Origin of the sequence: Herpetosiphon gulosus (genome assembly GCF_039545135.1) — a bacterium.
In the GTDB taxonomy this organism is placed as follows: Bacteria; Chloroflexota; Chloroflexia; order Chloroflexales; family Herpetosiphonaceae; genus Herpetosiphon; species Herpetosiphon gulosus.
Genome location: NZ_BAABRU010000030.1, coordinates 1 through 42,201 on the forward strand (window position 1 = coordinate 1; position 42,201 = coordinate 42,201).

32 protein-coding genes and 1 CRISPR repeat array are annotated in these 42,201 nt (G+C 53.0%); of the genes, 28 read left to right on the forward strand and 4 right to left on the reverse strand.

Annotated features, from left to right (window positions below):
• The first annotated feature begins 14 nt into the window (after positions 1-14).
• Positions 15-414: a CRISPR direct-repeat array (repeat unit 32 nt; unit sequence GTTCAACAAGACATAATCCTTGCGAAGGGATT).
• A gap of 314 nt (positions 415-728) precedes the next feature.
• From ABEB26_RS23945 to ABEB26_RS24000, 12 genes are all read left to right on the forward strand, one after another.
• Complete coding sequence (locus tag ABEB26_RS23945; RefSeq protein WP_345724615.1) at positions 729-1,061, forward strand: hypothetical protein; 333 nt, start codon at positions 729-731, stop codon at positions 1,059-1,061.
• A 14-nt stretch (positions 1,062-1,075) separates the two neighbouring features.
• A complete protein-coding gene (locus ABEB26_RS23950) occupies positions 1,076-1,828 on the forward strand; it encodes a hypothetical protein (RefSeq protein WP_345724616.1) in 753 nt (250 codons plus the stop codon).
• 237 nt (positions 1,829-2,065) lie between these two features.
• Positions 2,066-3,373, forward strand: a complete 1,308-nt coding sequence (locus tag ABEB26_RS23955) for an integrase core domain-containing protein (RefSeq protein ID WP_345724617.1) — start codon at positions 2,066-2,068, stop codon at positions 3,371-3,373.
• Positions 3,374-3,424: 51 nt separating this feature from the next.
• Positions 3,425-4,066: a hypothetical protein gene (locus tag ABEB26_RS23960; RefSeq protein ID WP_345724618.1), complete on the forward strand. Its 642-nt coding sequence runs from the start codon at positions 3,425-3,427 to the stop codon at positions 4,064-4,066.
• A 45-nt stretch (positions 4,067-4,111) separates the two neighbouring features.
• Positions 4,112-4,636 carry a competence protein CoiA family protein gene (locus ABEB26_RS23965; protein WP_345724619.1) on the forward strand — a complete coding sequence of 175 codons (525 nt, stop codon included), beginning with the start codon at positions 4,112-4,114 and terminating at the stop codon, positions 4,634-4,636.
• Positions 4,637-4,648: 12 nt separating this feature from the next.
• Positions 4,649-5,065, forward strand: a complete 417-nt coding sequence (locus tag ABEB26_RS23970) for a GIY-YIG nuclease family protein (protein ID WP_345724620.1) — start codon at positions 4,649-4,651, stop codon at positions 5,063-5,065.
• A gap of 219 nt (positions 5,066-5,284) precedes the next feature.
• Positions 5,285-8,401 (forward strand): DISARM system SNF2-like helicase DrmD, encoded by a 3,117-nt coding sequence (gene drmD, locus ABEB26_RS23975; protein ID WP_345724621.1) that lies wholly within the window; start codon positions 5,285-5,287, stop codon positions 8,399-8,401.
• A 49-nt stretch (positions 8,402-8,450) separates the two neighbouring features.
• Positions 8,451-12,572 carry an Eco57I restriction-modification methylase domain-containing protein gene (locus tag ABEB26_RS23980; RefSeq protein WP_345724622.1) on the forward strand — a complete coding sequence of 1,374 codons (4,122 nt, stop codon included), beginning with the start codon at positions 8,451-8,453 and terminating at the stop codon, positions 12,570-12,572.
• Between the two features lie 13 nt (positions 12,573-12,585).
• Complete coding sequence (locus ABEB26_RS23985; RefSeq protein ID WP_345724623.1) at positions 12,586-13,236, forward strand: hypothetical protein; 651 nt, start codon at positions 12,586-12,588, stop codon at positions 13,234-13,236.
• Positions 13,237-13,258: 22 nt separating this feature from the next.
• Positions 13,259-14,221: a hypothetical protein gene (locus tag ABEB26_RS23990; RefSeq protein ID WP_345724624.1), complete on the forward strand. Its 963-nt coding sequence runs from the start codon at positions 13,259-13,261 to the stop codon at positions 14,219-14,221.
• 37 nt (positions 14,222-14,258) lie between these two features.
• Positions 14,259-14,858: a hypothetical protein gene (locus ABEB26_RS23995; RefSeq protein ID WP_345724625.1), complete on the forward strand. Its 600-nt coding sequence runs from the start codon at positions 14,259-14,261 to the stop codon at positions 14,856-14,858.
• A 74-nt stretch (positions 14,859-14,932) separates the two neighbouring features.
• A complete protein-coding gene (locus ABEB26_RS24000) occupies positions 14,933-16,708 on the forward strand; it encodes a DUF4268 domain-containing protein (RefSeq protein ID WP_345724626.1) in 1,776 nt (591 codons plus the stop codon).
• Between the two features lie 42 nt (positions 16,709-16,750).
• Here ABEB26_RS24000 and ABEB26_RS24005 read toward each other — a convergent pair whose 3' ends face one another.
• The gene (locus ABEB26_RS24005; RefSeq protein WP_345724627.1) at positions 16,751-17,347 is read right to left on the reverse strand and encodes an RloB family protein; all 597 of its coding nucleotides are present in this window, start codon (positions 17,345-17,347) and stop codon (positions 16,751-16,753) included.
• The gene (locus ABEB26_RS24010; RefSeq protein WP_345724628.1) at positions 17,340-18,632 is read right to left on the reverse strand and encodes an AAA family ATPase; all 1,293 of its coding nucleotides are present in this window, start codon (positions 18,630-18,632) and stop codon (positions 17,340-17,342) included. The genes ABEB26_RS24005 and ABEB26_RS24010 overlap by 8 nt, the downstream gene beginning before the upstream one ends.
• Before the next feature lie 205 nt (positions 18,633-18,837).
• Here ABEB26_RS24010 and ABEB26_RS24015 point away from each other — a divergent pair, with 205 nt between their 5' ends.
• The 14 genes from ABEB26_RS24015 to ABEB26_RS24080 all read left to right on the forward strand — a co-directional run bounded on the left by ABEB26_RS24015 (position 18,838) and on the right by ABEB26_RS24080 (position 38,312).
• A complete protein-coding gene (locus ABEB26_RS24015; protein ID WP_345724629.1) occupies positions 18,838-19,446 on the forward strand; it encodes a hypothetical protein in 609 nt (202 codons plus the stop codon).
• Positions 19,447-19,476: 30 nt separating this feature from the next.
• On the forward strand, positions 19,477-20,679 hold the full coding sequence (locus tag ABEB26_RS24020; RefSeq protein WP_345724630.1) for a PD-(D/E)XK nuclease family protein: 1,203 nt from the start codon (positions 19,477-19,479) through the stop codon (positions 20,677-20,679).
• A 174-nt stretch (positions 20,680-20,853) separates the two neighbouring features.
• Positions 20,854-24,297: a DISARM system helicase DrmA gene (gene drmA, locus ABEB26_RS24025; RefSeq protein WP_345724631.1), complete on the forward strand. Its 3,444-nt coding sequence runs from the start codon at positions 20,854-20,856 to the stop codon at positions 24,295-24,297.
• Entirely contained in the window at positions 24,294-26,150 is a 1,857-nt protein-coding gene (gene drmB / locus ABEB26_RS24030; RefSeq protein ID WP_345724632.1) for a DrmB family protein, read from the forward strand. Before drmA ends, drmB begins: the two co-directional genes overlap by 4 nt.
• 3 nt (positions 26,151-26,153) lie before the next feature.
• On the forward strand, positions 26,154-26,957 hold the full coding sequence (gene drmC, locus ABEB26_RS24035) for a DISARM system phospholipase D-like protein DrmC (protein WP_345724633.1): 804 nt from the start codon (positions 26,154-26,156) through the stop codon (positions 26,955-26,957).
• A gap of 158 nt (positions 26,958-27,115) precedes the next feature.
• On the forward strand, positions 27,116-28,378 hold the full coding sequence (locus ABEB26_RS24040; protein ID WP_345724634.1) for a glycosyl hydrolase family 28-related protein: 1,263 nt from the start codon (positions 27,116-27,118) through the stop codon (positions 28,376-28,378).
• 335 nt (positions 28,379-28,713) lie between these two features.
• A complete protein-coding gene (locus tag ABEB26_RS24045) occupies positions 28,714-28,860 on the forward strand; it encodes a hypothetical protein (protein ID WP_345724635.1) in 147 nt (48 codons plus the stop codon).
• Positions 28,861-29,350: 490 nt separating this feature from the next.
• Positions 29,351-30,607: a helix-turn-helix domain-containing protein gene (locus ABEB26_RS24050; RefSeq protein WP_345724636.1), complete on the forward strand. Its 1,257-nt coding sequence runs from the start codon at positions 29,351-29,353 to the stop codon at positions 30,605-30,607.
• A 333-nt stretch (positions 30,608-30,940) separates the two neighbouring features.
• Positions 30,941-33,853 carry an NACHT domain-containing protein gene (locus ABEB26_RS24055; protein ID WP_345724637.1) on the forward strand — a complete coding sequence of 971 codons (2,913 nt, stop codon included), beginning with the start codon at positions 30,941-30,943 and terminating at the stop codon, positions 33,851-33,853.
• A 611-nt stretch (positions 33,854-34,464) separates the two neighbouring features.
• Entirely contained in the window at positions 34,465-34,695 is a 231-nt protein-coding gene (locus ABEB26_RS24060; protein ID WP_345724638.1) for a hypothetical protein, read from the forward strand.
• A gap of 88 nt (positions 34,696-34,783) precedes the next feature.
• Positions 34,784-35,989, forward strand: a complete 1,206-nt coding sequence (locus ABEB26_RS24065; RefSeq protein WP_345724639.1) for a competence protein CoiA family protein — start codon at positions 34,784-34,786, stop codon at positions 35,987-35,989.
• Positions 35,990-36,052: 63 nt separating this feature from the next.
• A complete protein-coding gene (locus ABEB26_RS24070) occupies positions 36,053-36,670 on the forward strand; it encodes a hypothetical protein (RefSeq protein WP_345724640.1) in 618 nt (205 codons plus the stop codon).
• 296 nt (positions 36,671-36,966) lie between these two features.
• The gene (locus ABEB26_RS24075) at positions 36,967-37,650 is read left to right on the forward strand and encodes a TlpA family protein disulfide reductase (protein WP_345724641.1); all 684 of its coding nucleotides are present in this window, start codon (positions 36,967-36,969) and stop codon (positions 37,648-37,650) included.
• Entirely contained in the window at positions 37,647-38,312 is a 666-nt protein-coding gene (locus ABEB26_RS24080) for a cytochrome c biogenesis CcdA family protein (protein WP_345724642.1), read from the forward strand. The genes ABEB26_RS24075 and ABEB26_RS24080 overlap by 4 nt, the downstream gene beginning before the upstream one ends.
• Positions 38,313-38,924: 612 nt before the next feature.
• Here the strand turns inward: ABEB26_RS24080 and ABEB26_RS24085 are convergent.
• Complete coding sequence (locus ABEB26_RS24085) at positions 38,925-39,467, reverse strand: hypothetical protein (RefSeq protein WP_345724643.1); 543 nt, start codon at positions 39,465-39,467, stop codon at positions 38,925-38,927.
• A gap of 144 nt (positions 39,468-39,611) precedes the next feature.
• On the opposite strand from ABEB26_RS24085, the gene ABEB26_RS24090 reads away from it, so the two are divergent.
• Both ABEB26_RS24090 and ABEB26_RS24095 read left to right on the forward strand, forming a co-directional pair.
• The gene (locus ABEB26_RS24090; protein ID WP_345724644.1) at positions 39,612-39,878 is read left to right on the forward strand and encodes a hypothetical protein; all 267 of its coding nucleotides are present in this window, start codon (positions 39,612-39,614) and stop codon (positions 39,876-39,878) included.
• 143 nt (positions 39,879-40,021) lie between these two features.
• On the forward strand, positions 40,022-40,408 hold the full coding sequence (locus tag ABEB26_RS24095) for a response regulator (RefSeq protein WP_345724645.1): 387 nt from the start codon (positions 40,022-40,024) through the stop codon (positions 40,406-40,408).
• 295 nt (positions 40,409-40,703) lie between these two features.
• Here ABEB26_RS24095 and ABEB26_RS24100 read toward each other — a convergent pair.
• On the reverse strand, positions 40,704-42,201 hold a 1,498-nt coding region (locus ABEB26_RS24100; RefSeq protein WP_345724646.1), incomplete at its 5' end, for an ISKra4 family transposase.

The window sequence follows — 42,201 nt, forward strand, 5'->3', positions numbered from 1 at the left end:
ATGGCCGATGTCTGGTTCAACAAGACATAATCCTTGCGAAGGGATTGAAACCATTTGACCGCTCTCGCTGAAGATGGCCGATGTCTGGTTCAACAAGACATAATCCTTGCGAAGGGATTGAAACCATCGAAATGACTGCCATTAAGTCTGAAAAAAACTGTTCAACAAGACATAATCCTTGCGAAGGGATTGAAACCTCGGGGCGGACAAAGTAGCCGTGGTGAGAGTGGTTTGGTTCAACAAGACATAATCCTTGCGAAGGGATTGAAACGTAAATACTACCTCTTCGCGATCGTAATCCACCCAAGTTCAACAAGACATAATCCTTGCGAAGGGATTAAAACCTATTTGGAATTGACCTTCATTCATGAAAGCCAAATAGGTTCAACAAGACATAATCCTTGCGAAGGGATTAAGAAGGCGGTCTTTCCTCCAGCAACAGATCGCTTTTGTTAATTCCATTATCTTGCACGATGCTGGAATAGTCTGAATACCGAGCGCATTTTCTCCCCAAAAATCGACCAAAGCACCCAAAAAAACGAGCATAACATTGCGATTTACCTTAATTCCACTATCTTGCACGATACTGGAAAAGCCCGATCACTCCGCGCATTTTTCACCCAAATCCAGCTCAAAAGCACCCAAAAAAACCGCAAAAATCATTGACATTTGGTCGTAATCCACTACAATTCCACTATCTTGCACGATACTGGAATAAGGATACACATATGCGTATTATTACTGCCGAAACCTATAATCACTGCGCCGCTGAATGGGAAACCTACCTGCGTGAGCGCTTCCCTGACTGCCGCTGGAACCTTGCCCGCTATGCCGATCTGGAAGCCAATGATCAGGTGTCACAGGATACCGACGGGAACGACATCACCGTCGGCTTCATCGTGGTCGGAACGAATCCACGGGGCGATGAATACAGCCTGATGGTGGCCAACCATGACGCGGCGGCGGGGCTGGTTCCGTTGGGAATGGTGCAGGCAACCCTCGACGATGTGGGCGCGACCATTCAACGCATGCTGGGCATTGACCTGCTCCGCGCCGCATAACGAAGGAGCAGCCCATGCCGCAGCGCCGTGTCACCGTTAACCGCCATACGCGGGTTATGCCGATCAAAACGTTTGCGATCACCTGCCGCTGGTGTGGGGACGACGCGACTATCGAAGCCTACCCTGGTCGGATGCCAACCCTTTGTAGTAAAAAATGCGCCATCGAAGCCCGCAAGGATCATGACCGTCGGCGCAAGGCGGGCAAAACGACCGCCCCGCCAGCGCCGCGAGCTGCTGCTGTGGTTGCGCCGATGGCCCTGCCTTCACGCTTCGTGCTCTGGCCATCCGAAGTTGACCGAACGCTGGATCGGTCATTACAGGGGGTGTTTGGGACGGGTTTGTTGGGGACGATGAAAACCAAGGCCGATGGGCGGCGGGTGCTGGCGATCCTTGATGTGCTGCTCGGTGAATCGTGGGCAGTGACGGTGCGCTGGGTCGTGTTGGAATGTATCCGGCGGGAACCGGAAGCCTTGACGGCACGGCTGGCGGTGGCGCTTACCCCTGACCCGCTGCGCAAGGAAGTCCGGTGGCAACAGGAAGTTGCTGATCTGCGCAGCCAGCTTACCGAGCAGGGGCGGTTAAATCGAAGCCAGCGGGAGCACCTTCGGGCGCTTGGCGTGGCCGTCGGCGATCAGGTCGTTGGTGTTCATATGGGTGGATTAGGCGAGGAAGAAGCCTTGACGGCGGCGCAGCGTGGAGTGGCTGAGCGCGAACTGGCAGCGGCCTTGGTGCGGCTAGAGGCGACCTTGACGGCAGCGGTAGGATAGCAGCGGCTCTAGCACGAGGATATCAGCATGATCCCAGATCGCTTTGTCTTCTATGCCGCACGGGTGCAGACGATGCGGCAGCCAATCACCGTATTTTGTCGGCACTGTTATCGCGAGCAGATGCGCAACGGCGTGGTGTGCTGATCAGGTACATCGTCACCCAGATCATCTACATCATCGGCGACCGATCCGCTATCATAACGACCGTCCCCATTTTTTGGCTTGCGGAGGTCATCAATGGTCACGGATCGCTGGTTTGCTACCCGCCGAACGTTGTACGAATTGCTCCACACGAACCCCGACTGGTCGAATCGCCAGTTTGCCACCGCGCTCAACGTTTCCACCGATTGGGTGCGTATCTGGAAACAGCGCATTGGCTCGCCACCCCATCCCGATCCGGATGTCGTTTGCCAGAGCCAATCACGCGCCCGCAAAACCCCACCGCCCGCATGGAGTGATCGCGTTATTGAGCGGATTCTGACCTTACGCCAGGAGTTGGCCACGCAGTTCCATCGCACCGTCGGAGCCAAAACCATTCTGGCCTATCTCCAGCGCGATCCTGATCTCGCCGATGAGCGGATTCCCCGTTCACCCACCACGGTCAATCGCATCTTGCGCGATCATCAGCTGCTCGTAGACCCACCTACGCACCAGCGCCAGCCGCGCACGCTCTGTCCGCCCATGCAGGAGATTGAAATCGATTTTACCGATGTCACCACCATTCCCCCCGACCCCGATGGCAAACGCCAGCACGCCGCCGAAGCCTTTATGTGGGTTGATGCGGGGACATCGATTCCCGTCGCCGCGCGGATCAGCACCGATTTTCATATGGCTTCGGTGATTCGCACCACGGCCAGCATCCTCCAGCAGATCGGCCTCCCAGCGCGTATCCGCATGGATTGTGATGTGCGCTTGGTCAGCAATAATCGCATGGCGGATTTTCCATCGCCCTTCCAACGCTTGTTGCTCAATCTCGGGATTCAGGTCGAGGTCTGTCCCCCGCATCGACCCGACTTAAAGCCGTTCGTGGAGCGGTTTCACAAAAATTACAAGGGCGAATCGGTCTATCCGAACTGGCCAACGACCGAGGCCGAAGCGCAAGCGCAAGCCGATGCGTACTGTGAATGGTATCGCACCGAACGCCCGCACCAAGGCCGGGCCTGTGGCAATCGCCCACCTGCCGAGGCGTTTCCTGAGTTGCCCGTGTTACCACCGGTTCCGGCGCAGGTCGATGCCGATGGCTGGCTGAACCAGATCGATGGCTGGACGTTTGTTCGGCGGGTCAATGCGCAAGGCAAGCTCATACTGGATGGCGCAACGTATACGGCGGGAATCGCCTATGCAGGCCAAGAACTAGCGGTCCAGGTGGATGCTGCCGCACGGGAATTGATCCTGATTCAGCGTGAACAGGCGGTCAAACGACTCAAACTCAAGCGGCTCTTAGGTGGGATGATGCCGTTCGAGCAGCTGGTTGAGGCATTGTGTGGCTTGGCTGCGCAGGAAACCAAACGGCTCAACCAACGCCAGCAGCGCCGCCGCCGATGATGTGGATGATCCGACCGATGATGTACCTGATCAGCACACGTGGTCTGTGGCTTGTACTATTGTCCCGCCTGTGAGAAAAAAAAGATTGCCTACGCCGCTCGGAAGGCAGGCAATCCCACGACCCCCGCTACCGATGCCATTCCGACAACCTATCTGATGCCTCAGCGGTTTGTCTGCTGGCCGACGGAGGTGTCGCCCGATGGCATGGAGGCGCTCGCGGTGGCGGTCTCGGTGATGAAAACCAAGGCACAGGCCCGTGATGTCGTCACCTTAATCTGGCACATGCTCTACGAATACCGCGCGGCGATTGTGCGCTGGCTGGTGCTCGAAGGACTGCTGAACGATCCGTCGGTGATTCCTGATCGACTGGCCTTTTTCTTGTTTATCGACGAGGATCGGGAAGATGTGCTGTGGTGGCGACAGCTGCTCTTGATACAGCCTCGCCTTGCGAAGAATGGCACGCTGGGCGTGCGGATGCGGGTGGAGCTTGAGGATATCGTGATGCCATTGCTGCAATTTTTTATGAAGACGCAGTTCGATGGTGTTGGGTTTGAACAACAGATCGCACCCGATCATCACGCCACTGTCACCTATCATTTGGCCACGGCGCTGTGCCAGCTTGAGGCGCGGCTGGCGGTCGAGGTGACGTGGACGATTGAGGATTGGCTTGGTGGCGACGAACCCGTGTCGTGAACCATCCAGTCAGTTGGGTTGCTGTATCACAAAAAGGATGCCGGTATGTGGCTTGCGTATGGGTTGAGTTCAGCGCAGGGATTGGTGCATATCAGCGAGGTCGTGCGTGGCCGCACCGCGCTGGCATGTCCGTATTGTGCCTGTCCGCTGATCGCCAAAAAAGGCCAGCGGGTGAGCCATCACTTTGCCCACGATGGAGCAACGTGCAAACCCGTGCGCCGCACCCGTGATCTGCCAACCCTGCCGTGGTTTGATTCCTTTACCCTGCATCTCCCGCCGCGCCTCTGGGCCACGCTTCAAGCCTTTCGGTCCGATCGCTCCTATGATGCCCACTGGCTTACAACCGCCGGACTGATTACCTACAATAGCTTTATGCGTCGCCACGAGCTGACCAAACTGGGCCAGATTCCGTTTGGGCTGCTCTCGGTCAACCTCTTTAGCCGCCTGCATGAGGAGCGGCTGGCGACCATCCATGATCAGATGGAAGCACGGGTGACGCGGGCGGGGCAGGCTGATGATCCGGTGGCGCTCGACGAAGCCGTGACCGATCTGCGCCTGTATCGAGCGTAATGGCAGCGAGTGTTGCGGCTCTCGCTCTACTGCCTCGCGATTGAGACCCCCAGCGAGCATTTTTATAAAATCGGCGTGACGGCGCGGCCCATTGCTGAGCGGGTGTCCGAGCTTCAGCTTGCGCTCAATCCGCACGTTGGCGCGGCAACGATCACGGTTTTAGGTGTGTGGCCGCAGCGGGGCCATGTGGAGCGCTATGCCCATTTTCGCCATCAGGCCCATCGCCGGACGCTGGGCACATTTCAGGAATACTTTGCTTTTCCCGATATGAAGGCGGTGGTGCGGGATTTCAACCGCATGCCCAAGAAGGTGCTGAAGGCGCTTGAGCAGGGCGTGTTGGCGGGAGCGCCGTCGGTCGTGATGCAGGCGATAGCAGCGGAGAAGGCTGCGCAGGATCGCATGCGCAATGACTCCAGTCGCAGCCGATAGGCACGCGGCGGCTGATGGCACAGCGAACACTGCTTTGTTGTCCAAGTCCAGTGGTATCGCTTGAGAAGCATTCTAACGGTAGAACGGATTGCACCTTGATTAGCCTGATGCGGTCAGACACTCCTCTTGCTGCGAATTGGTATCGAGCATCGGTATTCCTGCTGTTGCTGATGCTTTTTTGGTATACTACCCCTGAACCGATTTGCTGGAGATTGTGGTATGGCTGCAACTGTTCCTGAACAAGGCCAAGTCGTCCAGGTACGTCACCGTCGCTATGTGGTTACGACGATTCAACAACGTCTTCTTCCACAACCCCTGCTGGCCACGCCCATCCCACCTCAGCATGTCGTTACTCTGCAAGCGCTTGAAGAAGATGCCCTTGGCGAGGAACTCCAAGTGGTGTGGGAATTGGAGGTCGGTGCGCAGGTCGTCAATCAGCGAGCCTTGCCTGCCCCTGATGGCTTTGATGCCCCTCAACGCTTTGATGCATTTTTGGATGCAGTGCGCTGGGGAACGGTTGCGAGTGCCAATACGCGTGCGCTCCAAGCCCCCTTTCGGAGTGGGATTGCCATTGAAGATTATCAGCTTGATCCGGTGGTTCGTGCGATTCAGATGCCGCGTGCCAATTTGTTGATTGCTGATGATGTTGGCTTGGGCAAAACGGTGGAAACTGGCTTGGTCATGCAGGAATTGATGGTGCGGCAGCGCGTGCGGACAGTGCTGATTGTCTGCCCCTCGGCGTTACAGATCCAATGGCGCGATCAAATGCGTGAGAAATTTGGCCTCTCCTTTCGGATTGTCGATAGTGCGCTCATGCGGACGTTGCGTCGTGAACGGGGGTTGCATGTCAATCCATGGAGCCATTATCCGCTGTTGATTACCTCGATTGATTTTCTCAAGCGAGATCGCCCGATGCGCTTGATGCGTGAAACCTTGCCCGCCGATGATACGCCGCGTTATCCCCGCCGCTTTGATTTACTCGTCATCGACGAGGTGCATAATGTGGCACCTTCAGGTCGCGGCCAGTATGCGGTCGATTCATTACGCACGTTGGCCATTCGCCAGATTGCGCCGCATTTTGAGCATCGCTTGTTTCTCTCGGCCACGCCGCACAATGGCTATGCCGAGAGCTTTAGCGCCCTCTTAGAATTATTGGATAACCAACGGTTTGCTCGTGGCGTGATGCCTGATCGCCAGCAATTACAAACGATCATGGTGCGGCGGCTCAAATCCGATATTACTGCGTGGGATGGCTCACCCCGTTTCCCCCAGCGTGTGGTTGTGCCACTCGAAGTTCACTATCGCGAGCGTGAGCGGGAAGCCCACCGCATTTTAGCGGCCTATAGCCGTGAACGCTTGCACCAGGCACGCGATGCCAGCGAACGGGTTGCCACGGAGTTTGTGCTCAAGCTGTTGAAAAAACGGCTGTTTTCGTCACCCGAAGCCTTTGCGCTTACGCTCGAACAGCATGAACGGACGCTGCATCAGCCCAAAAAACCGCTGGCTCAGCGTGCTCCGTCGCTGAGTGTCTTACGCCAGCATCTTGCCGACATTGACGATGAGGAGCTGGAGGATGAAACCCCTGATCGCGATGATGGCCTCACGGTTGCGGCAACCTTCTTTGCCCCATTGACGGCCACCGAACGGGAGTATCTTCAACAGTTGCGCCAATGGGCCGAGCAGGCGCGGGTCATGAGCGATAGCCGACTGGAGATGCTCATTGCGTGGTTACGCCAGCACATCCAGCTCGATGGTGTTTGGACGAATCAACGGGTGGTGATTTTTACCGAATATCGGGCCACTCAACGCTGGTTAATGCAGATGCTTGCGGCGCATGGGTTTGGGCAGCCTGATCGGATTGCGTTACTCTATGGAGGCATGGCCGCTGATCAGCGTGAACGAATCAAGGCGGCGTTTCAGGCTGATCCGGCGCTGGCTTCTGTGCGCATCTTGTTGGCAACGGATGCCGCTTCCGAAGGGATCGATCTCCAAAAATATTGTTCGCACCTGATTCATATGGAGATTCCGTGGAATCCCAGTCGCTTGGAGCAGCGCAATGGGCGGATTGATCGCCATGGCCAGCATGCCAAATCGGTGCAGATTTATCATTTTGTCAGCCATGGTTGGCAGCATCACGATGCGACCACCCCCGGCTCACTCGAAGCCGATCTTGAGTTTTTGTTTCGCGCTGCCCAAAAGGTCAATACCATTCGCGAGGATCTTGGCAAGGTTGGCCCCGTGATTGCGGCTCAGGTTGAGGAAGCCATGTTGGGCCAGCGCCGGAGCCTCGATACGACGGTTGCCGAAACCCAAAGCGCTCCGGTGCGGGCGTTGCTGAAATTTGAGCGCTCGTTGCGTGAGCATATTCAGCAATTGCACGAGCAATTGCACGAAACTCAGCGCAGCTTGCATCTCACGCCCGACCGTATCAAAAACGCGGTTGCTGTGGCGTTAGCCCTTGCCAATTTGCCAGGGCTTGAACCGGTTGCCAATGACGAAGGGGTGTTTTGGATGCCCGCGCTCACCGGGAGTTGGGCCGAGGCGACCATGGGCTTGGCTCATCCGCATACTCACGCGATTCGCCCGATTACCTTCGACCACGAACGCGCTCGCGACCGTGATGACGTGGTATTGGTGCATTTGAATCACCGCCTTGTCCAGATGGCACTGCGGTTGCTTCGGGCTGAAGTGTGGGCGACCAATCAACAACAACGCCTGTTTCGGGTTACGGCACGCACGGCCCCCAATGCGGCCTTGGATACGCCCGCCGTGGTGGCCTGTGCGCGATTGGTGATGCTCGGTGGGGATCAGCAGCGCTTGCATGAGGAGTTGGTCTTCGCTGGCGGTTGGATTCGTGATGGACGCTGGACACGCATGAGTGTGGCGGATGTTGAGCGGGTGATCGGTTCAATGCAGGATCAGGCGGTTGCGCCAGCCGTGGCAGAGCGCCTGCGCAACATCTGGTCGCAGTATGAAGCGCCGCTCCTCACGGCCCTTGATGCACGGGTGAGCGATCGTATGAACTCCTTGCAGCGCCAACTGCGCGAACGCGCCGACTCCGAAGCCCAAGCGATGCAGCGTATCTTGAGCGAACTTGAACAGGCGATTCGCCACAAATTACATGCTTTTACGACTGATCTGCAATTGTCGCTGTTTTCCAATCCTGAGAAAGAGCAAGTTGCCCGCAATCAGGAAGCCCTGCGTTTACGGTTGCAGCACATTCCTGCCGAACGCGATCAGGAAATGCAGGCAATTGCCGATCGATTTGCCAATCCGCAGCCACGCTTCTTTCCGGTAGCAACCCTGTTTGTTGTGCCCGAACGCCTGAATCGCTAAACGATCGGGCACGATGGGGTCGGTCTTTCCGCTTTGACACGAGGTGGTCATGTCTCTTGCACGCGATCATGCCGAATGGCTCTCTTTGGTAGAAGTATCAGGGCCGTTTCTTTCGATGCCCGTTCTGTTGCGCACGTTTCCGCATGGCCTTGATGCCGATGATGTGGCGCTGCGCCAGACATTGCGGCTTGCCTACGATGAATGGCGCGATAACCAGCAGGGTTTAGCACCTGATCCCGCACTCCATACTGCGTGGTGGCGCTATGTGCTGCACACCGTGTTGGAGCTTGATCGCGATTTCTGGCAGACCGATCAGGCGGTTGCCCCCACGCTGCATACAACCGTCGCAGAGTATGGCGAGACGCTGCGCCCAACATGGGTGATACACGATACCCAACGCGATGCCCATCCGCGCCTGTTGGGGATGGTCGTGCCCGCAGGCCAAGCGCTCGAAAAAGCCTTTGTGGGCAGTCGCTGGAAGGCTTCACCTGCGATGCGGATGTTGGCCTTGTTGCGGGCAACCAATGTGCCGCTAGGGTTGGTAACCAATGGTGATCATTGGATGCTCGTCGTTGCGCCCAGCGGCGGAACCAGCAGTTTTATCAGTTGGTATGCCGAAGTCTGGCTTGACGAGCCGTTGACCCTGCGGGCTTTCCGCTCATTATTGGGCGTGCGCCGCTTTTTTGGGGTCGCCGAGGCCGAAACCTTGCCCGCCCTGCTCCGCGAGAGTGCCGAAAATCAGCAAGAGGTCACCGACCAACTGGGTTCGCAGGTTCGTGCTGCCGTATCGGTGTTAGTTCAAACGCTCGATCAAATCGATCAGGATCAGCAGCGCCGCCTGCTCCACGGGGTTTCCGAACCCATCATCTATGAAGCGGCCTTGACCGTGATGATGCGCTTGGTCTTTTTACTCTCCGCTGAGGAACGTGGCTTATTGTTGCTCGGTGATCAACTGTATGATCAAGCCTATGCGGTTTCGACCTTGCGGGCACAGTTACGCCAGCACGCCGATCAGGCAGGCGAGGAAGTTTTGGCGCGGCGCAGTGATGCGTGGTGTCGGCTCTTAGCAACCTTCCGCATGATTTATGCAGGGGTGTATCACGATATCCTGCGTTTGCCAGCCTATGGCGGTACACTGTTTGACCCTGATCGGTTTGCCTTTTTGGAAGGCCGTGCGGCGGGAACCTCGTGGCAAACCAGCCCTGCTGCGCCGATCCCGGTTGATAATCGCACGGTCTTGCATCTGCTCGATGCCTTGCAAGTGCTCCAAGTGGCGGTGCCCGGCGGTGGCTCTGAGCCGCGTCGGTTGTCGTTTCGGGCCTTGGATATTGAACAAATTGGCCATGTCTATGAAGGGTTGTTGGATCATACTGCCCGCCGCGCCATCGAACCGATGCTCGGCTTAAAGGGCGCGAAGGGGTTGGAACCAGAGCTGGCATTGAGCCAATTGGAAGCCTTGCGCCAACCAACTGGCCTCGATTGGACAACCCTCAGCGAGCTAACGGGACGCGCGATCAAATCCATGCAGCGCGAGTTTGATCAGCCGCCGGATTTTGGTCAGATGGCACGGTTGCACGCAGCCTGTCAAAACGATCAAGCCCTGGTGCAGCGGGTGTTGCCATGGCAGGGTTTGCTGCGCGAGGATAGTTTTGGCAATCCGGTGGTGATTCCCGCAGGCAGTATCTTTGTGACCAGTGGCAGTGATCGCCGCGCGACCGGAACCCATTACACGCCTCGCAGTTTGACTGAGCCGATGGTGCGTCATGCCTTGGAACCCTTGGTTTTTGTGGGGGTGGCTGAGGGCTGTCCGCAGGAGCAGTGGCAGCTCCGCGATGCTGAGACCATCCTGAGCCTGAAGGTTTGCGATATGGCGATGGGGTCGGGAGCCTTTTTGGTGCAGGCGTGTCGCTATCTGGCCGAACGGGTGGTTGAAGCATGGGAACAAGCCGAACACCGCCAGCCCCACCGGATCTTGACCGCTCCAAGCGCCGACCCCAGTACGGGCGCAGTGCAGGAGCAGCCCTTGCCGCGTGATGTCGATGAACGCTTGGCGCTGGCTCGTCGGTTGGTGGCCGACCGCTGTTTATATGGCGTGGATCGCAATCCGCTGGCGGTTGAAATGGCCAAACTGTCGTTGTGGCTGGTGACGCTGCAAAAAGATCGTCCCTTTACCTTCCTTGACCATGCGCTGCGCTGTGGTGATTCGTTGCTGGGTGTGGATACGGAGCAGCTTGGGGTTTGGTCATTGGCTGGCAAAGGCAACATTCCGTTGTTTATGGGCAAGCTTGATCAAGCACGGCGCACAGCCAGCACGGCGCGGCAGACATTGCAACACCTGCCCGAGCTGGATATTCGCGATATGCAGCACAAGGCCGCACTGTTGGCCGAAGCCGATGCTGCCATGTATCGCCTCAAACTCGCTGCCGATATTTTAGCCGCAACCGCCTTTGTGCCCGCGCAACAGCGGGAGAGCCTGCGTATCGACTGGTTGCGACGGCTCGATGCCGATTTTGACTGTGCTGATGACCAACCGCTGCGCGAACTGCATGTCGAGGCCAGGCGCTACCTTGGCACAACCAAACCGTTGCACTGGCCACTAGAATTTCCCGAAGTCTTTGACAGCGAGCAGCAAGCCCACCCAAGCCTTGCGACGCTGTTACAGAAGGTGCAGCACGATCAGCCCATTGCGCCGATTCGGCCAACCGGCTTTGATGCCATCATTGGCAACCCACCGTTTATGGGGGGCAAAAAGATTACGGGGGCATTGAGTACGGCGTATCGCGATTATTTGGTCGAGATTTTGGCCAAGAATGTGCGTGGCAATGCCGATTTATGTGCCTACTTCTTTTTACGCGCCGCACCCTTGCTGGCAATTAATGGCATGCTCGCCTTGATTGCGACCAACACGATTGCCCAAGGCGATACCCGCGAGGTTGGCCTCGATCAATTGCTCAGCCAAACCATGACCATCGTGCGGGCGATTCCCAGCCAGCCGTGGCCAGGTGCGGCAGCCTTAGAAGTGGCGCACCTCTGGCTGCATCGTGGTCTCTGGCAAGGCCACCAGTATTTAGATGATCGGTTGGTACGAGGGATCAATGCCTATTTGACTGAACTTAGTGCCGTGAGTGGAAAACCTTATCGCTTAGCAGCCAATGCTGATAAATCGTTTCAAGGCTCAATTGTCTTGGGGATGGGCTTTGTGCTTGAACCACAGGAGGCTCAATCGTTAATCGAGCGCAATCCACGGAACCGTGAGGTACTGTTTCCCTATCTCAATGGTGAGGATTTGAATACCAATCCTGATCAAGCCCCCAGTCGTTGGGTGATTAATTTCCATGATTGGCCGCTTGAAAAAGCGCAAGCCTATCCTGAGACCTATGCAATTATTGAGGCAAAGGTTCGGCCCGAACGCCAACGGACAGATAAAGATGGTAACTATGTATTACGAAAACCCTTGCCTGATAAGTGGTGGCAATATGCTGACAAAAGGCCTGCACTCTACCAAACGATTGCAGAAATGGAGCGAGTTCTAGTTATTACAATTGTTAGTAAAACTGTTGCTTTTGAATTGGTAAACTCTAAACAGGTTCTCGCAAATAAACTAGTTGTTTTTTCATTCTCTGATTTTAAGAAATTTGCTTTGTTGCAATCATCATTTCATTACTATTGGGCTTGGCAATATAGCTCTACCATGAAAGCTGACTTAAATTACTCACCTACTGATTGCTTCGAAACATTCCCCTTTCCCGAAGCAATGAACAGTTTAGAAGCGATTGGCGAGCACTATCACCAGCTGCGCCAACAGATTATGATTGACCACAACGAAGGCTTGACCAAAACCTACAACCGCTTTCACAACCCTACGGAAACGAGCGCTGCCATTCTGGCCTTGCGTCAAGCCCATGTGGCGATGGACGAAGCGGTGCGTAAGGCTTATGGCTGGAATGATCTGACCTTAGATCACGACTTTCATCAAACCAAACAAGGCTTGCGCTACACCATTAGCGAGGCGGCGCGGCGTAGCGTGCTTGATCGCTTGCTGGCGCTCAATCATCAACGCTATGCCGAAGAAGTGGCCCAAGGCTTGCACACCAAAACGCCGAAAAAAGCCAAAGCCAGCAAAAAAACTAAGACTGCTGCCAACGACCAGCAACAGGGCATGGAATTTTGAAAGGGAGGATTGAATGGCGGGCTATCTCATCTATCATCCCAAACGCCAAATCATGGCACATGCGGACAAACCGATTTATCACGATTCGCTGGAAGGCAACCAAGACCCGTACATCTGGCAGCGCTCATTTTTGCATAGCTACTGCCATATAACCCAAATGCGCCCGCAGGTTGGCGATATCAATGTTTGGGTGGCGGGCGATACCTTTCCGCACTTTCAGCAGCTTTTTTGTGATGTCGTCTTTGTGGTTGCCAGTAAGCACTACTGGCCGAATGCTAATGATCTTTCCCCCGATGATCCGATTGTCGATTCGCCAGCGGCGTATGCGGATCATTATCAATGGGCACAGTGGCAACATCAGTTTAAACGGCGGCGGCGTTTTACCCTCAAAGCTGATCCGACGCGCAGCTTTCAACCCCTAACCAACGATGGATTGCTGCTGGATATCGTGCCTGCATTGGCGGCAGCGGGCGTTGATTTAGCCCAACTCCGGACTAAATTACGGGCGGGCTTCAATTCGCAACCGATGGCGCTCAGTGCTGAACAGGCAACCGCGCTCTATCACTGGATCGATATGGAGGCAGCGCAGCGCTGGTATGGTGACGACCTCGCCGCAATTCGCAATCCTGCCCCAGCCACTAATACTGCCAAAGCCCGTTGTTGATAGCACGAATGAGGAATAAGCGATGGGCATTAGTTTAAAAGATAGCAAGTTGCTGTTTGCCAAAGCCGCCGGGCAATGTAGTCAATGTAAAAGGCAGCTTATGATCGAGCCAGATCATCCTGATGACGCCTATTTGCTGGCTGAGCAAGCGCATATTGTGGGCGAAAAGCCAGGCTCTCCACGTGGTGAGAGCCGCTTAACCGATGCGGAACGCAACAGCTATCCCAATTTGATCTTACTCTGCCCAACCTGCCACACACAGATTGATACTAATGTGAATGACTATCCTGTTGACCGCCTGTATGTGATGAAAATTCAGCACGAACAAGCGATTGCTGCCAAGATTCAGCCAGCAGGATCGGCAGAAACCTTTGTTTGGCTTCTGACCTTGATCAAGCGCACTGATCCGCTACTAGTCTATTTACATAATGATGTGTCACCTAATCAGTCCATGTTGGTCTTAGAGCACCTGTATCAATGGTGGCTCGCTCCAATCCTGCCGCTCAGTTTGCCCAACATGGTTCGATCTGCCTTGGATTATCTCCAGCGCCCACTGCTTAATACCGATTTTCCTGCTGGTCAGCAGTGGCATTATGGTGCAAGTACCTGGAGCAAGGCCGATCAAGCATTTGAACGGTTGTGTACTGAGCATTTTGGCTATCCGTGGACAGTTACACCATTCAATGATCATGATTCATGGTTCATGTTAACGACACTGAGCTTGAAACTGCGCGAATTGCATGTCACAAATGGATTACCACCGCTTGAGACATGCTGCCTGCACTATGCCATGAGTTACGCTCACTATGCCCTTGACTGTTTGCATGCCCAACGGCATCTGCCCATTCCCAAACGCATGCTCGATAGCTTCTTTGCGCTTGTCGATAAACTGTTACACACTGTGGATTTGGCACTCCCCGCCGCGACCGAGGATGATTTACACGATCACATGATGCAGCTCTACCAAAAAACCATATTTGACTGATTAGGGCCATGATCGCGATTGAGGAGGCTCCATTACGATGTCGTATCCAACCCTGACCTACGATGCTCTTACCACAATCCAGCCGTATTCGTTGTATCCATTGACCATGCTTGATCTGCTGACCGATGATCTTTTAGCGCTGGCTGAGCGCCTGCGGGCTGATGGCTATCATTGCGTCGTGCTTGATGGAACCGAGCTGACGAGTAAACGCGAATGCCATCTGGCCTTTGCCTATGCCTACGATTTCGAGGGACACAACGACTATCAGGGGATACGCAATCCATCATGGGACTCGTTTAGTAGCGAAATGCGCTGTGCGGGAACCGTGGTTGAGCATAACCAACTGCGCCAGCAATACCGTGGTTTTGTGCTGGTCTATTTACATCCCAAAACCCTCTTTGATGCCGATGTGGTGAACTTTGCCATGTTGCTTGATATTCTGATTGGAACCGTTGCCGAACACTATCGCGCGAAAGGAATTCCCTTTAATGTCGTTCTTTCGCCGATCAATACACGACTGTATCAATTTCTGAAGACCCTTAAAATTAACGACAGAGCATCACCCGCATTTAATCCCTTTCTGGAAGCATTGTACGACCATTCCACGTTTGATCCCTTTCTGGAAGACGATTTCTAGGGTGCAACCCAGACCCGTGATGGATTGTAATTACCCTATGGCTGGTAACGAGTACGTCTCAAGGAGCAGGACCAATGCGATTTAGCGTCCAACAACTTCTCAATGATCGCCCCATGCCGCTGGCGGTTCGTTCGGGTGATGCGTTGATCACCGCCATCGATTTGATGACGGAGCATGAGTATAGCCAACTGCCTGTGGTCGATGCGGCGGGAAAACCCGAAGGTTTGGTGTGTAGTGATTCGATTGTCCAAGCGCTCCGCCATTTTCCAGTGGCGGCACAGAGCTTACGTGTCTCTGATGCCATGGTTAAAGCGGTGATCAAACGTGATGATCAAGAACTCTTCGATTTACTTGATGATTTGCAAAATACCTATGCCTTGCTCATCGTTAATACCGAAGGTACGTTAACGGGGATTGTGACGAGCTATGACACGACCGAGTATTTTCGTCGCCAAACCCAAGACTTACTGTTTATCCAAGATGTTGAATTGATGCTGCGTGATTTTGTGCAAGCCCCATTTATCCAACCCAATGGGGAACTGGATAGTGAGGCTTTTCAAGACCACATTCAGCGGGTACTGGGTGCTGGGCCGCAAATGGCCCAGTTTGCGAAAGCCGTGCGCTGGCTGACGGATACCACCAACGCTCCTCGTGTGGAGAATCGCTTCCTCAGTGAAGCTTTTGAAACGCATTTTCAACAACGGACGACGGCAAAAACCTATGCCGATTTAACCTTATATGAAACCATTCAACTCTTTGTCTCCCCGAAACATTGGGAGCATTACGGCGAGCTATTTAGTTTTCAACCAGAGCATATTCAGGGGTTTTTTGATGCCGTGCGCCAAACCCGCAATGATTTAGCCCATTTGCGAGAAATCAGTGATGCCCAACGAACCCAAGTCCGATTTTTTAAAGATTGGCTGACCCGCTATCATTCCAAACTGACCGCACCCATTGTCCCACCACCCGCTGAGGGTGATGCACCACTGACCCCTGTCATGAGTGAGGTTATTATTGCTCCAACCGAACCCGCTATTAACGAACTGCCATCACCCTTTGAACCGATCGAAGATGCCCCCCAACCCCGATCGAGCCGCTACGATCGGCTCGCACAGTGGCTTCGTAGTCAACCCCGAAAAACGGATCGGGTTCCACTCAGTTTCGAGCAAATAGAACAGATCATTGAATCACCACTGCCGGAATCTGCCCGTAAACATCGCGCATGGTGGGCCAATGATAGCCATGCTCATGTCCAATCGATCAGTTGGTTGGCTGCTGATTGGAAAGTCAGTTACATCAATATGGATCAAGAGATGGTAACTTTTAGTCGGATTCACGAGCGGGAACAGGCCTATATTGATTTCTTCAGTCGCTTTGTGGCGGAATTGGGAGCGCGAGACAAGCGCTTTTTGCCAATGTCACCCAATGGAACGTCATGGATTACGGTGGCACGGATCAAAGCACAACAGCGGTCGATTGCCGTCTTGAATGCCCAATTTACGCGCACCAGTTTCTTTCGGCTTGAATTGTATATTGATACCGAGAACGAAGCGCTGAATACCGCGATGTATGAAGCCTTGTGGCAACTGTATTTACCGAAGATGGCCAAATTGACTGCGCGGATTGGGACAGCCCCTGAGTGGGATGCCATGCCAGGGCGACGCGCTGCACGGGTGACGGTCTCCCATCCGGGGTCAATTACAGCGAATAAAGAAAAGCTTGCCAAAATCCGTCAGTGGGGAGTCGAGACCATGGTAGTGTTTCATCAACTATTTGCTGACGCAGGCCAACTCCTTGAACAGCACTATACCAATGGTGCTGCGCCAGATCTTGCCGCCTTGTTCTCATAACGCCTCAGCAACTCCAACCATTCGTTCGGTTGGGGTTGCTCCTCATTCACGTTCTAAGGCATTAAGCGCTTCGACCAACCGAAAAACCGTGGTTGATGGATCATCTTTTTCGGGGTTGGGTGGCTGATACAGTGCAAGCAAGCGCTTTGCATGGCGAATGGCTTGGGCTTGGCGTGGCTCAAGCCGCGCATACATATCAGGCCGTGCTTTGCGATAATCGACACCAAGTTCCTCGCTCAGCAAACGCCGATAGGTCGCTCGAGGCATTGCGGTGTTATAAAAATGAAAGTGGAGCAGATACCATAGTTCAAAGCATTGATTCGAATAGGCGATGTGGATGCCATACTGTGCGGCCTGCTGGAGCGCGGTATTAAACTGACCCGCCGGAACATCATCCCGATCAAACACACACCAGACCTGATCATACTGCTGCCCGTACTGTTCTGTACGGGCTTTGTGAATAAGATTTAAGGGGCTATCACCTTCGCCAAGGACATGAATCTTTTTCGAAACGCGAAAACTTCGAAAATAATTTGGCTCGGTCTTCTCCCCTTCACAGACAATTAAAACGACAGCTTCTTCATCACGTTGATTAACCGGACGACGCAGATAGTCCCCACGACGCGCATGTTTATTCATCGCGATGATCCTCAACAATGCTGGCGATATCCCCTAAAAATGGAATCGCCCCGTAGCGTCCTTCAATATAGTTTTTTTCTAACGACGCATCATTGCGGACTTTATACTCAACCAGCGAGTAGAGTTTGGTTGCTCCATGGCGGGTTTTCTCGGTAAACCATACTTGATCACGCCGAAACAAGTCGTGACTGAGCAAGTTCGTATCGTGGGTGGTAAAAATCAATTGGGCATGATGAGGGTTACTGGTTGCGGTATTGAACAGTTTAATAATTTCCCACGTGATCAATGGATGAATCCGTGCATCCAGTTCATCAACCACCAAGAGCGAACCGTGTTTGAGCGCATGGACAATCGGGAAGGCGAGCGCTAATAATTTTTTGGTGCCATCCGATTCATGGGCTTCAATCTCAAAAGTTTCTTCTCCGACCGGATTTCCCTCGGCATCAAACTGCTTATGCAGGGTTATGAGTTGTGACGGAAGGCTGAATGCTTTTGCTATATCGAGACCTGTATGCATCGTAAAATGCTCGGCCTTGTTGTTCGATAGCTCATCGCGCGATAAAGGTTGTACCTGAATATCAGTAATGCCCACATCAAGCGCTTTGACGAAATGAATAATGGCAGCTTGGTCATCAGCTTGTTCAAATTGTCGAAGGATATTCGTGCGACCTTGGCGATCATTGATGCTTAAATCGATTTGGATTTGGGTAAACCACTTTAAAATCGTCTTGGCAATCTCCCCATTAAACTGGGCAATGATCGAAAGAAATAAGGCGTTATTGCGGGTAAACTGACGCAGTTGGCGAAATTCTTTAAACGCTTCAGTAAGTTCAATCTGATCACCTTCCCGTTCGAAGACCATGGTTTCGCGCACATTCCGCGTGTGATACAGCCATTCGCTGACAACTGCCTGCGAGGTCACTTCACACCCATAGCGATACTGGGTTGTCTCGATCATGAACGAAAGCTCAAAGAATGAGGGTTGATCGATGGTTGCCGTGCTCAGACGAAAGCGTTCAACCTGAATGGGATCGTCAATTTGCATACTGCGGGCAGAATTGATCACAAAATCACGGATAAACCGCAAGGCGGCAATACAATTGCTCTTCCCGCTCGCATTTGCACCATAAATGGCCGCACTAGTCAACAACGAGACATTCCCGACGGAAAAAACCGTGTGCTGATCGAGCGTTTTATCACGCGACGTGATTGCTGTGGCAGCCATCGAGAAGGTGACTACCTCATGAAAGGATCGATAATTTCCAACACTCATGCCAATGAGCATAACGTACTGCTTTCTGTACAAAACCCGCCTATTTGTGACTTTTTCACACATACGCCAGTGTACGTGCCTGATTTTACGGTGTCAAGTATGGAACCGTGCTAGCGATTTCCTGCTTGAGTTGACTGTCAAGCTGTGGTATAACAACCAGTACCATTCATAGGCTTCATCATGTTCATTTCGACTGCGTAGGATGAGAGGTTCGTTCATGCCACACACTCCTAAAGCATGTATTACCACCTTGGCTATTCCCACCTCGCTCACTGATTTTGAAGGAATGTTAGAGAAAAATACTAACGCCCAGGGCCAGTCATGGACGGATCTGGAAACAGTGCTTGATCGTGCAACAGGAATACCATTAATGTGGTCTGGTTTATCGCAGATGCATGCCAGAGACTTCTTGTTTTTTTATCATGGGGTGTCGTCGGTTACCCGGCTTCGCGCACTCCTGCGGACAGCCCAGCGTCAACGGGCTGATCAATCGGTGATCGCCGTTCTTGAACGCTCCCTTACCCTAGCGCAGCGCTATGGGGGAACAATCTTTGGCTGTGGATTGGTGGGCGGAACAACCGAATTTCATGCTCAGCCACCCCAAGGAGAGTATCATTTTTATAATCGCCGCTTTGCTCCGATTGAACGCGTCGATTTATTTGATCATCCTTTACCTTACGACCAGTTTAAGCAGACGGTTCCCGTCAGTCGATTTCGAGCCGTTACGCCCTTGACCACGGAGCGACTTGCGGCATTGAAAGCCGCGTTTCACGCATCGAATCAAGCGCTGCCAGTCTATATTCGCGAGACGACTATTTTAGGATAATGGCCTCTTGCTGAGGAACGAGGTGCTGTTATGGCAAAGAAGCCAGCCGATCATTTAACGGCCATCTTATCGTTAATCCACGATCCACGCTTCGTCCAATTTGAAGCAGAACAAACGGCCCCCACTATTTTTAATGCGGTCGGACGAACCCATACCGAAACATGGCATAGTGCGCTTTTGGGCTGGCTTCTTGATCCCATGGCGAGTCACCAGTTAGGGGTCTACCCGCTGCAACGCTTTTTATTGCTGTTGGCCAACCATCAGGTGACTAATCATGCCGCAGCGTTTGATCTGCAATGGTTATTGACATTTGTCGATCTTACTGAGGCCAATGTTCGGCCCAATGAGCGTGATCCAAGCGAAGTGCGTGTCAATGATACAGGGCGGTTTGATGTGTTTATTGATCGTCTCAAATTTGAAACGGATCTTCCCCCACCATGGAAGGAGATCCAAATTTTGGTTGAGATGAAAGTCGGCGCAGCGATTGATCAAGGGCAATGTGCTCGCTATATGGCCCATATTGATCGTCTTATGCAGCAGGGTATTTTCACGATTCCTGTCTATCTTGCGCCAAGTCATGCATTTGTCAAAGATACGGCATCGTTGTTGGGTGATGATCGCTGGATTTCGATTGATTTTCAACACCTCTATGATGAAGTGATTGAACCGTGTTTGCATGCGCCAACCGTGTCGCCCTTTGGATTAACTATGCTAAATGAGTATGTCAAAACTCTGCGTTATCGTTTGAAAGGTGGTTCGCCCTTGATTATTACCCAACGCGATCAGGAGCTTGTTCGTCAATTATTTGCCCAGCATGAACCAGCGATTACCATGCTCTATCAAATTTTATCGGAACAATTTACCACTGATTCGGCTGATTTGTCAGAGAAGAAATCGTCAATCCAGGCTCTTACCGCTGGCACGCAACCCGTCAAAATTGCTATTCGGATTGAAGCAACCACCTTTCAGGCGAAATCCATGCGCGATTTATATGGGCAGGTTTTACACTACCTTGATCAGCATGGCTTGCTTGCGCCGTTACCGCTGCCGATTGCATCCGGATCGAAGCGCTATTTACTTGCCACCCAACCAGTTCATCCGGCAGGCAATGCCTTTATCTTGCCAGCTCAGTATGGTACCTATTATATGGAGGCGAATAAAAGCCGCGACGGTGGACTGAATGATCTTGGGAAGCTCTTGAGTCTTTGTGGATTACATTTTGAGGTGCTCTAAACGCAATCACTGCTCCCTTGGTGCGATCTGCTTGTCTGGCGACGGGGGATATAGCAGGGAATTTAAGCGTGTTGGCAGAGTATTGTGTATTTTTGGGTCGCGTCATGCCAATTATGATCGGAAGAACCGTAAAAAACGTTAAAAGCGTGCGCGTGGTATTGTTGAGGAGTGATCATGGCCGAATCGATCCTGACTCCACCCGATCCGTTTACGATTCGCGATGAACTAGAAACCCTGATCGTGCGTGATTTGCTTGGCCCTGCCGGAGGCGAGCAGGAAGAAGTCCATGAAGTCAGTGTGCGCGATCGCTATTTAGTCGGGATGTTGGCTCCGCGTAAACAGCAAATTATCCCAGAATTACATGATGATTTCGAGCGGAGCGCCCTGACCAGCGACGAGCCACCACTGGATGTTGGCACGACCCAAGCCCCATCGATGTTTCCTTCCTCAATGGGACTCACCTGCTCCGTCATCCCACAGGCCACAACCTTGATGGTGACGATGACATGGGGCAAATATCAGCGCATCAGCCGGGAAGAAGCCGATGGCAGTAGTACGCGGATCTGGAAACGCGAGGCTCGCGGTGGTCATTGGCAGCTTGTCCTGAAACCCGGTACGACCACGTGGACTCCTGACCCTGACGAACCTGCGGTGCACGGGCGAGCAGTCATCCGTCAGCGGGCGGATGGTTGGAGTGTGAGCCTCTTTCTGCATAATATGCAGGATGAACCACCGCGCATGCGCGATAGCGCGTGGATCTTTCAACCCCACATTCGGCTCACTGATCCTGATGGGGAAGCAATTTTTCGCCAACGCATGCGGACGACCCTGCCAACGGATCGTGAAGCGCAGGCAGTCGCGATGCGCTATCGCACCGTGGTTGAGTTTGCCGTTGGGCATGGCGTGAGCGTTCAAGCGACCCGCGATGCGACCCATCCCCATTGGGCGACCATGCTCGAAACAACGATCGTGCCGGTGGCCGATGTCCCGGTGAGTACCGAGCCGAATCATACTGAAGCTCCGGAGTTGGTATCGTTGGTCGTCGATATGGATCGGCTGAGCCGCACACCGATGGGTCAGTTTACCGCCGCGCTTCAACCCCTGTGTGTCGCCTACGCACGCTGGATTACCGACCAAACGGCGCGTTTGAACACTGACCAGACGTTTGCCGCGTGGGGCGATGTGGCCGACGATACCCGTACCCACTGGGAGCATGCCTTAACCCGTATGCAGGCGGGGATTGCCTTGCTCGATCGTGATCCGCAGGCGGCTGAAGCCTTTCGCTTTGCGAATCAGGCCATGGCCCGCCAACGTATGCAAAGCCTGTATGCGGAAGCACGGCGGCGCGGCCAACCAGTCACGCGCGAGACCTTTGATCAGCCGCAGTATCGCTCGTGGCGGGCGTTTCAATTGGGCTTTTTCTTGCTGAATCTGCCAGGATTAACGCTCCTGCCCCATCCTGATCGTGCCACAACCCCGGAGGCCTTGGCTGATTTATTGTGGTATCCAACAGGCGGTGGGAAGACGGAAGCCTACCTTGGTTTGACGGCCTATACCCTAGCGATTCGGCGGTTGCAGGGAGTGGTTGCTGGCCGTTCGGGCATGGATGGGGTTGCGGTCATTATGCGCTATACCTTGCGCTTGCTCACCTTGCAGCAATTCCAACGCGCCAGTGCCTTGATTTGTGCCTGTGAAACGTTGCGGCGTGAAGCGGCGGCCACTGGTGATCATCGCTGGGGGACGACCCCCTTTCGGATTGGGCTGTGGGTGGGCCAACGGACAACCCCGAATACAACGACCCAAAGCAAAGAGGTCTTGAAAACCCAGCATCGTGGGGGCTATGGGAGTTTTGGGTCAACCGGATCGCCCGCTCAACTCACGAATTGTCCATGGTGTGGGAGCAGTATTGAACCAGGTCGTGATATCAGCGTCAATGAGGCTCGTGGTCGAACCCTGATGTATTGTGGTGATCCACGGGGCGAATGTCCTTTTAGTCGCCGTAATGCACAGTACGAAGGCTTGCCCGTGGTCGTTGTCGACGAAGAAATTTATCGACTATTGCCAGCCCTGCTGATTGCTACGGTGGATAAATTTGCCCAATTACCGTGGAATGGGTGCACCCAAATGCTCTTTGGCCATGTGGATCGGTACTGTGAACGCCATGGGTTTGGGTCGCCAGAACTGGGTGATGAAAGTGCCCATCGTGCGCTGCCCAATGAAGGCTTACCAGCAGTAACGGTGCGTGCTCATGCGCCGTTGCGGCCACCGGATCTCATTATTCAAGATGAGTTACACTTGTTAAGTGGGCCACTGGGAACCTTGGTCGGCTTATATGAGACGGCCATTGATCGGCTGTGTACGTGGACAGTGCACCAGCACACGATCCGCCCCAAAGTGATCGCCTCAACGGCGACCGTTCGCCGCGCCGATCATCAGGTCCATGCGGTCTTTGTTCGCAAATTGGCGATTTTCCCGCCACCAGGCTTCGATGCCAACGATAGCTTTTTTGCGATGGAACGGCCAATTACACCGAGTACGCCCGGTCGTCGCTATCTTGGTATTTGCGCGATTGGCAAACGCCAGAAAGCCGTGTTGATTCGCGTGTATGTTGCGCTGCTGGCCGCCGCACAAACCTTATACGAGCGCTATGGCGAGGCGGTTGACCCATGGATGACGCTGGTTGGCTATTTCAATGCCATGCGTGATTTGGGCGGGGCACGGCGCTTAGTTGATGACGATATTCGCACGCGGTTAGCAAAAATGAGCCAACGGGGCTTGGCCAATCGGCGTGCGCCGAACGTTGAAGAATTAACCTCACGCAAAAGCGCCGAAGATATTCCGCAGTTGCTCGATGCCTTGGAAATTCCCTTTCGGACGGAGCCATCAGCCAAACGCCCACTCGATGTGGTGCTTGCCACGAATATGCTGTCGGTTGGGGTTGATGTCAAACGGCTGGGGGCGATGGTGGTCAATGGGCAACCTAAAACCACCGCTGAATATATTCAAGCGACCAGTCGGGTTGGGCGCAGTACCCCCGGCTTGGTGCTAAGCATCTTGAACTGGTCACGACCGCGCGACTTATCGCACTATGAACAGTTTGTGCAATATCACGCCACCTTCTATCAGCATGTTGAGGCTATCTCCGTGACCCCCTTTGCCGCACGTGCGTTGGATCGTGGCTTAGCTGCGGTGCTGGTGAGTCTCATTCGGCTGTATGGTCATGCCTATACCGAAAATTTACAAGCTGGGCATATTGATCGTGACCATCCGGTGGTGACGGCCATGGTGCAGGTGTTAACGGAGCGTGCGGGGTTGGTTACAGGGCAGGCGGTGATTGGGCATCATGTGCATGCCGAGATTGCGCATCTGCTTGATGTGTGGTTGAACAAAATTCATTATCGCCATGCCGGGGTGCGGCTGGGCTATCGGAGCAAAAACGATGGTCAGACCGAAGGGCTCCTTCAGGTTCCCAATGCCGATACCTGGACGGACTTTACCTGTCTCAATTCGTTGCGTGATGTCGAGCCAACGACGAATTTATTGTTGCATGATCACGGGTTTGAGCAGGATAGTCTCCGTCCGTGGTCGGCGGCGCTTGTGCAGGGGGAGGACGAATGATGACCAATCCGAACCTGAGTGTTGGAGATATTCGGCCAAGTCAGGTCGTGCAGAGCTTTGGTATTGGCTCGTTAATTGATTTGCCACACCTCTCGGTCATGGTCTTAGGCCTCGATGATTGGAGTGTGGATGGCCGAAATGAGGTGAGCGAGGATCGCTTGCTGGCTGCTGTGCAAGCGGAACTTGGCAGTCAGGTGGCGCGACTGATGCATCCGCCTGTGGAAGCTGCAACGAGTTCGGGCATGGTCTATAGCGGATCGCCGTTGGTGGGCGTTCCGGTCGCAACCTTTCCGCGCTGGATGGTCTGCCCGCTGTGTCGCCAGCTGCTCGCCATTGAGAGTGCGTTAGTCCAGCTCAAGACTGATCCGGTTCGTCCTGATCGGGCACGCTATGTGCATACGAATTGTGGCAAAGCCAAAGCGCCACCGACCATGGTTCCATCCCGTTTTTTGGTAGGCTGCGAACATGGCCATCTCGATGATTTTCCGTGGAGTTATTTTGTGCATGGGCAGCAGGTTTCCTGTCCTGGAGTGTTGCGGATCATCGAAGCGGGCGTGACGGGTGAGGCAGCAGAAATTTACATTGAATGTGATGGCTGTCAGCATGGTGTTGGTGGAAAATCGCGTCGTCCGCTCTCTGATGCGTTTGGCGAGAAAGGACGGAGTAGTTTGCCCGCTTGTCGTGGGCGACACCCCCATGTGCGCATGTTCAGTGATGAACCCTGTGTGAAACCGCTCAAAACATTGGCCTTAGGGGCTTCGAATACATGGTTTGGGGTGATGGCCTCGGCCTTGTCGTTGCCACAAGCCGTTGATCCGGTGGCGCAAATTGTCGAGGAGCATTGGCTGCACTTCAATCGCGCTACCTCACAGGCTGATCTCGAGGCGATGCGCCGCTTTCAGGTCATTCCGCCCTATCCGACTATTTCCGATCCTGCGTTGTGGGCGGCGATTGAGGCGCGTCGTCAAGGACACGCGATTGACAATCCCAAAACGTTAAAAACACCAGAATGGCATACCCTCCGCCAACCATTGGATGCTCCGAGTTCACGCCACTTCCGTGCGGTGCCAACCAGTGTCCCCGACGGGATGGCTATGCTGCGCCAAGTGGTATTAGTTGAACGCCTCCGAGAAGTGCGGGCACTCTTGGGCTTTACCCGGATTCGGGCGTTTGGTGATTTTGAAGAGGCAACGAGTGATGATCAAGCGCTGGTTGGACTGAGCCGAGGCAAACCAACGTGGGTTCCTGCCACGGATGTGTATGGCGAAGGGATATTCTTGGAGTTTGATGAAGCGATGATCCAACGCTGGTGTCAGCGTGCCGCCGTCCAGCAGCGCCAACGTGACTTTCAGGCAGCCCATCGCACGTGGCGGACCCAACGTCGGCTTGATCCCAATCAAGGCTACCCCGATATTCGTTATACCTTGCTGCATAGTTTGGCGCATGCCCTGATTCGCCAATTGGCAGTGGCCTGTGGCTATGCCATGGCGAGTTTGCGTGAACGGATTTATGCCCTAGAACCGACGGCAGATGATGGCCCTATGGCGGGCATCTTAATCTACACCGCTGCCGCCGACAGCGAAGGCACCTTAGGGGGATTAGTGCAACTAGGAGCGCCTGAGTTCCTTGGGTATCATCTGCGTGCCGCGTTAGAAACTTTACATATCTGTGCCTCTGATCCGCTTTGTGCCGATCATGAACCGCAAACGGAACCGGGCTTATTACATGGGGCAGCGTGTCATGCCTGTTTGTTTCTCCCGGAAACCTCATGCGAACGCGGCAATAAGTATCTTGATCGTTCGCTGGTGGTTGCGACGGTTGAACGGGATGATTTAGCATTCTTTACGGGGTAAGCGATGGTGACGAATGCGTTGCAGCGCGAACTGTATCGGTTGCTCCAAACCGTACCGCTCGCGTATATTCCACAGATTACGCAGCTTCTCGCGCCATGGGATCGTGCGCCTGATCCCCGTGGCCAACAGCAGATACTGGCTGCATTACCAGCCAATGATGCGCTGCACCAGGCGGTTGCCCACCTCTTGCTCGGGTGGTGGCAGGATACCACGCGCTGTTCGGGGTCTCGGCTGAGCGATCTGATCACGACTGGTGCGTATATTTATGCCCAAGAGCGGCAGCACGCACAGCTTGATTTAGTTTGGACTGGGCCAACAAGTCGCGAAGCGGTGCGTCAGACGACCCAAGCATTACTTGACGTAATCCATCGTGCGCAATCGACTTTGCTCTTGATGGCCTTTGCCATCTATGATATCGACCCCATCTTGACCGAGTTGGGACGCGCCGTAGAACGAGGCGTGTCCATCACGTGGATTATTGAACGCTATGATCGTTCTCAATCGCAACCGCATGCCTATCGACTTCCCGCATCGCAGGTGCTCCAGCATCCTCGTTGTACGCTCTACGAATGGCCGTTGACGCAACGGCCACCAACAGCAGCGGATCGGTATGGTGTGATGCATGGCAAATGTGCGGTTGCGGATGAGCGGATCGCGTTGATATCGAGTGCGAATTTTACGCGCTATGCCTTGCACGACAATATTGAGGTTGGGGTCTTAATCGATCATCCAACGCTTCCCGCACGCTTGAGCCGCCATATTCAGGAATTAATCGTGCTGGGCGTGTTTCAACCCATTGAGGACTAACCTCGTTTTGATCTGGCAATGGGGTATGTATCCAGCATTTAAAAAATCGTGCCTATCTCAGACCGACGAACCGAGACTAGTGGGCTGTCTGTTGTCCGATCGAGCACCAACGCACGAAGTCACAATCGCCATTGATGGGCGACAGGAAAGGAACTCTAATGTCACGGTTGCCAAGTGTTGATGGAGATGAAGATGCATGGGGTGATATTCTTAACGAGTATCTCCTTGTCGGGCATCATCCTGATGGAACCCATAAGACAGCGGTCTTCGGAATCTTCAATGTTCACGCTTTTGGGGCGATAGGCGATGGGGTTACCGATGACACCAGTGCCATTCAGGCCGCGTTGAATGCTGCGGCCCCCGTCGGCGGTGTTGTCTGGCTCACCCCTACTGCGCATGCCTATCGGTGTCATGGAGGACTGACCATCCCACCACATGTAACCCTTAAAGGCGGCTACAGTGGCATGCGGCGTGGCCTCCAGCTATGGGGTGAGGCGGCACGTGGCTCGACGCTCCATGTCTACACCACGGATGTCTTTCTGACCATGAGTCATAACACCATTCTTGATGGGGTAGAAATTTTTTATCCCGAGCAGGTTACCCAAGGAACTCCCACACCCTACGGGTGGACGATTCTGGTTCCCTCGAATCAGCATGGAGTCACGATTCGAAACATCACCTGCCCAAACCCCTATCAACTGCTGTCAGTGAATGCTGATGGGATCTTGATTGATAGTATTCAAGGGTATCCACTGATGGTGGGCATAAAACTAGGTCGTGTTGCCGATGTGGCACGTATCACGAATATTCAATTCAATCCTAATGTCTGGGCTGCCGCTGGGGCATCGCTGCGGACGTGGGTTCAAACGACAGGCTTCTGTTTGGATATCGAGCAAGCGGAGGAGTTTATGGTCCAGAATTTCTTCGGCTATGGCTACCTTCGCGGCATCTGGTTCCGTGAGAATCTGAGTAGCACGGGATTCCCTGGCAGTTATGGCAGTATTAATAATTTTGGGTTTGATAGTGTACAAGAAGGCATTATCGTTGAAACCCGTGGTGTCTCCAATCGCCAAGGCGTTTCGCTGAGCAACGGTCGAATTATTCCCTTTGCCGGCACGGTTGGTGCACGCACAGGCATCAAACTATCCGATACAGGGACACCCCAAGGACCCGCGTTGAGTATGAGCAATGTGAGCTTTTTTGGAGCGCATGAACGGTCTATCTGGATTCAGGCGAATTCTGGTGTGCGCATGACTATTCTGGGGGGGCAATCAACCGAATATACCAACGAGATGGTGCTGTGTGAAAGCGCAACAGGCGTGGTGCGCTTAGTGGGCGTTCGCTCGTTCAATGGCATCGGACCACGCATCAATAACCTTGGCGGTGGCAACGTGAGCGATACCGCACCGATGGCACTTTAGGCAAAGGATGATAGCGATGGATTCCACAGCGAATAGTACGGCCTCCGTGTTGGGTAGGCGTGACTTCTTGAAACTCCTCTGCGTCTTGGCAGTTGCTCTTGAAACAACCACGGTAGAGGAAGTGTACAGCCATTCAGTTCCCCCCAAGCATCAGCGTGGCTCTGGCTACGGGGCTGGGCGCTATGGGCGCGGCAAGTATGGAAAATCACCTCCTTTGGAACGCGTCTTCATTCCACATGTCACAAAGTGAGATGGTGGCGTGATTCGCCTATACGCATCGTGTGAGCGAGTACGTGATCATGGACGCGGATTACCATGTGTTGGAGGATGCGATAATGCGTTTCTACGACCGCCTACGCTGGAAACTTGGCTGGCCGAGCATGCCGATCATTGATGCATCTTTGGTCATGAGCGTGGTAGATAACTGCGCATCAACAATGATCAGCAACGATTTATTTGCGGCGAATCGACTATGGAAATAAACCAACCACACTAAGCCATTGCCTTGGTACCATATACCGATCATTGCACATGGCAGTCTTACCCAAGGATTCGTCACTTTTTCATCATCATTAAGGTGTATTTACGCCATTGCAATAGGGTAAAACTGCTCTGCCAACGGGAGTGATCGGTATATGGTACCCACCTATTGACTTAGCTTGAACCAACTCCTTGTTTATACCATTTTTTGGTCAAGAACGAAGAGTATTTACTCATTAGCGATAGAATGGATTGATACATCATCCGTAAATTATGGTTTATGAGTCGTAATAGCGGCAGATCAAACCTGGGATCTACGGCTCGTTTTATTTTAATATTTACTGCTGGTGAAGTCCATAAAATCCTAGAAAATGAATATTTATATTGACAGTTGGTATATAGTTTATTCACGAGCATCTATACCACATAGGGTTATTATCGCCATTGTCTGATCTTCATTCCTCTCATCCATTACCGAGAAGGAGTTGTCAGGTGTCTACATTCTTTCGTTCATTGATGCGCCACGGCTTTCTGCGTCCAATGAGAATTAGCCCGCCACAAAAAGAGATCGAGGATTATGGGCGAGAACACCAAGCAATGCTTACACGCTACCGAGAGCGGGCCGGATTAACCCAACATGCGTTAGGCGTAGGCCTTGGTGTAACAGATGCTTATATTGTACAGTTGGAGGAAAAGCAGGGACAAGTTCTCCAAGAACAGTATGTTGATAAATTTTGTAGTACCGTTAAGCTGTCGCCAGACGAGGCGCTCTCTTTCGATCTCATCCGAAAAGCTGCGCAAGGCGATGAATTCGCCATGCATCGTCTTACAGAACGAGCAGTAAAGATCAGTTGGCGACCCCATGGAGGAAAAATCGTTGCATGGGGTGTTTGTGTTGCCCTTGTGATCGGATATGGGATTGTATTGCAAGGTAACAGCGTATGGGGCAATATGTATCAGGATTCCCAACCATCATTACTCCCTGTAACGCCACCCTTAGCCCATGCCACCGTTATTATCCCAATACCCGTGGTTGTCCCCTATATTGCCTCGTCACCATCACCCGATGCAAATGGGACAAAGCCTCAGGATTCGCCAATACCGCCTCTGACATCGATCCCTGTTACTCCAACAAGGTTGGTGAGTGACATTCCACCAGACAATTCGAATACAAATCAGCGTACAAGGAGTCCTGCTCCGACCGCAACCAAAGAACCGAACTTCGATAGAAGCGCCATTATTGCGTGGAAAGATATGGCAGATCAGCTCTATCGGGATGAAGATTATGCCAAATCGCTTGAATATTATCAACAAATACTTGCTGCTAATATGCCGACTCTTACCATCGAGCATCCTGATTTATTCTTCTATGTAAATGTATATATTAGTGTTTGTAATATCTATTTCAAACAGCGTGATTATAATAATACACTTTTGTATTGTAATAACGTGATTAAATATACCCCTGATGTGACTGGAAATTATGGTGTTATTGGAAATGCGTATATTATCATTGGTTACACCTACTATTTTTTAAGTGATTATAATTCTTCAATTGATACGTTTTCAAAGGTTATACAATTGATGGAAAAAGATTCTGTTGGATATTACGGGCTAGCCATTAATTTTATTGAAACAAACGCTATATCAGAAGCAAAAAATAATTTCCAACGATGTATTGATGAGAATAGTGATCAGACGATTGTTGCTGAATGTCGATTATTGTTGGCTGGACTAGTAAATCGCTAGGGGTAGGATATCGACCTGCTACTGACGTTTTGGTTAACAGTTATGATCGAACTCCAGTGCTGCATAAATTAAGCAACACTTACGACGGAAGTAATTGAATTGGTTGGGATAGGAGCCTACGGGCCGAAGCTCAGTTCTGATTCGGACGAGCGGACAAGACCATTCATGTTCATAAGGAGCTTTCTATTACTACTAGGTGCATGATACTTTATTTGTTGGTCAACAATCTGTAGCTGATCACGAATCTTGGTGGGTGAATTAGGCTTTACATTAACACGTCATTCCTCTACACCCAAACCAGAGTTGCCCCACGGATGAAGAAAGGTTGTTTGTATGGCTGCTATTACCACTAGTTCAGTCAACGTCGATCATTCTGAGTTGTATGGCCCGGTCGTTGGGGTCAATTTAGGCACGATTCTCTATGGTCGCCCACCAGACGATGTTGAGCGCAAACGCTTGGTGTACTACTTGGATCAGGTAACGAAAAGCCACAATACGATGCGCGTGGTTGGGGTTGATTCGGCGCACCTTAAATCGGGCATTGATTTAGCGTCGGTGTATATGATGCTGGCAGTGCAGGGCCGTTATCGGGTGGTACGCCCACTCACAGAGGAAGAAATTGCGACCTATCATCAGCAGCGATTGAAACTTCTCGAAGAACTAAGCGCTGATCGCTGTTTACCGGATCACGCAATTGTTACTGTTAACCGTGATCGATCCGGTGGATTAGCCTTGTTTCGCGCTGAACTTGCAACTGAGACGGTCTTGGAACACCAGCACCTTGTCTTATGCGGTGCACCGGGGAGCGGGAAATCGACCTTTGCCAAACATTTGGTGTGGGCATTGGCGCAACGAGGGCTTGATCAGATTAACCGACAGACCAGCTTGCTTGGCTGGAATGATCAACGCCGTTTGTTGCCAGTATTGATACCGTTGCGCAAAATATCAGGCGCGTTGGTTGGTAAAGATTTAGGATTGAATGGCACACCACACATCGGACTGCTGCTCGATGCGGTGTCCGCCCATCTTCATGATCAATATGGGCTAACACATCCGCCTGAGCTATTAGAGGCTGGCTTGGCTCGCTCGATGAAGGTATTGTTCGTGTTTGATGGATTGGATGAAGTGCCACTTGAATCCAATATGCAGAGTATTGATCGCCGATCACTGTTGACTTTTTTGCGTTTGTTTGCAAATTGTTATAATGCACGCGTCCTTATTACCTGTCGCTCACGGGCATGGACGGAAGAGTATGACCATATTACCCAATGGCCGATGGCCGAATTAGCTCCCCTGAGCGGCGGTCAAATTTCCCAGTTTATCAATGATTGGTTTCCTCAGTTGCATACTAAAGGTCTCATTGACCGTGAGGCCATTGAGCGCTATAGCTACCGCTTATTGCAAGCCTTGCACGACCCCCTCCGCAAGAAATTACGTGCCATGGCCGAAAATCCGTTGTTGCTGAGTATGATGATTTTTGTGCTGGCGAAAAAGGGGATCTTGCCCCGCGACCGTCATAGCCTGTACGAAGATATCTTAAAGCAGCTGTTGGGCGAATGGGATACCGCTAGTCGCGATGGTCAGAATTTGGGACAGGCAATTGGCGATGAACGTATTACTGGTGAGGAGTTACGTGATCAAGTCTTCGATCGGCTGTGTTATCAGGCGCATTTAACGACCACGTCAGTGGATGGCCGTGGGCGGATTCCAAGCCGTGAGCTGAAAGCAGACTTGATGGAATATTTTGCCCGGGTCAATGTGGCCGACCCCTATCGGGCAGCGGAACGCTGTATTGCCTATATCGATCAGTGTAGTGGCTTGCTTCAGCCAGAGGATGCGGGTAATGTGTATGCCTTTGCGCACGTGACCCTGCAAGAGCATAGCGCCGGTCGCCACCTGTTGTTGTATGAATCGCTCGATCAATTGTTGTCCTTGCGTCGCGATGATCGCTGGCGTGAGCCGATCTTTTTAGGGGTTGGGTGTCTGACGAAAGCAAGTCTTGGGAGTGCAAAAATTGAACAAGTCCTGACCGCGTTGGTTGATCCTGATGCCTATGAAGCCGGAGCTATGCATCAGTATGACTGGTATCGCGATTTGATTTTGGCGGCTGAGTTGGGAGCCGATTGCGATTGGGGCTTGTTGCGTGGCAAGCAGATCAAGGTTGATCGGATTCAGCGACGGCTACGGGAAGGCCTCGTCAAACTGCTTGAAGACCATGTCCATGCGCAAGCCGCGCTCGATTATGCGCAAGGCCAAGCGATGGAGCCAGCACCGTTGTTGGTGCAAGAGCGTCAAAAGGCAGCCGAACTGTTGGCCGGGTTGGGTGACCCGCGCTACCCGGTGAGCATCGAGCAATGGCACCAAGCAACGCGCGAGCTTTCGCAGCAGTTTGGCCGTGAGGGTTTGCACTACTGGCGGTATGTCCCTGCGGGTCGCTATCAGGTCGGCGGATGGAATGACCAAGAACAGCCGATCTCCGTTGAGCTTCAGTCCTACTGGGTCGGGCGCTTGATGATCACGGTGGAGCAATATCGGGCGTTTATGGAGGCAGGCGGCTATAGTAACGATGCCTGGTGGACGGATCATGGCTGTGCGTATAAAAAGAAGCATGCACGAACGGAACCAAACTGGTGGAAACCGCAAACTGAACAGGAATATCTGAATCAGCCGGTGTATGGCATCATGTGGTATGAGGCTGTAGCCTATTGTCAATGGCTGAATCAACAACTTGTGACACTGTTACCACACGGGTATCGTATTTGTCTGGCCAGCGAGGTGGAATGGGAAGTTTCTGCCTATAACGCTCATGGCCAACGCCAATCCTACCCTTGGGGCGAACAGCCAGCCACACCGGAACATGCGGTCTATGATTGGAGCAAGGAAACCCGCCCCTTATCCGTTGGTTTAGGATTGCTTGGCCAAGCTGCTTGTGGGGTTCTGGATAGTGTTGGCAATTTGTGGGAATGGACTGCCACTCCATATCAGGGGGAACGTATTGGGGAAGTACAAGCCGTTAAGGATAGTGACAATAGGATGATAATGCGTGGTGGTGGCTCATATTATGAAAATAGGATAAATGTTCTTTGTGCGGCGCGTCATGGGGGTATTCCTGATTACACCTACGGCAACCAAGGATTTCGTTGTATTCTCGCTCCTCGTTCATCGGTTCGCAATGCTGAATACTGGGTGTTGTCTAACCATGGTAACTGGGCGGAACGTATTATGGTTCATATCTTTAAGGGGTGAGGACAAGCTTGACTCTCCTAAGTAACTAATGTAATGGTCGTGGAGACGATCGCACCAGTTACCTAGGAGAGTCAAGCTTCGGTTTGGGCCTAGCTGATCTAATTTATCGGACGGTGTGCTCAACCAAGACTTGCGACGCTTATGGTTAAGGACTAACTCAACGTTGTGATCTCACCTTGGCTGATAGTCGTTGTATCGAGTTAAGACCGATGATAGCGAAGGATTGGTGAGTACATCGGTAGTTGCGGTTGATCTGGGAATCGATGATGGGATAGTCAAATGCTCTTTGCACACCCATCGTCATTCAAGATACGGCAGGCAGCGCTCGATCAGCGTTTATTCTTATCGCCGTTTATTAGACCCAGAAGATTAAGCCCTGCAATAGCTCTTTGACCATTACAGATTCGTGTTTTTAAAGGCGATATTCCATAATGCATAAAAATGAGCATTAATTCATACTGAAGATCGATCGAAAAGGGTTAATAGATATCAACTTTCATTAATTTTCTTGACATAATTTATAGATCCTTCATGCAGGGAATTTTTCAACGCCCATGCCAAAAATCGCCTGTATGTGGCTCTGGAGAGGATGAACCTAAAAGGAGTCAATCATGCAGAAAGCTGAAGCATTAGCACAGATTGAATTGATCATTGACGACTTGTCGAATGGCGAATTATTCGATGCGGTGGGTGAAGATGGCTATTTATTGCTCCGCGAGGCGTTGGAAGTGGTGCAATTGGCCTTGCAGGGGCGGCTGTTACCGAGCGAGGCCCATCGGCATGTGTTGATGGATATCATTAATCAGCAATTGACCAACCCACCTGATGCGTTCCCGAATTGATGGGCGAATCACGATCAGAACGAGGGTATCGGTAGGATTGCATTACCGCGCTTCGTGTGCTGACCATCGTGCTGGAGGAACCGCTACGATGACCCATAGGATTGATGAACCACAATGGGTATTAGTTAATGAAACCCTACATGCGCTTGCTGATTTTGCTCACCTGCCCCCAAGCCAGCGCCCAGCCGCTATCTGCCCCGTGTGCCGTGAACCGGTATTGCTCAAGCTCGGGAGCAAGCGCACCCATCATTATGCCCATTATACCGGGGCGACCTGTGCCACAACGAACCCTGAAACCGCCCTCCACTTAAATACCAAATGTTATCTTGCTACGCAGCTGCGGAATGCCACAGCGCTGCGGATTGCGATCCCATGTCAGAATCGCTGTGGTGCATCGTCACGGCGACCGTGGTTACAGCAGTGGGATACGGTTGCGATTGAATATCGCATGGATAGTTATCGCCCCGATATCGCACTCATCCGTCAGGGGAAGGTGATTGGGGCAATTGAGGTCGTGGTGACCCATCCTGTTGATGAGGTCAAGCAAGCCTATTTTGCCCAAGAGGCTGTCGAGTGGATTGAGGTTGCTGGCAATGCGCGACTTTATGAGGCGAAGGTTCCATGGCGGGCGGAAGACCCACTCCTGATTATCGAAGGGCGCGGCAGCCCGCCACGCTGGATGTGTAAGCGCTGTCAAGCCGCTGAAGCTGCCGCGCAGCGGGCAGCACAGAAGGCCCAGATCGCACTGCTGGCCGCGCAAGCACAGAAGGCCGTTGCCGAAGAGAAGGCACAGGCCGCACTGTTGGCTGCGCAAGAGCGGGAAGCCGTTGCCAAAGAAAAAGCGCAAGCCGCACAAGCGCAGAAAGCCGCTGCCGAAGAAACGATGCTGTCTGTGCAAGGAAAGCCTAATCGACAAGAAATCCAGTTCGTTAAGCTGATCGATTTTTATTTTCCGGCGGGGAAGAAAGTCCGTGAGGTCTATTACATTCTGCATCATTATCACAAGCATGTCGTGACCCAAATCGTGCTTACGACCGCCAACGGAGAGGTGATAGTGCATGCAGGTGCATCACAATCGAAATCCACCATTAAGAACGGGCTTTTTATCTATTTGCAACGACATGTCAAACGCTATCTTGAGCAAGCGCAGCCCATAACGCATGATGCATCGCTGGGGTGGCAACGCTGGGTGGATGAGGTGCCATTTGTGGCCACGGATACGAATCGGTTTCCGTTTCGCTATGTGTGGGATGCAGCCCAACAGGCATGGGTCGATGCTCGACCCGCGCAGTAACGGAATGGTGGCTGTAGGGCAACTGCGATGAAGATTGTTTCGGTATAGCTAGGAGCACATGTGATGACTTCAGAGGCATGGGTTGCAATAGTAAGTATTACTGTATCTGCTGCTCTCACTATGGGTACAATAATCATTATGACAAAGGAGCGGCGGTCTCCACTGCGTCAGGCGCTGTATACCAAACAATTAGAACTTTATTTTGAGTTAGTTCATCGTATTATCAAGATAACCGATCTTATTTCTGCCACCTTACGGGATGAAAGCGGCTATTATCACCATGAGTATATTAAGGCTGCAATGATGGATGATCCAGCGTATGGGTTTGAAGAGGAACCTCTTGGCGACTATCAATATCAAGTCGATCATAAAATAGTAACGCCCGAAATCAGACGGTTATATTATGAAATTACGGCAAAGATGGAAGTTTGGATGAACTTTCTGCCTGAACAAATAAGCCGTGATATATGGACCTTCACACAGTATATCTATGATCATGGAATAGATCCCGAGAGAGATTCAGATTATTTTGACCCTGATGAATCCAAAGAGTTCCTTAATAAACAAACAAAAAATATTGTTGCAGGTATTCAACAGCACCTCGGTATTAAGGAACTTTCGAATGATATTCTCGATCTCGTTAAATCTCGGCACGCAAATAAAAAGAGTCGGAAGAAGTGATATTCATCATTCATGGTGCAGACCGAGGCTCAATTTGTATGTATGCAGAGCGAGTGAGGGATCGAATTTTTTCCACGCGCTCCCCGCCGAAGTCACCGTTTGGTCGTCGAGCGTTCGTGGGCGAGCATTTCGGCAAACGTGATCACGGATTGCCGATCAGGGGGTGATAGCTGGGCCAACGGCGCAAGGCAAGAGAGCTACCGTGATGATTGTATTTGTAAGCTTTCTGTAAGATTTGATACCCATACATCTATCTATACTTAGATAGACAAAAAATCGATCTTTTGGAGGATAGTATGCACCATCTACGGTGGGTCATGCTCGGTATGCTTGGGTTGAGTTTGTTGTCAGCCTGTGGAAGTGCAACAAACCCCACTGCGCCTTCAGCACCAAGGGTTGCGGCTACGATGAGCACCGCCGCGACGGTAACCGCCAGTGTGGCCGACGCAGGCAGTGCCAACCAAGGATCAACCATCATTCCCGCACCGCCGAGTACGACGGAACCAACGGTTGTCCCCACCGTCGCGAACCTTGCAGCGTGGCAAACGTTGCCATTAATTAATGCGCGAACTGGTGAATCGTTTACCCTCGCAGATTTTCATGGCAAGACCATCTATATCGAACCGATGGCAACGTGGTGTAGCAATTGTCGGAAACAGCTTACCATTGTTGCTGAGACGCAAGCCCAACTGAAGAATCCCGACGTTGTGTTTATTGGGCTCAGCGTTGAAACTGATCTGGCCGCAAGCGATCTCGCGGCCTATGCTGATGCTGCGGGGTTTGATTGGCTTTTTGCGGTGAGTACGCCCGAGCTGTTGCGCGAATTAACCGCAGTCTTTGGTCGAACCATCACCAATCCTCCGGCAACACCCCATTTTATTATTCGCCCTGATGGAACCACGACTGAACTCAGCACGGGAATCGAGCCAAGCGATGGCTTAATCAGGGCACTGCAAGCAGCAGGAGCAACGGCCCCATGAGCCAGTATTTTGAGGCTTTTCTGTTGGGCAATGGGGCGATTCTCGGCAATGTGTGTATGTTGCCACTCTACCCTGGGATGCTAGCCTATGTGGCAGGAACGCAACAACAGGCGCGGCCTGCGTGGTTTATGGCCGGATTGGGAATCTTGGTGCTGAGTGGCATTTTAACCCTCATGGTGGTGGTTGGCTTGATCGCATTTGTATTGCAACAATCGCTGAGCACGATGTTGCCCGTGCTTTTACCGCTGCTCTATGGCACGGTGATAATCCTAGGTATTTTGCTGCTGCTTGATCGCAATCCATTTACCCGGATAAGCCAACTCCAGATACCGATTATGCGCCATCCAGCGGCGGGTGCGTTTATCTATGGGCTTGGTTTAGGCCCAATGACCCTGCCCTGTACTGGCCCGTTAGTCATGAGTGCCTTTCTCTTGGGTGTCGGCGATCCACTAGCCGTGATTGACGGAATCCTCTACTTTGTATGGTTTGGCGTGGGTTTTGGCTGGCCGCTGGTGGTATTGCCCGTCTTTGCCCAACCGATGCAACGGGCGTTTACCAAGTGGACAACCCGTTCGCATAGGTGGCTCAATCGCTTCTCCGGAATCGTGCTTGTGGCAATTGGGCTATTTGGGATTGTGGTGGAAGTGCTGCCCAATCTATAGCTGCATTAGCATAGAACGACGCTAAGCCATTGAATATGAGGTCGCGATTGAGTGTGCCACGCCCTATCGGAGCAAAGGTCTCACAATGCAGCAGGCGGTCAAGAATGGCAGCCATTATGCTTTGTGGGATGCGTAGTTCATAGTATTTTTTTCACGCACTCGATGTGAGTGTACCAACCCAGATCGCCCCGAAATAGTACAGCGAACAGGCGTGCTGCATGATGACTGGCGAGGTGTGAGCCGATTATCTGAAAATTCGTGCTTACGGCGTGCACGACCATGGAATAATTGTTTACGAGCCGAAGAAAAAGCGCCTGACGAGCGCGAGCGCATGGTGGCCAGCGGCGGTTCTGGCAGGCGACGGTGCATTGACGATTGGCCGCATTCTGTCATGGTATTAAACGCAGATCTCTCCGGTTTGCTGCATTGAACACCTGTGTGGTCTGATTTCAGGCCACACTCCTCATATCCAGCGTGTTTTGTGGTCTCTTGATGTCGTCAATGGGTTCTTTGGGACAAAACGCGCTCTAGAACGACGAACAAGCGTCGTCATCCAGTGTTCTGATGGCAGCGCAGAGCCGTTAGCCGTTGCACTAAGAACGTTCCAGAACCTCACGCTCCTGACGGACGGTGATCATGTCCTTCATACTCGATACGAATCACAGGATGGCGTTGTGGGAGCGGCGGGTATTTGCGGGCGAGGATGCTGATGACGAAGGCCATGACACATGCAAGCATGATACCCCCTGTTCCGCCGACCATCAGCCATGGAATGCGGGCGGCATCCTCGGCCCATGGGGCAGGGAAGGTGTGTTCGAATCGTCGGATAAGCCGCTCGGTATGGCTGGCCACGACCAAACATAGCGGCATGAGTATGGCCGTCATGATCAGCATGCACCCCCATGCACTCCGCCAGAAGCGCGTCGTCGCAGCAACGATGCCAATGAAGACGAGCATGACAAGGAGGAGCATAATGCCCAGCTCACTGGCAATAACGGAATCCCCAAGAATATGGAGCGGGCCGGACAGGGGCTTTCGGAAGCCAGCACGATGGAACAAACCGATGATACAACTGCTGATACCGCCGATCCAGAGGAGCCAGATTCCCCATGTGCGCGGAATGTGGCGGGGGGATGGAGAGACATGATAGGTCATAGTAGCTCCTTCCTACGAGTAACACCAGCGAGAAAGCGAGCCGTTGCGCCATTGATAGGCTATCGATGGCGTGCCAATAGATCGTGATTGTGAGCGCTGGTCGCCGATCTTCTTTCAGTATAGGAACGGGGGCTGGTGCTGTCAATGATGCCCGGATGCGCACGCACAATCACCTGTGCAGCACGGGCGGCGCTCAGTCTGGACCCGAATTCAGGCGGAGCCTCCGCCTATGCGCAAAAGCTGGTGCGATCACGGCGGGCCAAGGCCGCTGCCCAGCAACGCAACAACGCCAGAGGAACGAGCACGGCGACGAAAAAGCGCTTGACGAGCGTGCGAACATGTAGTCAAGCAACGGTCAATCGACGATTGGCGGCGTTTTGTGCGGGCGATCCGTTGTATGCGAGCGCGTGAAGCGCGGCTGCTGGCCATCCCATGCGATGGGGCAGGCGTAGTATTGAGCACGACCGATGGGCAGTGCCCACACCATCGGTCACACGATGCTACGCGTGGGTAGCGATGGATCAGGAATGTGATCCGAAGGACGGAGTATCACCATGAATCCGCTCCATATTTTGTTGGTTGAAGATCATGCCATGAATCGCGACATGTTAACGCGGCGCTTAGAACGGCACGGCTATACGGTCTCGCTCGCCCTGAATGGGGCAGACGCGGTGGTGATGGCGGAGGCCGTCATGCCTGATGTGATAGTGATGGATATGAGTTTGCCGATCGTTGATGGGTGGGCAGCCACGCAGCAGTTGAAAGCGCGGCCATCGGTGCAGGGGATTCCGGTGATTGCGGTGACGGCGCATGCAATGGCGGGGGATCGCGAACGCTGTTTGGCGGCAGGGTGTAGCGACTATGAGGCGAAGCCGCTTGACTTTCGCCGCTTGATTGACAAGATTGAGGCGTGGGGCGGGGCGTATCGGCTGAATCCATAGGACGGCGACGAACAGCGCGGCGGTGCGGATGCCTATGCGCAAAAACTGGCGCGATCACGGCGAGCTAAGGAAGCGGCGAAAAAGCGCACGAACAACACCGGAGGAACGAGCACGGCGACGAAAAAGTCCGCGACGAGTGTGCGGACATGCAGCCAAGCAACGGTGCAGCGACGATTGGCCGCGTTTTGTGCGGGCGATCCATTCTACGCGAGTGCATAAATTGATTCGGCGAGGAATCAATTCGGGGTGTTGGCCATGCAGGGTTGGTAAGGAGAGCACAAAAAACTCGGGGGCACTACCCCGAAAACGGCAGCGCTGGCGGAATCAACGGCTCAGATCGGAAACCCGCATACCACCCGCGAACGGTTGCCTCCCAGTCACCATTGAGCACCTGGGTTCGGACTTGCAACAGCAGATGTGCTCCTTTCGGTGTCCACTGCATTTGTTGTTTTTTGACCATGCGTTTGCTGACCACATACTTCACCGTTGACTCGACAAAGCTGGTACTAATCCGCTCGCCCTGCCGATAACGCTCCCCATAATTGATAATTGACCCGCTGTTGTGGTCAATATAGGTGCTCAGGTCGTGGACATACCGCCCCATCGTTGCCGCTGCCGCGCTCCCCGGCTGGATGGTGATTGCCCCATCCTCATCGTCATCCCAACCATCTAACCACTCGGCAAGCGTGTCCACGGCCTCCAACGCGCTGGCCGTATTGCCATGCCAGAGGTGATGTTTAATCCGTTCGATGCTATCTGCCAGTGACGGTCCATCCCAAGGTGGGTAGTCCGGACGGACGGGAAGCCCGCGAGCGCACTGCTGGAGCACCGTTAGCCGCATCGTGAGATGAAACCAATCCAGCACGTGCTCGGCCTGCGGGTACAGGTCATCGGGCAGGCGGCGGACGGTATCACCGCCATCCGTGAAGAAGGTCACCTGCTGATTGGCTTGCATGCCCTGGGATCGGAGCAGGTCAAACAGTCGCCGTCGGGGCTTGCGATCATAGCGCTGCACCAAGGCGAAACATTTACTGGTTGGCGGCATGCCCTCCGGCGCATCCCGGCGAAAGGCGAGGATACTTTTGCCTGCGATGACCTCAAACAGATTGGCCGTCTGTGCCCCACAACTGCCCCGCCGTGCGCGGAGAATCGCCCCGTCGAGTCCGACGGACAGCGGCCCATCAGGCATGGGCAAGCGATCACGCTCGGCTTGGCAGGTATCCCAAACCATCACCCGATCATCACCGAGTTGCTGTTCAAGCCGCTGGGCATCGTGGAGCAGGTGATTGCGCACCGTCGTTGCGTTGTGCGTCGCATCGATGGGCAACACCTCGTGGATAAGCCGCGTCGCGAGGCCATAGGCCATGAGGCTGGCCCATTTCGTCTCAAGATAGCGCAATTCGGGACTGACCCGCTCAGGGAGCAGCTGGGCGAGGGGACGCACGGTTTTGGTTGCGGTCGCGTGCGGCTGACAGGCACACTGATACCAGCGGGGGTTGGCGACCGCAACGCGGCCAAAGAGCGTCCGGAAGGGGGCCGTGGTCTGCTGTTTTATCCGGCGTGGCGTGGCACAGGTAGGACAGGGCCGGTGCTGCGCGAGGTAGGCGGTGACTTGGTGGGTGACCAGCGCCTGTTGAGTCTGCTGCAACAGCTGTTTGCTCTCGGCGAGACTGTACAATAGCGTGTGTATTTGGTTCCCAACCCAAAGACGAGCATTTCCAGAATAGGCTTGTAAGGGGATACCATGCCACGAGCAAAACACAAACCCGCACCAACGACCGCCGACCAACCCG

Bases quoted from the DNA above. Each gene is read 5' to 3' on its own strand.
- ABEB26_RS24095 (WP_345724645.1), top strand. From the start codon at position 40,022: ATGAATCCGCTCCATATTTTGTTGGTTGAAGATCATGCCATGAATCGC.
- ABEB26_RS23965 (WP_345724619.1), top strand. From the start codon at position 4,112: ATGTGGCTTGCGTATGGGTTGAGTTCAGCGCAGGGATTGGTGCATATC.
- ABEB26_RS24075 (WP_345724641.1), top strand. From the start codon at position 36,967: ATGCACCATCTACGGTGGGTCATGCTCGGTATGCTTGGGTTGAGTTTG.
- drmD (WP_345724621.1), top strand. From the start codon at position 5,285: ATGGCTGCAACTGTTCCTGAACAAGGCCAAGTCGTCCAGGTACGTCAC.
- ABEB26_RS24080 (WP_345724642.1), top strand. From the start codon at position 37,647: ATGAGCCAGTATTTTGAGGCTTTTCTGTTGGGCAATGGGGCGATTCTC.
- ABEB26_RS24015 (WP_345724629.1), top strand. From the start codon at position 18,838: ATGCCACACACTCCTAAAGCATGTATTACCACCTTGGCTATTCCCACC.
- ABEB26_RS23995 (WP_345724625.1), top strand. From the start codon at position 14,259: ATGTCGTATCCAACCCTGACCTACGATGCTCTTACCACAATCCAGCCG.
- ABEB26_RS24065 (WP_345724639.1), top strand. From the start codon at position 34,784: ATGACCCATAGGATTGATGAACCACAATGGGTATTAGTTAATGAAACC.
- drmB (WP_345724632.1), top strand. From the start codon at position 24,294: ATGATGACCAATCCGAACCTGAGTGTTGGAGATATTCGGCCAAGTCAG.
- ABEB26_RS24070 (WP_345724640.1), top strand. From the start codon at position 36,053: ATGACTTCAGAGGCATGGGTTGCAATAGTAAGTATTACTGTATCTGCT.
- ABEB26_RS23985 (WP_345724623.1), top strand. From the start codon at position 12,586: ATGGCGGGCTATCTCATCTATCATCCCAAACGCCAAATCATGGCACAT.
- ABEB26_RS23990 (WP_345724624.1), top strand. From the start codon at position 13,259: ATGGGCATTAGTTTAAAAGATAGCAAGTTGCTGTTTGCCAAAGCCGCC.
- drmC (WP_345724633.1), top strand. From the start codon at position 26,154: ATGGTGACGAATGCGTTGCAGCGCGAACTGTATCGGTTGCTCCAAACC.
- ABEB26_RS24045 (WP_345724635.1), top strand. From the start codon at position 28,714: ATGCGTTTCTACGACCGCCTACGCTGGAAACTTGGCTGGCCGAGCATG.
- ABEB26_RS24055 (WP_345724637.1), top strand. From the start codon at position 30,941: ATGGCTGCTATTACCACTAGTTCAGTCAACGTCGATCATTCTGAGTTG.
- drmA (WP_345724631.1), top strand. From the start codon at position 20,854: ATGGCCGAATCGATCCTGACTCCACCCGATCCGTTTACGATTCGCGAT.
- ABEB26_RS24060 (WP_345724638.1), top strand. From the start codon at position 34,465: ATGCAGAAAGCTGAAGCATTAGCACAGATTGAATTGATCATTGACGAC.
- ABEB26_RS24005 (WP_345724627.1), bottom strand. From the start codon at position 17,347: ATGAATAAACATGCGCGTCGTGGGGACTATCTGCGTCGTCCGGTTAAT.
- ABEB26_RS24090 (WP_345724644.1), top strand. From the start codon at position 39,612: ATGATGCCCGGATGCGCACGCACAATCACCTGTGCAGCACGGGCGGCG.
- ABEB26_RS23955 (WP_345724617.1), top strand. From the start codon at position 2,066: ATGGTCACGGATCGCTGGTTTGCTACCCGCCGAACGTTGTACGAATTG.
- ABEB26_RS24010 (WP_345724628.1), bottom strand. From the start codon at position 18,632: ATGCTCATTGGCATGAGTGTTGGAAATTATCGATCCTTTCATGAGGTA.
- ABEB26_RS24040 (WP_345724634.1), top strand. From the start codon at position 27,116: ATGTCACGGTTGCCAAGTGTTGATGGAGATGAAGATGCATGGGGTGAT.
- ABEB26_RS23980 (WP_345724622.1), top strand. From the start codon at position 8,451: ATGTCTCTTGCACGCGATCATGCCGAATGGCTCTCTTTGGTAGAAGTA.
- ABEB26_RS23950 (WP_345724616.1), top strand. From the start codon at position 1,076: ATGCCGCAGCGCCGTGTCACCGTTAACCGCCATACGCGGGTTATGCCG.
- ABEB26_RS24000 (WP_345724626.1), top strand. From the start codon at position 14,933: ATGCGATTTAGCGTCCAACAACTTCTCAATGATCGCCCCATGCCGCTG.
- ABEB26_RS24085 (WP_345724643.1), bottom strand. From the start codon at position 39,467: ATGACCTATCATGTCTCTCCATCCCCCCGCCACATTCCGCGCACATGG.
- ABEB26_RS24020 (WP_345724630.1), top strand. From the start codon at position 19,477: ATGGCAAAGAAGCCAGCCGATCATTTAACGGCCATCTTATCGTTAATC.
- ABEB26_RS23945 (WP_345724615.1), top strand. From the start codon at position 729: ATGCGTATTATTACTGCCGAAACCTATAATCACTGCGCCGCTGAATGG.